Annotated in this window: 45 protein-coding genes and 3 pseudogenes; 18 read left to right on the top strand and 30 right to left on the bottom strand. The window is 64.6% G+C overall.

Annotated elements, in window-relative coordinates:
• The 3 genes from H8A92_RS17395 to radC all read right to left on the bottom strand — a co-directional run.
• On the bottom strand, positions 1-883 hold an 883-nt coding region (locus H8A92_RS17395; protein ID WP_229196912.1), incomplete at its 3' end, for a GAF domain-containing protein.
• Positions 884-1101: 218 nt separating this feature from the next.
• Positions 1102-2463, bottom strand: coding sequence for a prenyltransferase (locus tag H8A92_RS17400; RefSeq protein ID WP_229196913.1), 1362 nt, complete (start codon positions 2461-2463; stop codon positions 1102-1104).
• Between the two features lie 70 nt (positions 2464-2533).
• Positions 2534-3247, bottom strand: coding sequence for a RadC family protein (gene radC, locus H8A92_RS17405; RefSeq protein WP_229196914.1), 714 nt, complete (start codon positions 3245-3247; stop codon positions 2534-2536).
• 124 nt (positions 3248-3371) lie between these two features.
• On the opposite strand from radC, the gene H8A92_RS17410 reads away from it, so the two are divergent.
• Positions 3372-4091, top strand: coding sequence for a DNA-3-methyladenine glycosylase I (locus tag H8A92_RS17410; RefSeq protein ID WP_229196915.1), 720 nt, complete (start codon positions 3372-3374; stop codon positions 4089-4091).
• A 236-nt stretch (positions 4092-4327) separates the two neighbouring features.
• Here H8A92_RS17410 and map read toward each other — a convergent pair whose 3' ends face one another.
• A complete protein-coding gene (gene map / locus H8A92_RS17415) occupies positions 4328-5152 on the bottom strand; it encodes a type I methionyl aminopeptidase (protein ID WP_163154591.1) in 825 nt (274 codons plus the stop codon).
• A gap of 168 nt (positions 5153-5320) precedes the next feature.
• Complete coding sequence (locus H8A92_RS17420; protein ID WP_229196916.1) at positions 5321-6637, bottom strand: mechanosensitive ion channel family protein; 1317 nt, start codon at positions 6635-6637, stop codon at positions 5321-5323.
• 429 nt (positions 6638-7066) lie between these two features.
• On the opposite strand from H8A92_RS17420, the gene H8A92_RS17425 reads away from it, so the two are divergent.
• Positions 7067-8860 carry a potassium/proton antiporter gene (locus H8A92_RS17425; RefSeq protein ID WP_229196917.1) on the top strand — a complete coding sequence of 598 codons (1794 nt, stop codon included), beginning with the start codon at positions 7067-7069 and terminating at the stop codon, positions 8858-8860.
• Positions 8861-8869: 9 nt separating this feature from the next.
• Here H8A92_RS17425 and H8A92_RS17430 read toward each other — a convergent pair whose 3' ends face one another.
• From H8A92_RS17430 to mepA, 6 genes are all read right to left on the bottom strand, one after another.
• Positions 8870-10114: a hypothetical protein gene (locus H8A92_RS17430; protein WP_229196918.1), complete on the bottom strand. Its 1245-nt coding sequence runs from the start codon at positions 10112-10114 to the stop codon at positions 8870-8872.
• 93 nt (positions 10115-10207) lie between these two features.
• Complete coding sequence (modC, locus tag H8A92_RS17435) at positions 10208-10879, bottom strand: molybdenum ABC transporter ATP-binding protein (RefSeq protein WP_229196919.1); 672 nt, start codon at positions 10877-10879, stop codon at positions 10208-10210.
• Positions 10880-10881: 2 nt separating this feature from the next.
• Positions 10882-11577: a molybdate ABC transporter permease subunit gene (modB, locus tag H8A92_RS17440; RefSeq protein WP_229196920.1), complete on the bottom strand. Its 696-nt coding sequence runs from the start codon at positions 11575-11577 to the stop codon at positions 10882-10884.
• The gene (modA, locus tag H8A92_RS17445; RefSeq protein WP_233285498.1) at positions 11577-12377 is read right to left on the bottom strand and encodes a molybdate ABC transporter substrate-binding protein; all 801 of its coding nucleotides are present in this window, start codon (positions 12375-12377) and stop codon (positions 11577-11579) included. Before modA ends, modB begins: the two co-directional genes overlap by 1 nt.
• 173 nt (positions 12378-12550) lie before the next feature.
• A complete protein-coding gene (locus H8A92_RS17450; protein WP_229196921.1) occupies positions 12551-13060 on the bottom strand; it encodes a hypothetical protein in 510 nt (169 codons plus the stop codon).
• A 147-nt stretch (positions 13061-13207) separates the two neighbouring features.
• Positions 13208-14158 (bottom strand): penicillin-insensitive murein endopeptidase, encoded by a 951-nt coding sequence (gene mepA / locus H8A92_RS17455; RefSeq protein ID WP_229196922.1) that lies wholly within the window; start codon positions 14156-14158, stop codon positions 13208-13210.
• A gap of 195 nt (positions 14159-14353) precedes the next feature.
• On the opposite strand from mepA, the gene H8A92_RS17460 reads away from it, so the two are divergent.
• Positions 14354-14791: a L,D-transpeptidase gene (locus H8A92_RS17460; protein WP_229196923.1), complete on the top strand. Its 438-nt coding sequence runs from the start codon at positions 14354-14356 to the stop codon at positions 14789-14791.
• Between the two features lie 342 nt (positions 14792-15133).
• Positions 15134-17329, top strand: a complete 2196-nt coding sequence (locus H8A92_RS17465) for a putative bifunctional diguanylate cyclase/phosphodiesterase (RefSeq protein WP_420831333.1) — start codon at positions 15134-15136, stop codon at positions 17327-17329.
• Between the two features lie 111 nt (positions 17330-17440).
• Here H8A92_RS17465 and H8A92_RS17470 read toward each other — a convergent pair whose 3' ends face one another.
• The 3 genes from H8A92_RS17470 to H8A92_RS17480 are packed head-to-tail and all read right to left on the bottom strand — an operon-like array spanning position 17441 to position 19332.
• Positions 17441-17899, bottom strand: coding sequence for a DUF1801 domain-containing protein (locus tag H8A92_RS17470; RefSeq protein ID WP_229196925.1), 459 nt, complete (start codon positions 17897-17899; stop codon positions 17441-17443).
• A gap of 33 nt (positions 17900-17932) precedes the next feature.
• Positions 17933-18715, bottom strand: a complete 783-nt coding sequence (locus H8A92_RS17475; protein WP_229196926.1) for a sulfite exporter TauE/SafE family protein — start codon at positions 18713-18715, stop codon at positions 17933-17935.
• Between the two features lie 11 nt (positions 18716-18726).
• The gene (locus H8A92_RS17480; protein WP_229196927.1) at positions 18727-19332 is read right to left on the bottom strand and encodes a TetR/AcrR family transcriptional regulator; all 606 of its coding nucleotides are present in this window, start codon (positions 19330-19332) and stop codon (positions 18727-18729) included.
• 115 nt (positions 19333-19447) lie between these two features.
• Between H8A92_RS17480 and H8A92_RS17485 the strand changes: the two genes are divergently transcribed.
• Positions 19448-20359, top strand: coding sequence for a sterol desaturase family protein (locus tag H8A92_RS17485; RefSeq protein ID WP_229196928.1), 912 nt, complete (start codon positions 19448-19450; stop codon positions 20357-20359).
• A 21-nt stretch (positions 20360-20380) separates the two neighbouring features.
• Here H8A92_RS17485 and H8A92_RS17490 read toward each other — a convergent pair.
• Positions 20381-22347 (bottom strand): annotated as a pseudogene (locus H8A92_RS17490) (methyl-accepting chemotaxis protein).
• Between the two features lie 290 nt (positions 22348-22637).
• Between H8A92_RS17490 and H8A92_RS17495 the strand changes: the two are divergent.
• The gene (locus H8A92_RS17495) at positions 22638-25097 is read left to right on the top strand and encodes a hypothetical protein (protein WP_229196929.1); all 2460 of its coding nucleotides are present in this window, start codon (positions 22638-22640) and stop codon (positions 25095-25097) included.
• Between the two features lie 223 nt (positions 25098-25320).
• Here H8A92_RS17495 and H8A92_RS17500 read toward each other — a convergent pair whose 3' ends face one another.
• The 4 genes from H8A92_RS17500 to H8A92_RS17515 form a co-directional block, all read right to left on the bottom strand.
• A complete protein-coding gene (locus H8A92_RS17500; RefSeq protein WP_229196930.1) occupies positions 25321-26466 on the bottom strand; it encodes an acyltransferase family protein in 1146 nt (381 codons plus the stop codon).
• Between the two features lie 34 nt (positions 26467-26500).
• Entirely contained in the window at positions 26501-27466 is a 966-nt protein-coding gene (locus H8A92_RS17505; protein WP_229196931.1) for an AraC family transcriptional regulator, read from the bottom strand.
• 273 nt (positions 27467-27739) lie between these two features.
• Positions 27740-29116, bottom strand: a complete 1377-nt coding sequence (locus H8A92_RS17510) for a SagB/ThcOx family dehydrogenase (RefSeq protein WP_229196951.1) — start codon at positions 29114-29116, stop codon at positions 27740-27742.
• A gap of 93 nt (positions 29117-29209) precedes the next feature.
• A complete protein-coding gene (locus H8A92_RS17515) occupies positions 29210-31456 on the bottom strand; it encodes a TOMM precursor leader peptide-binding protein (protein ID WP_229196932.1) in 2247 nt (748 codons plus the stop codon).
• A gap of 507 nt (positions 31457-31963) precedes the next feature.
• Here H8A92_RS17515 and H8A92_RS17520 point away from each other — a divergent pair.
• Both H8A92_RS17520 and H8A92_RS17525 read left to right on the top strand, forming a co-directional pair.
• Positions 31964-32242: a hypothetical protein gene (locus H8A92_RS17520; RefSeq protein WP_229196933.1), complete on the top strand. Its 279-nt coding sequence runs from the start codon at positions 31964-31966 to the stop codon at positions 32240-32242.
• A gap of 195 nt (positions 32243-32437) precedes the next feature.
• Complete coding sequence (locus H8A92_RS17525) at positions 32438-33307, top strand: VOC family protein (protein WP_338026548.1); 870 nt, start codon at positions 32438-32440, stop codon at positions 33305-33307.
• 13 nt (positions 33308-33320) lie between these two features.
• Here H8A92_RS17525 and H8A92_RS17530 read toward each other — a convergent pair.
• Both H8A92_RS17530 and H8A92_RS17540 read right to left on the bottom strand, forming a co-directional pair.
• Positions 33321-33690, bottom strand: a pseudogene (locus H8A92_RS17530) (hypothetical protein).
• 113 nt (positions 33691-33803) lie between these two features.
• Positions 33804-34115 carry a c-type cytochrome gene (locus tag H8A92_RS17540; protein WP_229196953.1) on the bottom strand — a complete coding sequence of 104 codons (312 nt, stop codon included), beginning with the start codon at positions 34113-34115 and terminating at the stop codon, positions 33804-33806.
• A 161-nt stretch (positions 34116-34276) separates the two neighbouring features.
• On the opposite strand from H8A92_RS17540, the gene H8A92_RS17545 reads away from it, so the two are divergent.
• From H8A92_RS17545 to H8A92_RS17560, 4 genes are all read left to right on the top strand, one after another.
• Positions 34277-34441: a hypothetical protein gene (locus H8A92_RS17545; protein WP_229196935.1), complete on the top strand. Its 165-nt coding sequence runs from the start codon at positions 34277-34279 to the stop codon at positions 34439-34441.
• Between the two features lie 945 nt (positions 34442-35386).
• Positions 35387-35551, top strand: a complete 165-nt coding sequence (locus H8A92_RS17550) for a hypothetical protein (RefSeq protein ID WP_229196936.1) — start codon at positions 35387-35389, stop codon at positions 35549-35551.
• Between the two features lie 89 nt (positions 35552-35640).
• On the top strand, positions 35641-35817 hold the full coding sequence (locus H8A92_RS17555; protein ID WP_338026550.1) for a hypothetical protein: 177 nt from the start codon (positions 35641-35643) through the stop codon (positions 35815-35817).
• 16 nt (positions 35818-35833) lie between these two features.
• Positions 35834-36196: a c-type cytochrome gene (locus tag H8A92_RS17560; protein WP_016843298.1), complete on the top strand. Its 363-nt coding sequence runs from the start codon at positions 35834-35836 to the stop codon at positions 36194-36196.
• A 61-nt stretch (positions 36197-36257) separates the two neighbouring features.
• Here the strand turns inward: H8A92_RS17560 and H8A92_RS17565 are convergent, their stop codons facing one another.
• The 4 genes from H8A92_RS17565 to lepA all read right to left on the bottom strand — a co-directional run bounded on the left by H8A92_RS17565 (position 36258) and on the right by lepA (position 41305).
• Positions 36258-37430: an acyl-CoA dehydrogenase family protein gene (locus tag H8A92_RS17565; protein ID WP_229196938.1), complete on the bottom strand. Its 1173-nt coding sequence runs from the start codon at positions 37428-37430 to the stop codon at positions 36258-36260.
• Between the two features lie 143 nt (positions 37431-37573).
• Positions 37574-38800 (bottom strand): MFS transporter, encoded by a 1227-nt coding sequence (locus H8A92_RS17570; RefSeq protein WP_229196939.1) that lies wholly within the window; start codon positions 38798-38800, stop codon positions 37574-37576.
• 183 nt (positions 38801-38983) lie between these two features.
• Positions 38984-39316 (bottom strand): hypothetical protein, encoded by a 333-nt coding sequence (locus H8A92_RS17575; protein WP_229196940.1) that lies wholly within the window; start codon positions 39314-39316, stop codon positions 38984-38986.
• 177 nt (positions 39317-39493) lie between these two features.
• Positions 39494-41305, bottom strand: a complete 1812-nt coding sequence (gene lepA, locus H8A92_RS17580) for a translation elongation factor 4 (protein WP_229196941.1) — start codon at positions 41303-41305, stop codon at positions 39494-39496.
• A gap of 160 nt (positions 41306-41465) precedes the next feature.
• Between lepA and H8A92_RS41195 the strand changes: the two are divergent.
• The 3 genes and pseudogenes from H8A92_RS41195 (at position 41466) to H8A92_RS17595 (ending at position 45412) form a co-directional block, all read left to right on the top strand.
• Positions 41466-42834, top strand: a pseudogene (locus tag H8A92_RS41195) (YARHG domain-containing protein).
• The gene (locus tag H8A92_RS17590) at positions 42835-43626 is read left to right on the top strand and encodes a M15 family metallopeptidase (RefSeq protein ID WP_229196942.1); all 792 of its coding nucleotides are present in this window, start codon (positions 42835-42837) and stop codon (positions 43624-43626) included.
• 172 nt (positions 43627-43798) lie between these two features.
• Positions 43799-45412 (top strand): glycosyltransferase family 39 protein, encoded by a 1614-nt coding sequence (locus H8A92_RS17595; RefSeq protein ID WP_229196943.1) that lies wholly within the window; start codon positions 43799-43801, stop codon positions 45410-45412.
• A gap of 250 nt (positions 45413-45662) precedes the next feature.
• On the opposite strand, the gene H8A92_RS17600 is transcribed toward H8A92_RS17595, so the two are convergent.
• From H8A92_RS17600 to H8A92_RS17620, 5 genes are all read right to left on the bottom strand, one after another.
• Entirely contained in the window at positions 45663-45989 is a 327-nt protein-coding gene (locus tag H8A92_RS17600; RefSeq protein ID WP_229196944.1) for an HPr family phosphocarrier protein, read from the bottom strand.
• Positions 45986-46387, bottom strand: a complete 402-nt coding sequence (locus tag H8A92_RS17605; RefSeq protein WP_021076632.1) for a PTS sugar transporter subunit IIA — start codon at positions 46385-46387, stop codon at positions 45986-45988. Before H8A92_RS17605 ends, H8A92_RS17600 begins: the two co-directional genes overlap by 4 nt.
• 214 nt (positions 46388-46601) lie before the next feature.
• Positions 46602-47042 carry an HPr kinase/phosphorylase gene (locus H8A92_RS17610; protein WP_229196945.1) on the bottom strand — a complete coding sequence of 147 codons (441 nt, stop codon included), beginning with the start codon at positions 47040-47042 and terminating at the stop codon, positions 46602-46604.
• On the bottom strand, positions 47039-48775 hold the full coding sequence (locus tag H8A92_RS17615; protein ID WP_420831334.1) for a stimulus-sensing domain-containing protein: 1737 nt from the start codon (positions 48773-48775) through the stop codon (positions 47039-47041). Before H8A92_RS17615 ends, H8A92_RS17610 begins: the two co-directional genes overlap by 4 nt.
• Before the next feature lie 182 nt (positions 48776-48957).
• On the bottom strand, positions 48958-49659 hold the full coding sequence (locus tag H8A92_RS17620) for a response regulator transcription factor (RefSeq protein ID WP_024578921.1): 702 nt from the start codon (positions 49657-49659) through the stop codon (positions 48958-48960).
• Between the two features lie 239 nt (positions 49660-49898).
• On the opposite strand from H8A92_RS17620, the gene H8A92_RS17625 reads away from it, so the two are divergent.
• From H8A92_RS17625 to H8A92_RS17635, 3 genes are all read left to right on the top strand, one after another.
• Positions 49899-50633, top strand: coding sequence for a HugZ family pyridoxamine 5'-phosphate oxidase (locus tag H8A92_RS17625; protein ID WP_229196947.1), 735 nt, complete (start codon positions 49899-49901; stop codon positions 50631-50633).
• 130 nt (positions 50634-50763) lie between these two features.
• Positions 50764-51561 (top strand): hypothetical protein, encoded by a 798-nt coding sequence (locus H8A92_RS17630; protein ID WP_229196948.1) that lies wholly within the window; start codon positions 50764-50766, stop codon positions 51559-51561.
• The gene (locus H8A92_RS17635) at positions 51539-53155 is read left to right on the top strand and encodes a phosphoenolpyruvate carboxykinase (RefSeq protein ID WP_229196949.1); all 1617 of its coding nucleotides are present in this window, start codon (positions 51539-51541) and stop codon (positions 53153-53155) included. Before H8A92_RS17630 ends, H8A92_RS17635 begins: the two co-directional genes overlap by 23 nt.
• Positions 53156-53304 lie beyond the last annotated feature (149 nt).

The raw sequence follows: 53304 nt of genomic DNA on the forward strand, positions 1-53304 counted from the left end.
GGTGGCCGCGGCCCCATGGCGTGCCGTCGGCCCGGCGCAGCGTGACCGGCTCGTCCGACATGCGCGTGGCGCGATCGTCGAGCTGAATCAGATGCGAAAGGTCGATGCCGTCGTCGATCATCGCATCCGTCAAGCCGAACGCGGCGCGCGCGCTGCGGCAGGCGCCGACCACGCGGCGGTCGTTGTCGTAGGCGAGCATGCCGTGCCCGTCGCCGGGCAGTGTTGCGATCCAGGAAGCACGATAGCGGCGGCGGAAGAACGAATGCTCGATCCGCCGCGTCGCCTCCGTGGTGACGGCCAGCGCCAGTTCATGCGCGCTGCGGCCGAGATCGCTGCGGCAGGAGGAGATGTTGACGGCACCGGCGAGCCGGCCGGCATGGTCGAACAGCGGCGAGACCGCGCAGGTGAACATGTGCCACTGCTCGCGGAAATGCTCGTCGCCATGCACGATGATCGGCCGCTGCTCGGCGAGCGCGGTGCCGAGCCCGTTGGTGCCCTCAAAGGTCTCGGCGAAGTTCGAGCCGGTGTAAATCTTCCACTCCAGGAACATCCGCGCGTAGTCGCCCCCGGGCAGCCGGCTCACCAGCATGGTGGCGTTGGGATCGGCGAGGTTGACGCAATAACCGCTGTCGTGGAGCACGCGGGCAAGATCTTCGATCTCCGGGATCGCGACCTGGATCAGATCCTCCATCGGCTCGGCGATGTGCCGGACCTCGGCTTCGGTCAGGGTCTGCGGCGGCCCGCGCCGGGCCGGATCGAGGTTGTGATTGACCACGCAGCGCCGCCACGACGCGGCAATCCGCGCCTCGGTGTCGACGCCGGCCATTTGATGGGCCGCCGATAAGACACGGGCGACGTGATTTGAGGCCGAAAGATTGGCCATCCAGAGGTCTCCACCCCTAATTTTCCGCGAAGTCTGGCAGGGCGACGGCGAATGTCAATTGGCCGACGCGGTCGCGGGGGGAGGGGGCCTTGGGAGGGATCGAGTGGTCGGCGGCCGTGGTTTCGCCGTCGTTCCCCGACGCGCAATTGCGCATCGGGGAATAACGAGGAGAGAATTTGGCACGGTCAGCAACCATCCTCGGCTGAGCAGGAGTGTCCCTAGTTGTTCGTCAGGAGAGCGAACCGGCGTCTATCGATCTGCTCGCGCGCCGGCTGTCCCGCGGCTAGGCAAAGATCGGGTGCATAGAGCTGGCAGGCTCCCCGCCTCTCAACGGCCTTGTCGATCAGATCCAGAAGCCGCGCAGGCGCGAGGTCGGGTGGCGCGGCAATGCGGCCGGTGACGACGTGCTTCTCCATCGTCTCGTGGTCGGCGTGATCGATATCGGGGTTGCGCCAGCAATTGGCGCACATGATCTTGAAGCTCTCCGAGTGCGAATAGATGACGGCATCCCCGTCCAGCTCCTCGCTCAGGTCGGCCAGTTGCCGTGCCGTCTCCTGCGTGCCCGCGAAATCGAAGAACTGGTAGTTCCGACGCAGCAGCGTCGCCAGATGAGGGAAGACCGGGATCTGCTCGTCACCGTAGGTGTGATGCGTGATCGGGGCGCCGTCCATGAGGATGACATCGCCATAGTCGACGCCGAGATCGCCGTATAGCACGCTACGGACAATGCCGTGGCATGGAGACAACCGTTCGATCCACACCGTCTCCTCCTCGCCCGGGTCGTCACGGTCTGCCGTCCGCTCAGCGAGCGGCCGTGCGGCAAGCCTCACCTTGCAGGCGGGATATCCACCCTCCGGCAACCCAAAGCGTCCAGGCTCGATCTTCTGCGCCATGCGCTTCCACACGCCCAAGGCGGTCTCTGCATCCAGAGCGCCCGTGGCGCAGATGCCGAGGTTCCATTCGGTGCTGTCGGCAACCTCCTGCGACAGGTTTGCGGCGGCCCGGTTTGCCGCAACGCCTTCTGCGAATCTGCCGCGCGTCTTGTAGAAGAGCCCCAGATTGTAATGATGTGCGCTCTTTTGCGGATCGATTTCGATCAGCCTCCGAAGACTGTCCTCGGCGATCGCATCGCTCTGGCGCGCCATCATTCGCGCCGCCGTGGCGAGCCCGCGCAGGATCTGCTCCTGTTCGGGCCGCCCCTCGCAGCGCCTGGCCAGGCGGTCCAGCCTTGCGACCGTGGTCTGAAATACCGGATGTTCCGGCGGCGGCGCATTCAGATCGTCGATGTCGCGGACGGCTTCGAGGCACAGGCCGAGCCTCGAGAGGATAGCTATGTCATGGTCGTGGGCGTCGGCTATCTCTGCAAGGAGGTCGGCAGCCTCTTCCCTCGCAACGCTTCGCCGGTCGACGATCCACAGCAGTGCCATCGCCGCTTCGGCCTGATGGCGCTGGGCCATCCGCAACGGTTGGATCTTTTGCGATGCCGCCTCGGTGTGGCCCGCCTGTCCCTCTGCAACGGCGTCACGTGCGATCGCACCGATCTCGTCGGAAGAGAGAACCGCGCTCGGGCCGTTCGACATCATCGTCTCCGTGGAGGCGCTTCGGAGTGGGAGGGAATCGGCAGTGGTGGACGAGTCTCAACGCACGAGACTATATCAGCCGCATCCCCTTGAAGCTGGTGTGCCCGTTCTTGCCGACGATGATGTGATCATGCACCGCAATCCCTAGCGGCTTTGCGATGTCGACGATCGCCTTCGTCATCTGGATGTCGGCCTGCGACGGCGTCGGGTCGCCGGAGGGGTGGTTGTGCACCAGGATCAGCGCCGTGGCGGACAATTCCAGCGCGCGCTTGATCACCTCGCGGGGGTAGACCGGGGTGTGATCGACGGTGCCGGTTTGCTGCACCTCGTCGGCGATCAGCTGGTTGCGCTTGTCGAGGAACAGCAGTCGGAACTGTTCCTTGTCGGCGAACGCCATGCCGGTTCGGCAATAGTCGATGACGTCGTTCCAGGACGACAGCGCGATGTTGCGCTTGATCTCGCCTTTGGCGATCCGCCCCGCGGCCGCGGCGAGCAGCTTGATCTGGTTGATCGAGGCATCCTTGACGCCGTCGACCTCGCGCAGTCGCGCCACCGGCGCGTGCACGACCTCGGCGAAGGAGCCGAACTTCTTCAAGAGAGCCTTGGCCAAGGGCTTGGTGTCGCGGCGCGGGATGGCGGCAAACAACGCCATCTCCAGGAGCTCATAGTCGGTCAGCGCGTCCGGCCCCGCAGTGTAGAAGCGCTCGCGCAGCCGTTCGCGATGGCCGTGATAATGCGGCGTCTCGTCGGCATCGTCGCTGTGGGCATCGGGTTTGGCGGGCATCGGCCACAACCATGCCGTGCCTGCCGGGTTTTGCAAGAGGCGACGCAACTTCCCCGTTTGCCACGATGGGACGGGCGAATTACCGTTGGTCGCAACAGTTCGGGAAGAGGAAGGGGAGGGCGGCGTGACATCGTTCAAGGTGATCCGCGCCCGTGCCGAGAAGCGCAAGGGCGGGCCGAAGGCGCTGGAGAAACCGCTGCGGCCCCCGGCGGGGGCAAAGGCGCTGGCAAAGCTCGGCGACGACCGCGTGCTGGCCGAGATGACCAGACGCGTGTTTTGCGCGGGCTTTGCCTGGAGCGTGATCGACGCCAAATGGCCGGGCTTCGAGGACGCCTTCCTCGGCTTTGCGCCCGCGAAGCTCGCCTTCAAGCCCGATGAGTTCTGGGAGAAGCTCACGAGCGACGCCAGGATCGTGCGCAACGGCGCCAAGATCATGTCGGTGCGCGACAATGGCCGCTTCGTGCAGGAGATCGCGCGCGAGCACGGTAGTTTCGGCAAGTTTCTCGCGGCATGGCCGTCGTCGGATGAGGTCGGATTGCTGGAGCTATTGGCGAAACGCGGCAGCCGGCTCGGCGGCAACACCGGGCAGATGCTGCTGCGCTTCCTCGGCTGGGACGGTTTCGTCACCTCGCGCGACGTGGTCGCCTGCCTGCGCGATGCCGGCCTCGATATCGCCGAGGAGGTCAAGTCGAAGCGCGATCTCGCCAAGGTCCAGGCGCAGTTCAACGCCTGGGCGGAGGAGACCGGGCTGTCCTATCTGCATCTGTCGCGGATCTGCGCGATGTCGATCGGCGAGAACCACACGCCCGAGGAGATCATCGAGCGCACGCGGAGTGATTATTGAACGTGCCAAAGCTCGATAAGGTTGGATTGAGTAACGTCCGCGTCGGGACTGCGATCCCTTCCCCGCAAGCGCGAGAGGTGCAGCGAGCCGCTGCTGAGAAGAGTCGATCCGGCGATACCTAAAGCGCGATGCGATCAGGTTGAATCATCATCGCGCTTTAGCTCCTTGTTTGAGCATGATCTTTTCGGAAAACCGCTTCGCACTTTTCCGGATCATGCTCCAGCGCTGAGGCCCGCTTACACCTGCACCCACGGCTTTTCGCCATGGCGCTCCGACAGCGTGAAGATCTCGACGCCGTCGGCGGTGACGCCGACCGAGTGCTCGAACTGCGCCGACAGCGAACGGTCGCGGGTCACCGCGGTCCAGCCGTCGGACAGGATCTTCACATGCGGCTTGCCGAGGTTGATCATCGGCTCGATGGTGAAGAACATGCCGGGCTTCAGCGGCGCGCCTTCGCCGGGGCGGCCGATATGGATGATGTTCGGCTCGTCGTGGAACAGGCGGCCGAGGCCGTGGCCGCAGAAGTCGCGCACCACGCTCAGGCCCTGCGGCTCGACGAAGCTCTGGATGGCGTGGCCGATATCGCCCGTCGTGGCGCCGGGCTTGACCGCCGCAATGCCGCGCATCATCGCCTCATAGGTCACTTCGATCAGCCGCTCGGCCTTTCGCGCGATGGCGCCGATCGCATACATGCGGCTGGAGTCGCCGTACCAGCCGTCGACGATGAAGGTGACGTCGACATTGACGATGTCGCCTTCCTTCAGCGGACGGTCGCCCGGCATGCCGTGGCAGACCACGTGATTGATCGAGGTGCAGGTCGAGTAGCGATAGCCGCGATACATCAGCGTCGCCGGATAGGCGCCGTGGTCGAAGGCGAACTTGCGGACGAACTCGTCGATGACGGAGGTCGGGACGCCCGGCTTGACGATGTCGGTGAGCGCGTCGAGGCATTTCGACACCAGGGCGCCTGCCTTGCGCATGCCGGCAAAGCCGCTCGGACCGTGCAGCTTGATCTGGCCGGTCTTGCGAAGCGAGGTGTCGGTGGCGTCGATATAGCTCATGGGCGGGATGTTTCTGCGGGCAAAGGGCTGATTTCAGGCCCTAATTTAATGATTGGCGCGCTTGGTGCAAGCCAAGCTTGGGCATGGGGACAATGTCCAAACGGTCTGATTTCCGGCCAAAACCGGAACTGCGGCGGCCGCCGGTCCGAAAAAGCTGTGTCGAAAGCGCTAGCTGGAGACCTCGACCACGCTCTCGACCGGCAGCGCGCCGCCGCGGATTCGGAGTTCCCGCACCGGATAGGGCACCTTGATGCCCTGGTGCTTGAAGGCATCCCACAGCGACAGCATGACGTCGCTCTTCACACCGTCCATGCCGTCAGGATCGGCGATCCAGAAGGTCAGCGAGAACTTCATGCCGAGCTCGGCGAATTCGGTCAGGATGCAGTTCGGCGGCTTGCCCTTGAGCGCGCGGGCGTGGGCCGTAGCGGTATCGATCGCGAGCTTGCAGACCAGCCTCGGATCGGCGTCGTAATTGGCGGCGAAAGCGATCTTCACCAGCGTATTCTTGTCGGTGTAGGTCCAGTTGGTGACCTTCTGCGTCACCAGATCCTCGTTCGGGATCAGGAACTCGCGGCCGTCGCCGGCGGCGACCGAGATGTAGCGGGTCTTCATCGCGCTGATGCGGCCCTGGCTGTCGCCGATGGTGACGAGGTCGCCCGGCTTCACCGATTTGTCGACCAGCAGAATGATGCCCGAGATGAAGTTGGCGACGATCTTCTGCAGGCCGAAACCGATGCCGACGCCGACGGCGCCGGACAGCACCGCCAGCGCCGAGAGGTTGATCCCGACCGCGCTCAAGGCAATGGCGACCGCGACCACCATCAGGCCGATGCGGATGATCTTGACCAGCAGCACCTGGATCGACGGTGTCAGGTCGGTCGAGCGGGTGATCTGGCCGTCGATGAAATTGCTGGCGATATTGCTCAGCCACAGCGCCAGGATCAGCACCGCGCCGGCCTTGATCAGCAGCAGCGGCGTCAGCCGCAGACCGCCCATGACGACGGCGAACGAATCCAGCGTGTCGGCGGCCCAGTCGAGCTGGCCGATGATGCTGAGGGCGGCGACCACCCAGGCCGCGATCGAGACCAGCTTGACGATGAAGGCGTTGTCGATCACCGAGGTTACGAGCCGGATCACCAGCCAGGCCAGCGCCAGCTTGGCCGAGACCGCGATCAGATAGCTGCGGCTCGGCCAGGTCGCGTGCCACATCACGATGCGCGAGATCACCATCAGCACCGCGAACACCGCGGTGGAGGCGCTCGTCACCATCACGCGGGCAAAGTGCCGGAGCGGCAGCGGCCAGCGGCTCGCCAGCGTCGACATGTTGACCCGCGCATGAATGGCGGTATCGGCGGCGTAGGCGAGGCCCGCGGCGGCGAGGATGATGCCGAACTGCAGATAGAACCAGGGCGACGCGACCTCGGCCCCGACCGAGCGCGCTGCCAACTGGATCGATTCCAGGACGTCCTTCCAGCTCATGTCCATCGGCAAAATCTCAACTTGAAGCGCGGGTCAGGCAAATGTGATTCGAAGATGCGCGGAGAATCCCACATTGGCGCGCTCGCGACCATCGATACACCACAGTGTCGAGGCCACCTAGTGTTGTGTCCCTGACAGCCCATTCCGTCATTCCGGGGCGCGACGAAGTCGCGAACCTCAGATGCGCAATCGCGCATCGGGGAATCCAGAAGTTGTGGATCGAGATTCCCCGGTGCGCAATTGCGCACCCGAGGTTCTCGCTTCGCGAGCCCCGGAATGACGCTGAGTGGATCACGCGTCAGAGACATTGTGGCTCACGGGACCGGGCACATTGCCGCTCATCTCAGAAATTGGTTGGCGTCCCAGTGTGGCGACGATAAGGATGCAATTGCAAGTATTTGAGACCTCCCAAGTCCTTGAGACCTCCAAAGGCGCATGGCATCCCTCGACTCCGTCAGTATAGCGATCCTGCTCGGTGCGGTGCTGGTGATGGCCGGCATCCTGTCCAGCCTGCTGGCGTTGCGGTTCGGCGCCCCCTTGCTGCTGGTGTTCTTGCTGGTCGGCATGCTGGCGGGCGACGCCGGGCCAGGCCATCTTCAGTTCGACGATGTCCGCACCACCTATCTGGTCGGCTCGGTGGCGCTGGCGCTGATCCTGTTCGACGGCGGATTGAAGACGCGGTTTGCCAGCATCCGCACCGTGCTGGCGCCCTCGATGATGCTGGCGACCGCCGGCGTGCTGTTGACCGCGCTGATCACGGCGCCGGTCGCCCGCTATGTGCTCGATCTCAACTGGACCGAATCGCTGCTGGTCGGCGCCGTCGTGGCCTCGACCGACGCCGCGGCGGTGTTCCTGCTGGTGCATACCCAGGGCCTGCGCCTGCGCCCGCGCGTCGGCGCCACGCTGGAGGCGGAATCCGGCACCAACGATCCGTTCGCGATCTTCCTCACCTTGATGCTGGTCGAGTTCATCTCGATCGGCCAGAGCTCGGCCTCGCACATCGCGCTGGAGTTCATCCAGGAGGCGGTGCTCGGCGGCATCATCGGGGTGATCGGCGGCCGGCTGGTGGTGATCGCGCTGAACTACGTGGCGCTGCCGCAAGGCCTGCACGCGCCGTTCGTCACCACGGCGGCGCTGGTGATCTTCGGCGGCTCGCAGATGGTGCACGCCTCGGGATTCCTCGCGGTCTATCTCGCCGGTATCATCATCGGCAACCGGCCGACCCGCGCGCATAATTCGGTGGTGACGTTCCTCGACGCCGCGACCTGGCTGGCGCAGATCGTGATGTTCGTGCTGCTCGGCCTCCTGGTGTCGCCGCATCGGCTGCTCTCCAGCGCCGGCGGCGCGGTGCTGGTGGCGTTCGCGCTGATGCTGGTGGCGCGGCCGCTGGCGGTGCTGATCTGCCTCGCGCCGTTCAAGTTCAACTGGCGGGAGAAGGTATTCATCGCCTGGACCGGCCTGCGCGGCGCGGTCGCGATCTTCCTCGCCTCGATCCCGATGCTGGTCGGCCTGTCGAAGGCCTATCTCTATTTCGACGTCGCCTTCGTGGTCGTCATCATCTCGCTGCTGTTGCAGGGCTGGACGTTGGCGCCGGCGGCGCGGAAGCTGCATGTCGCGCTGCCGCGCGCCGAACGCGGCCCGCGCCGCGTCGAGCTGGACCTGCCCGGCCAGCTCGAGCAGCAGTTGGTCGGCTACCCGGTGCGGCCGAAGAGCCTGTATTTCCGCCGCGGGCTGATCCCGTCCTGGTCGAAGCCGACGCTGGTGATCCGCGACGAGCGGATCCTGACGCCGGTCGAGGCCGATCCGGTCGCGCCCGGCGACTACATCTATCTGTTGGCGCCGCCCGAGCGCGCCGAGGCACTCGATCGCTTCTTCGTCGACATGGCGCCGTCGAGCGCGCCCGACCCGCATCTGCTCGGCGACTTCATGGTCTCGGCCGAGCATACGCTGGGCGAGCTCGCCGAGATCTACGGCGTCAAGGTCGATGAGCATCAGGCAAAGCTGACGCTCGCGGACTATTTCGACATCAATCTCGACCGTGCGCCGAAGGAAGGCGCTGAGCTCGCGCTCGACGAAATCGTGCTGGTCGCGCGCAGCATCAGCGGCGGCCGCGTCAATGTCGTCGGCCTGCGCCTGCCGGAGGAAGAGGATAAGGTCGTGCCGCAGACGCGGATGCAGGCCGTCCGGCGCAAGCTCTCCGATATCTGGGCGTCGGTCGCCGGCGTCTGAGCCGCGGCTTCACTGCTTGCGCAGGAAGGTCGAATCCGGGGCGAACTTCTTGATCATGTCGGACAGGCCGTCGTCGGCGGGCGGGCCCTTGGACGCAGCGTCGGGCTTCGGCTCGTCCTTGATCTTCTGGCCGGAAATCTCGGCCAGCGCCGCGAGCAGCGTCTCATCAAGATTATCGGCCGCTGTCTTCGCAGGCGGCGTCTTCGCAAGGGGCGCTGTGGCAGGCGGCGTCGGTGGCGGCGAAACGGGCTCCGGCAGGATGGGTGCGACGGTGCGGATCTCGGGCTCGGGCTTCGCCGGCGGCGGCGTCGGCTCCGGCATCTGCGGAGGCTTGGCTAAGTCCGCCCGTCTGGCGGAGGCCTCGCTGACGGCGGCGATCAGCGATGCTTCGAGGTCAGCGGGAGTTTCAGGCGGCATTGGCGGCGGTGCAGCCGGCATCGGCGGTGGAACGGCCGACACCGCTGGCGGTGGCCCGTCCGGCTTCGCGTTCCGGGGTGCGCGACCGAACAGCGGTTCGCGCTGGCTCGCCGGCGACGGCCGGCCATCGGTTGCCTTGCCAGGCTCCTTGTTAGGCTCCCTGGCAGGCTTGAAGAGACCCGCGCGTTCGGCGGCGATCCTGGCGGACGCCTCCTCGACCGTGGCGAGCAGGGACGCTTCCAGTGCATCGGCGGGATTGCTCGGCGGAGTTGCCGGCTTGGCTGGAGGGGCGGCCACCTGCTTTGGCTCCGGCCGGGGCGGCGGTGGCCGCGATCCTTCCGGCGGAGCAGGCGGCGAGACGGGCTGACCGTCCCGGGCACGGGCGATGATGCCCTCGACGATCGCGCCAAGGCGGCTCTTGTCGGGAGCGGCGAGGTAGCTCGCCGCCAGCTCGTCGACATATTGCGGGCCGTAATCGGCCAGCACGCTGGCGAGCCGGGCGAGATCGGGGTCGCTTTCGACCAGCCGGCGCCAAATCTCCCGGTCGTAGGGCTCCCGGTCGTAGGGCGCGTCCGTTTTCTTGTCGGGCCAGGCCACCCGGCGAGGCTGACGCTGGGGCCCTGTATCCTGGCCCGGGTCGAGGGTCGGCGGCTGCAGCCCGGCGCTGAGGCGCGGAGGGGTAAATCCGGAGGTGCCATCCGTCTGGCGGCGCCGTCGCTCGGCGACCTGGAGCGAGATCAGGCCGATGCCCATCAGCAGGAAGCCGAGTGCCGCCCACGAAATCGTGGCGCACAGCAGTCCGCCGATCAGCAGCAATACCCAGCCAGTCAGTCGCACGATCCACCTTTCCTCACGCCCGATCGGTCGTCCCGACGCAGGCCTAGCAGGTAAGATGGGCTATCTTATGCCGACTTTCGGAAAAGCAGCCAGCTATGTGCCTCCCGTCAACACCTTAACACCGCCGAACGCGGTGACCTGGCCGCTGCGCAGCATCACGATCTGGGTGGCGAGCTGGCGCAGCTCGGCCGCGTCGTGGCTGACATAGACCATGGGGACGCCGGCCTCGTCGCGCAGCCGGACCAGATAAGGCAGGATCTCGAGCTTGCGGCTTTCGTCGAGTGCACCGAGCGGCTCGTCCAACAGCAACAGCCGAGGCTTGGACAGCAACGCCCGGCCGAGCGCGACGCGCTGGCGCTCGCCCCCGGAGAGCTTTCCCGGGCGGCGGTCGAGCAGGGCGCCGATGTCGAGCAGGTCGACGACGCGCTTGTGCTGCGCGGGATCCTGAGCGAGGCCGTTCATGCGGCGGCCGTAATCGAGGTTCTGCCTGATATCGAGATGCGGAAACAGCCGCGCGTCCTGGAAGACGTAGCCGATGCGGCGGCGCCAGGTCGGGACGTGGATGCCGGCCGCGGTATCATCCACCGTCTCGCCGTCGATCACGATGGTCCCGCGATCCGGACGCACCAGTCCCGCGATGGTGTTGATCAGCGACGTCTTGCCCGAGCCGGACGCACCGAACAGGCCGGTGACGCGGCCCTCGCTGGTGAACGACGCCGCGAGCGCGAACTCTCCGAGCTGCTTTTGGATGTCGACGCGCAGCATCGTTATTGCCCGTGCAGGCGCGCGGTGGCGCGGCGCGCGAACACCTCGGCCGCGATCAGCGCGCCGACCGCCAGCACGACCGAGATGATCACGAGCCGCGCCGCGGCGATATCGCCGTCGGGTGTCTGGATCAGCGAATAGATCGCCGACGAAATCGTCTGGGTCTCGCCGGGAATGTTGGAGACGAAGGTGATGGTCGCGCCGAATTCGCCGATCGCCTTGGCGAAGCCGAGCACCATGCCGGCCAGCACGCCGGGCAGCGCCAGCGGCAGCGTCACCGTTGCGAATACCCGCCAGGGCGCGGCGCCGAGCGTCTCGGCCGCCTGTTCGAGGCGGCGGTCGACGGCCTCGATCGAGAGCCGGATCGGGCGCACCAGCAGCGGAAACGACATCACGCCGCAAGCGAGTGCGGCGCCGGTCCAGCGGAATGCGAACACGATGCCGAGATGGTCGGCCAGCCAGCCGCCGACCAAGCCGCGCTTGCCGAAGGTCAGCAGCAGCAGATAGCCGGTGACGACAGGCGGCAGCACCAGCGGCAGATGCACGGCGGCATCCAGCAGCGACTTGCCCCAGAAGTCGCGCCGCGCCAGCAGCCAGGCGAGCGCGATCCCGAACGGGGTCGCCACCAGCGTTGCGATGACGGCGACCCGCAGCGACAGCAGGATCGCCGTCCATTCGGTCGGCGAGATCTCGAACATCAGGTCGTCGGGCTGATCAGGAACTTGAAGCCGTACTTCTCGAGGATCGTCTTCGCAGCGGACGAGCGCAGGAAGGCGAGGTAGTCGGTGGTCTCGGGCTTCGCGGTCGTCGTCGCCGCAACCGGATAGATGATCGCCGGATGGGTGTCGGCAGGGAAGGTGCCGACGATCTTGACGCCCGGCTCGACCTTGGCGTCGGTCGAATAGACGATGCCGAGCACGGCTTCGCCGCGTGCCACCAGTGTCAGCGCCGCGCGCACGCTCTCGGCCATCGCGAATTTCGGCTCCGCCGCCTGCCAGGCACCGAGCTTCTCGAGCGCGGCCTTGGCGTATTTGCCGACCGGCACCGCCTTGACGTCGCCGGTTGCGATCTTGCCGTCACCGGTGAGCTTGGCGAGATCGAAGCCCGGTTCGATGTTGACGTTGTCGATCCTGGAATCCTTCGGCGCGATCAGCACGATCGAGTTGCCGAGCAGGTTCACCCGCGTCGGCTCATTGATGTTCTTCTGCTTGATCGCATAGTCCATCCAGTCGGTGTCGGCGGAGACGAACACGTCGGCCGGCGCGCCCTGCTCGATCTGCCTTGCCAATGCCGAGCTCGCGGCATAGCTGGCGCTGATCTTGATGCCGGTCTTGGCGGTATAGGCCGCGTCGATCTCGTCGAGCGCGTTCTTCATCGAGGCCGCGGCGAACACGGTGAGCGCCTTGTCCTCGGCTCGCGCCGGCGAATGAATCGCGCCGAGCAGGATGACGAGGGCGGTGAAAAGTCCGGTAAGCCTTGAAATCGAAAGTCGTGACATGGAAAGCGCTCCGTACGCGTTCGCGCGCGAACGGCACGCGCAAATCAGGCGTTGGTGGGGTCTGGGTGCGACGGACGGAAGCGCTGCTCCGCGGGTCCCCGAAGGACTTACGGTCCTCAGGGATATCGCACTGCAAACATAGCAGGCTGGGACTTACTTGTCTAAAGGCCGTCCTATTGATCGGACGGCTGGATCGCGATCGACAGCGAATTTTCCCTGGCGCCGGTCACCTGCAGCACGAACGGGCTGGCGGCGAGGTCAAATTTCATGGTCTTGCGGATGCCGTCGCAATCGGTCGCGCCGCTGAACGCCTTCGGCTTCAGGAAATGCCCGTCCTGCACCAGGTCGACCCAGGCGCCGGCCGAGAGGCTGACAGTATAGAGGCCGGCCTTCGGTGCGGCCTTGAAGCTGGCGAAGCCGGCGAAGGAGCCGTCCTTCGGCGCGCGCTCCGGCGGCGAGGGCAATTTGGCATCGGCGGGGGCCACCAGCGCCAGCGTGATGGCGGTCGACGGCAATGCGGTCTGCTCGCTGCCCGAGGCGAGCTTGGCGAGATCGGGCGCAGTGAGTGCGGCGCGTGCGCGGTCGATCGACCATTTGAACTTGTCGCAGCCGCTCGGTTCTTCCGCCGCGAATGCGGGAACTGCGACGAGCAGGAGCGATGCGGCGAGGAGCGATTTGCGCATGACTGATCCAATGCAATTGTGACGGATGAAATAGATCAGAGGCCCCGATCCATCGCTCGAACGCGCTTACGGCGCGACGACGCGCGATCATAACGCAGTTCAAGCCGGCCGGCATAGCCGCCTGACAAAGATGTTATTGCATGGATGCTATTGCTTGGCGTCGGGTGCGTTGAGCACCGTCCTGCAGGGGGCCGGCATCTGCGCCAGCGTCATCGGCGGCCGCGGCTTCGGCGGCTTCGCCGGAGGCTTCGGATGCAGCACCGAATCCTTGAACCAGAACGCGAGATCGGACGGCTTGCAGCCTTCGCCCTCCGCTTGCTGCTTCTGTCCCTCGCATGCCGGGCTGCCGGACGGACAACGCATCCGGATGTGGAAGTGATAGTCGTGGCCCCACCACGGCCGGATCTTCGACAACCAGCCGCGGTCGCCCTTGGCCTCGCGGCACAGCGCCTTCTTGATCGCCGGATTGACGAAGATGCGCTGCACCGCCGGCTCCCGCGCCGCGTCGCGGATCACCAGCACATGGCTGGGCGTGAAGACGCGCGGATCGACATCGAGCCGGTCGTCGCGCACCATCATCACCGCCGACATCTCCTCGCGATCCTCATGCGACAATTTGCGATCGGGCATCGGCGTCAGCCAGATGTCGGCGTCGAGCCCGATCTGGTGGCTGGCATGACCTGACAGCGCGGGGCCGCCGCGCGGCTGGCCGATATCGCCGACCAGGATGCCGGGCCAGCCGGCGTCCTTGTGCGCGTTCGCGGCAAGCCGCTTCAACAGCGCGATCATGGCGGGGTGACCCCAGTAGCGGTTGCGCGACAGGCGCATCACCTGCCAGGTGGCGCCGTCGAACGGCATCTGCGCGGCGCCGGCGAGACAGCCCTTGGTGTAGCCGCCGATCGATTGCGTCGGCATCGCCGCCGGCAACACCTTGCGCGCGAACAGTTGCTTCGCCCCGATTGTTGGATCGTTAGGGTTGGCGAGCGGCGGCAATGGTTGCGGATTGAGCGAGCCCTTGTCCTGCGCCCGCGCGGAGATGGTGCAGGCGGCGAGGACGGAGATCATCAGGAGCGGGATCAGACGCAGGCGGGATGTCATTCGGATCACTCTGTCTGCGCAAGGCTAGCATGGATTCGGAGCGGGCGGACCGCGGCTTCATCCCATTCGCTTGATCGCCCACAGGGCGGATCGAGATGACCCGCGGTTTCCGGGCTGCCATGTGATCCACGCCACTTTACAGGCGCGCGTTGCAGGCGACATCATGCGCGCAATAATTTCAGGGTAGGCATTATTATGACGAGCGTATGTTGCGTACGGTTGGCGTTTGCCGCCGCGATCGCGGCGTCGACATTGGCGCTGTCTCCGGCGCGAGCCGACATCGTGGTTCACATCGATAAATCATCCCAGCGCATGGCGGTCAGCGTCGACGGCGCGAGACGCTACAATTGGCCGGTGTCGACCGGCCGGCGCGGCTATGGCACGCCGAGTGGAGTGTTCCGCCCGCAGATGCTGGCGCGCCGCTGGTATTCGAAGAAGTACTACAACTCGCCGATGCCCTACGCGATCTTCTTCCATGGCGGCTTTGCCATCCATGGCACCTATGAACTCACCCGTCTTGGCGGCCCGGCCTCGCATGGTTGCGTGCGGCTCAATCCCTCGCACGCAGCACAGCTCTATGGGCTGGTCGAGCGCAATGGCCGCGGCGGCACGCGGATCGAGATCACCAATTAGCTGCAAGACGAGGCGAGCCGGTCGCGCCTTAACCCCGCGATAACCCTGTCACACGCTGGCCAACATTGATGCGCTGGAAGTGCTTTCGGCGCGTCCAATGTGCAGTCGCGCGCCGATTTACCCTTCCTTCACCACGCTCCGGCGCTCCCATGCTGCAAATCTGCGCTGTGGGGCCGCCTGCGGATGGCAGGCCACCGGTGTTCGGCGTGGACGCGCCTGCAAAGCAGGCATGCCGGGATGTCTCAAACAGCGCAGCTATTCGCCAAGAGATACCAATTTTTCAGACACTTATCGCAGATATATCGCCGAACTGGAATGCGCGTGGGGCGTGCGATACCGATGATGCGGCCAAAGAAGATCAAGAAACCGAAGCAGGCCAAACTGTCCCATCCTCGGGGCCGGCGGCCCAAGCCGATGCCGAAAGTATCCAGCCGGTCGCGCCGCCCCGGCGTCGAGATCGGCGAACTGGTGCGCCAGCGCGCGCAGGCCGAGGCCGCGATCGCCGAGGCCCGCAAGTCGAATGCGCGGCTGCGTGAGGCGATCGACATTCTCCCGCAAGGCATCGTGTTCCTGGATCCCGAGGGCCGTTACACCCTCTGGAACAGGAAATACTCGGAAATCTACAAGCGCAGCTCCGATCTGTTCGAGCACGGTGCGCGCCTGGAAGACACCATCCGCATCGGCGTCGCGCGCGGCGATTATCCCGAGGCCGCCGGGCGCGAGGAGCAATGGATCGCCGAGCGGCTCCAGAAGATGTACCAGCCGGGCGAGCGGCACGAGCAGGTGCTGGCCGACGGCCGCGTGGTGCTGATCGAGGAGCGGCTGACCTCGGATGGCGGCATCGTCGGCCTGCGCGTCGACATCACCGAGCTGAAGCAGCGCGAGGCGTCGTTCCGTTTGCTGTTCGACGGCAATCCGGTGCCGATGATCCTGTGCGCGCTCGACGGCGAGCGCATCCTCGCGGTCAACGACGCCGCGATCGCGCATTATGGCTACGTCCGTGCCGAATTCGAGCGGATGACGATCAGGAGCCTGCAGGCGTTCGATGCCGAGCTGCCGTGGGCGGCCGGCCGCACCAGCGACGAGCAGGCGGCGCGGACCTGGAAGCATGTGCGCGCGGACGGCACGCTGATCGACCTTGCGATCTATTCGCGCCAGTTGATGCATGGCGACCAGCCGGCGATGCTGCTCGCGCTGATGGACATCACCGAGCGCAAGCGCGCCGAGGCGCGGCTCGCCTTCATGGCCCAGCACGACAGCCTGACCGGGCTGCCGAACCGCAACCTGCTGCGCCAGCAGATGGACGAGATGCTGCAGCACACCCGCCGCTCGACCGACAAGGTCGCGGTGCTGATGCTCGGGCTCGATAATTTCAAGGCGGTCAACGACACGCTCGGTCACGGCATCGGCGACAAATTGCTGCGCGCCGTCGCCAAGCGCCTGCGCTCGACGCTGCGCGATGACGACGCGCTGGCCCGCCTCAACTCCGATGAATTCACCATCGTGCAGGGCGGCGTGATGCGGCCCGAGGACGCCGTGCTGCTGGCGCGGCGGATCCTGGATGCGATCGGTGAGCCCTATCTGCTCGAGGGACATTCGGTGGTGATCGGCGCCAGCATCGGGATCGCGATGTCGCCCGGCGACGGCGAGGATTCGGAAAAGCTCTTGAAGAGCGCCGACATGGCGTTGTCGCGCGCCAAGAGCGAGTTCCGCGGCACCTTCTCCTTCTTCGAGGCGGAGATGGACGCGCGCGCGCAGAGCCGCCGCAAGATCGAGATCGATCTGCGCGATGCGATCCAGAACGAAGGCCTGCGGCCCTATTACCAGCCGCTGGTCGATCTTGCGACCGGCCGCATCACCGGCCTCGAGGCGCTGGTGCGCTGGCCGCATCCGGAGCGCGGCATGATCTCGCCGGGCGAGTTCATTCCGGTTGCCGAGGAGACCGGCCTGATCAATCCGCTGGGCAGCTTGATGCTGCGCCGTGCCTGCATGGACGCGGCGCAATGGCCTGACGACGTGCGCGTCGCGGTCAATCTGTCGCCGCTGCAGTTCCGCACCGGCAATCTGCTGGCGCTGGTCACCGACGCGCTGCGGCAATCCGGCCTGCCGGCGCGGCGGCTCGAGCTCGAAATCACCGAGACGCTGCTGCTCGAGAAGAGCAGCCAGGTGCTGGCGACGCTGCATGCGCTGCGCGCGCTCGGGGTGCGGATGTCGATGGACGATTTCGGCACCGGCTATTCGAGCCTCAGTTACCTGCGCAGCTTCCCGTTCGACAAGATCAAGATAGACCAGTCCTTCGTGCGCGACCTCGATGCGAACCCGGACGCGCAGGCGATCGTGCGTTCGATCGTCAGCCTCGGCATGGGGCTTGGCGTCACCATCACCGCCGAGGGCGTCGAGACTGAAGCCGAGCTGAGCTGCCTGCGCGCCGAAGGCTGCCACGAGGGCCAGGGTTTCCTGTTCAGCCGCGCCCGCCCGAACGCCGAGGTCATCAGCCTGCTGAAGGCACAGCGCGTCGCGACGGCGCTGGTGGCGTAGCGGAACTGCTTCTCACTCCCGTCATTGGGAGCGCAGCGAAGCAATCCATCTGTCCTCATAGGCGGCGAGATGGATTGCTTCGTCGCTTCGCTCCTCGCAATGACGGTGGGGTTACGCGCTGCTGCTCGTCGTCCGCTTGTTCAGGTGATAGGTCAGCGCCAGCCCAATGCAATGGCGCAACGCGGGCTCCGGCAGCTTGCCGGCGACATCGAGCAGGATCGCGCGATTGCCGCTGTAGCTGAGCTCGGGATAGAGCTCGCGAAAGGTCTCGACCAGATTGGTCTGGCAATGGAAGTAGACCGCGACCTGATCGGTGGCCGGCTTCACCTGGTCGATCCGGACCGTGCTGCCGCTCCCGGTCTCCGGTGTGAGGTAGCTCGGCTGGCTCCATTTCAGCGTCTCCTCCAGCCCGCCGACGCCCTTCGTCGTCTTCGCGGTCTCGAAGATCAAACGCCGCAGCGCCAGCAGCTTCGCCTTGACGGGGGCAGGGTACGCATCGAACAGCGCTTCCGCCGATTTTGCCGACGGTCGTCGTGTCGCCTTGCTGGTCGATGTTGTCGGCTTGCGCATGGCGGGCTCCGCGAGGAGGACTGTCGCGCCTGTCTACCACACTGCCTTGAAGGTCATATAGACCGCCATCAGCGACACGAAGAAGATCATCGCGCCGCGCAGCCGCGCGCGGTCGATGCAGTTGGCGGCGCGGGCGCCGAGGTCGGTGCCGGCGAGCAGGCCGGCGATCACGCCAGCCAGCACCGGCCAGGATGCGAGCGAACCCTCGCTCCAATAGATCCAGGCCGATGGGATCGTGGTCGGGATCAACGACATCACGAGGCTCGCCATCTGCGCCTGGTGCTGCGGTACCCCGAGCACGGCGCTTAATCCCACCACTGTTGCCAGCCCGCCGCCGATGCCGAGAAAGCCTGACGACAGGCCTGCCAGCAGCCCGACAATGAGCAGCGCCGGCCAGGATATGTCGCGCACGGCGCCGTCAGTCTCATGCACTTTCTTGTCGTGTCCGCCGCGCAGGATCAGCATCGCGTCGAGCGCGACGAGATAGGCCACATAGGTCCAGCGCAGTGTTGGCTCGGTGACATGATTGGCGGCGAGCGCGCCCGCCGCGCCGCCGGCGACGAAGCCAATCGTGAGCAGAACGATCCAGCGCAGCGGCGTGCGGTTGCCGCTCTGCCAATAGCGCCGGATTCCGGTGAGGCTGGTCGGCGGCACCTGCGCGACCAGCGAGATGCCCTGCGCGACGTGCTGGCCGGCGGGGAGCAGCAGCACCGAGAACACGACCAGTCCGCCGCCGGGGCTGACGCCGAGCAGTCCCGCGGTCAGGCCGCCGGCGAGACCGGTGACGATGCCAAGCAAGAGGTCGTGGATGATCATCGCGTCCCCCCTCAGCGCTTGGCGGCAAGGCCGGCGAGGAAGATATCGAAGGCCTGCATGGCCTCCGCCGTCGAGACCGTCTCGCCCCACAGCCGTTGCAGCACGATGCCCTGGAACATCGCGACCATCGCCCGCGCTGCGCCCCGCGGCTGCACGCTGCGATCGATCGCGCCGCTCTTCTGGCCGCGCCGCAGCAGGTCCACGATCAGGGCGATCGGCTGGCGGATGCCGCTCGTCACCTGGTCGCGGACCACGTCGTCGCGCAGCGCTTCCGCCCAGAGCTGCAACGCGACGCGGCGGGCGCGCAGGCCCTCTTCCTTCTGCAGGTCGCCGAGAAAGGCGCGGGCGATCGACCGCAGGTTCTGCACGACGTCATCCGACGGGCCCTTGACCGCAAGCAGCGCGCTGTCGCGGCCGTGGCGGCTTTCTCCCATCGCCTGGATCAGGTCCTCCTTGTTCTTGAAATGCCCGTAGATGCAGCCGGCGCTGAGCCCGGACTGCTTGATCACGTCCTGGATCGTAGTCTGGTGAAACCCCTGGCGCGCAAAGCAGATCTCCGCGGCCTGCAGGATCTCGTCGCGGCGGATCGCCAGGGTTTCGGGCTTCACCTTCGGCATTGTCGGTCCTTGTTGGTCGTCGGGCGGAAATCCGGCGATGGGAGCCGTCTTGACGATCGTCTGTCGTCAGTATAAAGAACGAATATTCGTTTTGTAAAGCGAGGGGAGCATCGGCATGATCGGTTTTGCGAAGCTTTTGTGGCACCCGGGGGCAGGCGAGATCGTCAATGTCGAGCTGCCGTCGATCGGTGCGCGCATCGCGTTCCTGCTGGCATCTTTCGCGATCGTGCTGCTGTTCGAGGCTGCGTTTCCGCTGTTCGGCTACGCGCGCGCTGAGCGGATGCGCAATATCGGCCGCAACGCCGCCATCACCGTGATCTTCCTCGGCGTGAACCTGCTGCTCAGTCCGCTGTCGCCGTTGGCCGTGCAATGGACGCTCGACGCGAAATTCGGCCTGTCGCATTGGCTCGGCCTGTCACCCTTGAGCCAGCTGCTGCTCGGCATCATCGGGCTCGACCTGTTCACCTATTTCGCCCACGTCTCGATGCACAAACTCGGCTGGATGTGGCGCTTCCACCGCATGCATCATGCCGACCGCTTCGTCGACGTCACCACCGCCTTCCGCGAGCACCCCGGGGAGACGCTGTGGCGGATCGGCTGGCATATCGCCGCTGTGCTGGTGTTCGGAACGCCGGCCTGGGTGCTTGTGACTTACCTGACATTGTCGGCGCTGAATGCGCAATTCGAGCACGCCAACATCCGCCTGCCGGAACGGCTCGACCGCTGGCTGCGGCTCCTCTCCGTGACGCCGAACATGCACAAGATGCATCACTCCCGTCACCAGCCGGAGACCGACAGCAACTACTCCAACCTGCTCTCGATCTGGGACCGGCTCGGCGGCACCTATAATCACGGTCCGCGCTTCGCGGAGCTGCGCTATGGCCTCGACGGTTTTGATGACGCCGAGAAGCAGTCGCTGTCAGGGTTGCTCAGAATGCCGTTCATGGCGAGTTGGGGGCGATCCGGGGCAGGGCCGGACGACAAGGCCGATCGCTCGGCGCCGCCGCCCGTGCTGCCCTGGCCGTGACTTGAGCCCGAGCGCCGCCGCTTAGGCCGCGTTGCGCAGTCCCGCAAGGAACGTGTCCACGCTGTGCGACAATGCGGAGGCGTGATCGCCGAGCTGGCCGGAGGTATCCAGCACATTGCCGGTGAGGGCGCGGGACTGGCCGGCGGCCTCGCTCGCGCCGGCGATATTGGCGGAGACTTCGCCGGTCCCGGAGGACGCCTGCTGCACGCTGCGGGCAATCTCCCGCGTCGCCGAATCCTGCTGCTCGACGGCGGCCGCGATTGCGGTGGCGATCGCCGAGATCTCGCGGATGGTGCCGCTGATGTCGCCGATGGCGCTGACGCAATTGCCGGTGGCGGACTGGATCGCGCCGACCTGGCCGGCGATCTCCTCGGTCGCCTTCGCGGTCTGGCTCGCCAGGTCCTTCACCTCGGCGGCGACCACGGCAAAGCCGCGGCCGGCATCGCCGGCGCGCGCCGCTTCGATAGTGGCGTTGAGCGCCAGCAGGTTGGTCTGGCTGGCGATTGCGCTGATCAGGCGCAGCACGTCGCCGATCTTCTCGGCTGACGCGGCAAGGCTCGTCACCATCTCGGTGGTTTCCATCGCCTTGGCCACGGCGCCGTCGGCGACGCGGCTGGAATGGGTGACCTGGCGGCCGATCTCGGTGATCGAGGACGCCAGCTCTTCGGTTGCGGCGGCGACTGCGTTGACGCTGGCCGACGCTTCCTCCGACGCGGCGGCGCGGCCGAGGTCCGTTCCGAGGTGCCGTTGACGCTGGTCGCGATCTCGTTGGCGACGCGCTGCATCGCGCCCGACGACTGCGCGACGGCGGCGACCATGCCCTTGACGTCGGCTTCGAAACGGTCGGCCATCTGCCGCTGCAGCGCCTGCTTGTCGGCCGCCGCCTTCACCTTGTCGGCCTCCTGCGCGTCGCGCAGCGAGGCGGCTTCGATCATGCCGCGGCGGAACACGTCGACCGCCTTCGCCATGGTGCCGAGTTCGTCGCGGCGCTTGCTGCCGGGAATTGTGACGCTGGTGTCGCCGCTGGACAGGCGGTTCATCACGGCGGTGATCGCGGTGAGCGGCCGCGACAGGCCGCGGCCGAGCAGGAACGCGAGCAGCACGGCTGCGGCCAGGATCGCGACCACGCCGAGGATCAGATTGCGCTGCGCACTCGCGGCAGCGGCCGCATAATCGCTGGTGTCCTTGATGATCTCGAGCACGGCGACCGGCTCGCCGGCATAGTTCTTGATCTGGCCGAGATAGAGTTCGACCGCATGGCCGTCGAGCGTCGCGTCCCGCAATACCGCTGTCCCGTTCATCACGCTCTTGAGCTCGTCGGGGGTCGCGACGGCGGTGTCGCCGAAGGTGGACGACAGCCGCTTGAAGCTCTGGCCGTCGAAGGAATGCACGGCAAGATCGATGCCGAAGCGCTTCTTGGCGCGATCGACGAATTCCTTGCCGAAGGCGACGCCGATGTCGACATTGGCCAGCGTCTTGCCGTCGTGCATCACCGGGGTCATGCCGAAGATCGAAAGCGCTTCGCGGCCGGGCTCGACGCCGACGATCGGCTTGCCGGCCTTGATCGACTCCACCACCGTCGTGCGCCGCGTGGAAGCGTCGTCGCCGAAGGTTTTCGGCGCGTGGACCCGGTAGAAGCTCGTCGCCGGGGCCTGCCAGAACGAGATCAGCGGGATGCCCTGCGCCTTGATCGACGCCCAGGGGGCGGCGAGCAGCTTCCCGAGGCCGTCGCGGTCACCCTTGGCGATCGCGTCCTCGACCGGCGGCAGGGCGGCGATGACGGCCGAGACCGCAAGCGCGGTGCGGCCCTCGTAGTCGATCGCTGCAATCACGCTGTCATATTGCAGCTTGAGCTGCTGATCGAGCGCGAGCCGGGTCAGCGCACGTTGCTGGCTGATCGAGAAGCCGCCGAGGATGGCGCAGGCGACTGCAACGGTCAGTGAAATCGCCAGAATCAGGCGAGCGGCAATCGATCGAAGCGTGAACATGGGACCGTCGGAACTCCAGGCATTAGCGCCAGCCGCAAAGTCTCAGAAAAAGCTTAACAACCGGATGTTGCGCCGCAGGAATTCGTGCCGTGACCAGAGTCGCGGGTGCCTACTTTCGTACCATGCAGCCAGCGCTTCGGAGGCGCAGGCCCGAGCGAGCAGCTGTGCAAGGGCCTAGATGATCAACGAAATCTCGCACTAACGTCACATTCACCTAATGGATCGCGTTTTCACAAACGTAATTATTCTGGACCAACCTTCGACGCGATCATTTGCGCGGAAAGCAATTTATGAATGTGTTCGTCGTTCGCCCAATCAACGGAACGCTTGGAAGCGCGATCGCCATTTCCGACGGCTTCGCGGAAGAACAGAAACTCGCCATATTCGCCGACGCCAGGATTCAGGATTGCACGCGCGTCGGCGACGACCGCTGCCTTCTCCTCTCGAATAAAATGGGCATTGCGCTTGTCGACCTCAGCTCTCGTCAGGTGATCAAGCGCGGCCGGCTGAAGCAAGCGGCGGACCGCATCGCAGTTTCCCGTGACGGAAGGCGGGCGGTCGCCTATCACTGCAATCCCGGCCTGATCGCGGTCCTCGAGATACCGACACTTCAGGAATCCGCCAGATACAACCTGATCCAGACGCAGCAGGATGGCGCTTTCCAGCTCCTCCACCGCGATCACGATGTCCTGAATAAAAGCGGAGCTCCCTGGGATTCGATCCCCTTTTCCGACGGTCCTCTTCGTGGGGAAGCCGGGGCCGATCAGTTCTGGCTGACATATGCGCCGGTTGAACCCAACGGCCTGCGACGCATACGGTTCGACCGCGGCGCGCGCGCAACTTTCCGGGCCGACGGCCAACTCGTGGCGCCATTCGAATTCAGCGTCAACGGACCGGAATGGGTATGGAGCAGGCAACACAACAAGGCGATCACGACCATGGCGCGGGACACAACCGTCGGCGTCGCCGTGATCGACCTGGACACCGCGCGGCTCGAGATGCAGGTGATCCAACGGCAAATCGAGCCGTCGGTCTATACGACCTTTCCGGTCCAGTCGATCAGCCCGGACGGAACGCACGCGATTGTTCGCACCTTCGATCCCGTCGCCGTCGATTCCGATGCGCGCGAGCATGGGCTTGGCGGCCGGCTGCGCCAATTGTTCGGGCGTGAGCCGGACGCCGCCCTCGCGTTCGGTCTCGGGGTTTGGGACGTAACGGATAAGCCCCGTCTCACGCGTTCCATTGGGTTCAAGCCCTTGAACGCCGAGACATTGCGCAGGATCAATACGCTACGTTTCAATGACGCCGAACTGGCCGAGGCGCGCAAGGAGATCGGACTGGTTTTTCCCGGCGTCGAGGCTGGCTTTGCGAGCCGCGAGGGGGAATGGCGCGCAAGCCGCGAAAAGCAACTGGAAGACACCTATTTCGACCCGCTTGAAACGCGAGAGGCGCCCGCTTTCAATCCTGCTTTCGGCCGCGTGCATTTTCCGATTCTGTTCGCTGAGACGACGCAATTGTTCTGGAAATTGCGGCCAAGACCTTTTTCAACGCTTCCCTGGGATCATTTCGACGACAGACAGCGCTGCTTCGTCGCCAGCGTCTTGAACGGTTGGTCCGCGCATTCCGCCGGTTCAGCGGATTCGATAGCCTGGATCGTGCATGACCGATTTGTCGTCCTGTCGCGCGACGGAACCATCCGCGAACTCTCCATTGCCGGTGACGTGGGCCAAACCTATCAACTGGTCGATCCCAAGACCGGCACATGGTCCTTTCCTGAGCCGAGTCTGTTTCCGCATGAGCTGGTCCACCTTCACGACCGCGCCTTCGCGATCACTCCGTTCAACCATCGGCTGGAATTCGACCTGCCGCCCATGACGGCATCCAGCGTCGGCGGTCTCGGTGCGCCGATTCCCTTGGCTTACCGTGTCGTGGCGGACGTCGCAGCCCAGAATGCGGAAGTGAAGAGAATCGACAGCCTCGCCGAAGCGATCAGGCGCGGCTATGTCAAGATCGGGTCGAAAGAGCCAGCCCGCATTATCGCGGGCTTGCACGAATTGGCGCGCGAGGCGCGCGAACATCTCGATGAAATCGTCGTTGACGACCGCTGGCTTCCGACCCTCCATTATCGCGGCAAAGCCGTTGGCGAGACGGAATTTTGCGACATTCTGGCCGCTGACGGCTCCGACGCCGCCGCGCGCGCGCTCGACGAACTGCTGACCGCCTTCCTCGATGCGACGGCAGTCCGGCGCCAGAACGTCTGGCATCCGGATGACGTGACGCCGACGATGGGGCCGGTAACCTTCGCGCTCATCAGGCTTTGTGACCCGCTGCCGCCTTCGGTCGCGCGCTTCTATGACCGGCGCGACATGAGCCACGACACCTGGACCCCTGAAGAATTCGAGCGCCTTGATGTTCCGAAAGACCGATTCCTGTCACCGGACCTGTTGACCTTGCAAATCCGCCTCGCGATCCAGGACATTTGCACGGGCAACGTCAAAGCCGATATTTTCGCGCTCTATCGCCTGCCGCTCGTGCGCGAGGCGCTTCACGTCGATCCGTCTCGATCGGCTAATCTGGCCCAAGCAATCATCGATCAGCTCTCGGGACAAGCATCCGATCTTGGCTGGGCAACCAGTGCCGGGGTGGCCGGGGTGCTGGAGGCGATCGTGGAAGGACTTGACGCCGGCATTCCGGCAGAGGCGGCTCTTGCAGATGAACTTCGCCGCCGCAGCAAGGTCGCCAACTCCTGAGGTCCTGACCAAATCGATCGATCAAATCATGGGAATCGCCCGAGCCGGCTAACGAGTCATTTTCTTCTTTCAAAATTGGAGTTCAGTCTGACTTCATCGCGCGTTGGCGTCTTGTTTTAAGCATGATCTCCGCGCAAACGCGTTCCGCGTTTGTCGCGAGGAAAAACCGCTTCGCATGTTTCCGGATCATACCCCAGCCCTTCCTGGAACCTGCCGTCGTCGCTCAAAGAACCGCGCGCAAGCCGGGTGTTCGCTGAGCGACGAGACCGACGAGGAGAAAGCTGAACACCACCCCGCCTATGCCGGCCACCGCGAATTTGATGCCGACGGAAGCGGGCCAGTCATGCAGGAAACGCGTCACCGCGATCAAGATCGGAGCGTGCAGGACATAAACGCCAAACGCATTGCGCGTCAGGAAGGACGCCAAGGCACCTTGGCTGTTGAAGCATTCCCGGTAGAGGGTGATCGCCCCAAGCGTCAACGCAAGACAGGTGAATGATCGCCAGGCGTCCATGCCGGCGGCCTGCCAGTGCCAACCGCCCTGATAGGCGGACACGTCTCCGCTCATGGCGCCGCCCGTGGCGAGCAGGACGATCCACAGCGCACCGCCGGCTACGAAGCCTGCCCACAGCCAACGCCTTCCGACGCGCCACGGAATCTGGCGCAACCAATCAGCTCTCCACGCCGCTATACCGGCAACATACATGAACGGGTATTGCGGAAAGTCGTGCACATCGATGTTGAGAACGGTCGTGGCGTCCGGAAAGGCAGCGCCCACCGCAAAGGTCACGATGACGATCAGGATCGCGTAGCCCAACACGACCCCGGTGGACGGGGGCTGCCGCGGGACGAGCCGGACCGGGCGCACCTGGCACAGCGCGGCGTAGATGGCCGAGAACAGGAGAAGCACAAGGCAGAACCAGAGCGGACCCGACTCGTCGAGAAGCTCCCCCGAGCGGAGGTGCAACCACCAATCCTGCATGAATGTGCGCCGCGGGTTCGACTGCCACGACCCCGCGACGAAATACTCGGTCAGCGGGCCGATCACCGTCATATAGAGCAGCAGCGGCAGGCCGAGCCGCCACAGGCGCTCGCGCATGAAAGCGCCGGCGCCCTTGCGTGCGATGGCGCCGGCCGCAAAGAAGCCGGCGATGCCGAACAGCAATCCCATCGCAACCGCGTGCTGAAAGGATTGATAGGCGGCGAATCCGAACTTCGCTCCGAGGCCCAGTTCGGGATGCTCACGGTAGTACCAGCTGCCGAAGGGCGAGTAGGTCACGGCCGCGTGCATGATGACGACCAGGCTGATCGCCGACCAGCGCAGGTTGTCGATATAGAAAAGGCGATAGCCTGGCTTCGCGATGGGCATGATGCCGTCCTCCTGGTCGTGCCAGGATCAGGCCTCATGTCGATGTGGCGGTCTTGTCGAAAGTCGCGTCCGCCCTGGCCGAATCCGGCAAGGGATGGCCGATTGCGAAATCGGCCAGTGCCCGACGGCGGAACTCAGTCGGCGTTTCGCCGGCCTGAGCCTTGAAGGCGCGGTTGAACGGACCGATCGATCCCCAACCGGCGTCAAGGGCGATGGTCAGCACCGGGACACGCGCTTGCGCAGGGTCGGACAACGCCGCCCGCGCCTCTTTCATCCTGTATTGGTTGACGAATTCGGTGAAGTTCCGGTGGCCGAGCCGCTGGTTGATCAGCCGCCGGAGGCGGTAGGCGGGCGCGCCCAACTGCTCGGCCAGTCGATCCACCGAAAGGTCCATGTCGCGGTAGGCGCGCTCGTGCTCCATCGCCTGCCGCAGCCGCTCTGCCAATTGGCGCTCCTCCGGGCCCATCTCCGCTGTCACGGGCATCGCCAGCGTGGTCGGCGCGGAGGGTGCCGGCTGGAGTGCCGGCTCAGGCACAAGCGTGCGCAGGCGGATCAGAACCGCGACCACGGACAGGCCGAGCACGGCAGAGAGTTCGGGCAGCCAGCGGACGCCGGCAGCGTCCAGCACCGTCGTGCCAAGGATGACGAGACCAATGCCGCAGGCGAACACGATCCTTACGCGCCGCCGCCCCTCGACCAGGTCTGCCTTGCGCCCGGCAAGCACCCGAGCGGTCTCGAAGATCACCAGGATCAGCGTCGCGGCATGCGTCGCGTTCCAGGCCACGGCCGAGCCGGACAAGGTGGCCACGGCTGCGAGCGGCAGCATGGCAACGAAGCCGGCCCACCGCCAGCGCGTCGGCGGGTTGCTGTCGGCAAAGGCTGTCTCGGCCCAGGCGACAAACACGCCTGCGATCGAATTGCTGAGGATCCGCAGCGGAACGATCCACCAGGCGAGCATTTCGTGGATTTCGGGCGCCGTTTCGATCAGGAACGCGATCACACAGAGATCGAAGAGCAGTGTGACGCGACCGATCGGCGATCGGAGCGTGCCGGGAAATCCGATGATCGCAAGCATGCCGAGGAGCGCCAATGCGCCACCGCGAAGCCCGGTTTCAAGCAGCATGGTGAACCTCCCGGCCATGTCCTGACTCGAACGATGGGCGCTTGCAAGCCAAGAAGCGCTCTTCGGCGGCAGGGTCTGGCCCGAATGGACGCAAGACACGCCACGATCGGCGGGCTCAAACGTGTCCGCCTGAAACGCCGAGCTGGCTCTCTAGCTTGCAGCCAGCGGTTTCTTGCCGCGTCCGAGTGCAAATTGACCGACCGGGCTCTCGACATGAAATTCGAGCTCGGTGATTTTCGCAAACAGATCGATGTTGGTCGTGCCGATGGCGCAGCCGCCAAGGCCCATATCAGTCGCCGCCAGATAGAACGTCTGGATCATGGTGCCGACATCCTTCAGGATCAGCGAATATGCGATTGAGCTGTATTTCCAGGACACCCGCCCGAAACGCGCGGCGATCGTGATCAGGACCTGCGGCGGGCCGGGCGCGTCCATGGCAAACGCGGCCGCCGTCGAGAGCGCCTGGAGCTGGTGGGCGGAAGCGCCGATCGCCACCAATGCGTGACCGCCTGCATCGTAATGGTAAAATCCGCGCGCAAGCCCCTCGCAGTTCGAGACCGCCAGGTACAATTCCAGTTCGTAAGCGCTGCCCGCCGATGGATAGGGCCTCGCGCTGTAGGTGACTTCAGGGCCGTCGTCAAAACTCGCTCCGCTCTTCCATTCCGATAGCACGCGGGCGGTGGTGTCGAGAAACTGTGCGAGTTCGGCGAGCGTGACCGGGTGCTGGTCGTCGAAGTCTCGTATTGAATGGCGTTCACGCAACAGCTTCGCGAAGGGCGAGACCGGCTCCCGCGTGGAGAATTTGTCGAGGGCGATCTTCTCGCCTGGCCAACGCGGACGTATCGCAGGCAGCGGTGGAACGACGCCCGCATAGGTGAACGCACCGCCGACCGGATCGGCATGCCGGCCCTCCGTGCTCCGCGTGTGAAACACGAGATCGTGGAAATCCCAGAGAACGAGGTTGCCGTCGCCTTCGTTCTCCCGGAGGCCGTCGCCGCCTTTCGCATTGAGCTTGATCAGCATCTGGCTGTCGAGCAGCAATCCGAGCAGATCGAGATTCAGGAAGGTTGCGTGGCGACGAAGCTTGCTGACCTGCTGGGGCTGCGACAGGGCCGCGAGGGTGGCCGCGATGGCGGGATCGCAAATCCGAAACAGCGCCCCGGCGCGCGGCGATTCCAGCACCATCTCGTTGCCGCGCCGGCGCAGATAGGCGAAGCGCGACAACACGATGGTATCACCGTTCCCCAGCTTTGCGCGCTGCGGCCAGTATTCGGCGAGCTGCGGCTCGATGATCACGAGGTCCTGCTCCTCGCGCGGAGAGGATAGGCGGTATTCGATAAGCCCGTGCCGCGCCAGTCGCTGCACCAGGGCATGAACCTGCCTCGCGAGGGCACTTCTGCCGGCAAAGGAGGCGAGCGGCAGGCCGGAGGCGAGGTGTCCCGCACGGTCGATCGCAGCCGCGCTGAATTGTCCCAGATTGACCGTATAGCCGCCGAGGGCAGCGGCGATGCTTCCGTCGGCCTGCATATGCAGGGAAAAACGACCGTTCAATCGGGCGACGATGACTGGTGCGATCTTCTTGGCCGGCTTTTTCCGGAGAACGCGCACGGAAGCCGACCTTCAGGTGTGTGGAAGAAACGGAGTGAGTTCGCTTTCCAGTCGCGAGCGTTCCAATAATCCCAGCTTCACCGGAACATCGTAAATCCGGCCGGGCGCGAAGCGGCGATAGAAATGCCGCAAGCCCGGAACGAGCACTCTGACGACGGGGACTTCGACGTCGGGCCGCGTCTGGTCGAGCACGAGGAAATCATGTCCCGCGCCGGTCGCAATCTCGATGCAGGCATTGACCTGGTCGCTCGTATTATCGTGAACCTTGAGGCTTGGTGCCGGCGGGACGATCGGATTGTCGCTGGGGATCAGGAAGGGATAGTCGTCGAGCCGCAGCGGCGTAACACCGTCAAGCGTCGGCTTCTCGCCGCTTCCGCCGCCCATCATGCCGATCGACATGAACTGGGTCAGCTCCGTGAGGGAACGCAGCAGCGCTATGCGGCGATCGAAATGCGAGCCGGAGCCGAACTCGATATTTTCGTGTCCGTTCTGCATCCAGTGCGTGATCGCCACGTAAGAGGGAATGCCGAGATCGCTGGTAATGTCGAGCACCCAAAGCCTGCGCCCCACATCGGCAAACTGGGTTTGCAGATCCCGCACATAGGAATCGTCGAATTGCGTGAGGTCGACTTCGGCGCGCTGCAGCCGATTGTACCACCAGATGGCGTAGGCATCGCGTTCGACCAGTTCGAGGAAGCCTTGAACGATGGCTTCCTCACGGGTGTTGCCGGCCGCACATCCGTTGGAATCCGTGTGGAAGCCGCCATAGAAAAAGTACAGCAGGCCGGTCGGAAGATATTTGAAACGCTTGTCGCGTAACGACCAGACCGGCGACCACTCGGTTCTTGTCGAGGGATCGAACGGCTCGGGAACCGGGTGTGAATCGTCCGGCTGCGGGGCATGCCTGTTCTGAAATTGCGTCTCGCTGAAAAGCTGGACGTCGTTGGGAAGAAGAGCGTCACCGGGAGCGAAATCGGTAAAGCGGCGCTTCGCCCTGATCTCGTCGCCCTGGAAAATGCCCGAATAGCGCTCGATCGCCTCCATCAGCGCGCTGGCCTCGCCCTGTTCGGCTGTGGAACCCTTGCCGAAGCTGCCGCCGCTCAGTCCGGATCTGAGCTGGTCAACGTTCCAGGCCGGCGCGGAGAAGTTGTGGTAGGCGAAGAAATTCGTATTCATCGGCAGATCGGCCTCGATCCGCTCGAGCCGCGAAACGACGCCGGTCAGCGGACTTACGTGTTTGCGGAACCGCGCGACGGTGGTTCGCGATGTCACGGTGCGGTATCCGCCGCTGGTGACGATGAGCTTTCTGCCCTCGGCAATCTCAATCGGGGTCGCCGCCCGGCGCGGGCTCTGTAGCTTCTTGCTGCCGCACGTGGGACATTGCGGGCGTTTCGCGACGTAGTGCTTGGCGATGACGGCACCAGTCAGGTCGAAGCTTGCGATGTGGTCGCGCAGGTCGGTGCGAAAACCCGAGGCAATCGCCTTCGTGATCTCCACGGCAGCGAAGTGAACCGCGGTCTGCCCAACGGTGTCGTGGACCAGGGGCGATACGGCGACGGTTTGCGCCGGTCCGCGGTCGAGAAATCCCTTGATCTCCCGATTGCGTATCATGCGATCGAACAGGCAGGTCCAGCAGGCGCTCTCGCCCGGCTTGAACACAGGTCCCACCAACGGAATCACGCCGGACGGCTGCACCAGGAGCCACGGCGTCCCATCGGCGACGCGCTCCGCGTTCAGCTCGGCGAGCCGTCGATCAAGATAGTCGTTCACCAGCGTGATGATGAGCCTGGGCGACCGCTTGGTGATCTGAACGCCAAGCTTGCTCAAGGCCGTGCTCAGTTCCCTGCCGCCTTTGACATCGATCGATTCCACCCGCACAGGGCAATTGCGGAGATTCTGCTCCGCGACCTCCGGAGGCAGGCCGAGGCTCGCCCAATATCCATCGACGGCGCCCGCGAATGCGTGCGGTGCTCCGCTAACGACGTAACGGCGCTCCAACAGCCGCTTGATCGCTTCCTCGATCTTGTCGGCGGGAAAACTCCTTGAAAGCTGGCGAACGATCTCTGGCGCAGCCCTTCCGTTTTTTCCGATCGCCGTGGCTACGGCACAATACAGATCGCCGTGCAGGAAGAACTTGCGATTCTCGGAATAAAGACAGACCACATTGGGAGGAATGACATAGGCGGTGAAGTTCGGCGCGAAGCGCAAAACGCCCTTGCGGGTCTGCCTCGCAGCGCGGCTCTTGCGATTGACTGTCATCGGGTCAGCACGCTGATCCTGTTACCGTCACTGCCGGTTGCCGGCGCACGGCAAACCACTGCTCCGCCCAACTTGTGCGTCGAGCTCCACTGGCATTCTTCGAACAAGTTGGATCACACTCGTCCGCCATCGGCAAGCTGACCGGCCGGGCGCGGCGAACGTTGTAAAGAAAGAAAAAAATCGGCCGGGTCGCTCGCGGGCCCGGCCAATGAAATCGCGACGTGTCGATGCATAGTCAGGGGGCGCTGCGTCAGGGCGCGCTGCGTCCTAGCACCAGCGGCAGCGGCCCCACGATGCACAGCACCCTGCGCATGTCACCCACGGCACGCCTATTCCGATCCAACCAACGCCGCAGCCGCCACATCCACCGCAACCGACGCCGCAGCGGCAACCTCTGCACGCCCTGCATCCGCCGCAGCCTCTGCAGCCTCCGCAACCTCTGGCACCGCCGCAGCCATGACAACCGCCGCATCCCCGCGCGAGCAGCACACCGCTCGCGACGCTTCCATGGTCGAGAAGATTGAGATGGAAGGTAGCGAGGCTGACGTCGGCGAGTTCTTCCTCGCTGAGTGCGGTCACCTGGCCGGGCGCGAAGTTCGGCCTGTGTTGAATGTCGCCGGTTGGCACGACCGAAGCCGATGCACCTCCCGCCAGCGAAAAAGTCAGACCGGCTACTCCCAGCGCCGGCACCGCGGCTTTGGTCATTCGCTTCTTTTTCGAAGCTTGCTTCGCCCGCTGCATGGCCGCATCCTCCAAGGTTGGAAGAACGAACTCCGTAGGCCGTGATCCTACGTCGAGCGAACAAGGCAGGCAAGATTCACCGCGTCACGAAATGTAATGAGGCTGGATTGCATTCATCTTCATGAACAATGTCACCGCAGTTTAATCGATGGCACCGAATATCTGCGCCCGTGAGCAGATCGCGACGGGTGCGGTTTGATGCAGTGCGGCAATTGCCGGCGCTTGAACAGGGAAATCAGCTTGGTCGATCAGCCCGGACGCTTCGCCTGGTATGAACTCCTGACGACGGACATGCGGGCAGCAGGTGCCTTTTATGGCAAGGTCGTTGGCTGGGCGACGAAAGATGCGTCGACGCCGGAGCAGGCCTATACGGTGCTTACTGCAGCCGACACTCCGGTGGTCGGGCTCATGGAGCTCCCCGAAGAGGGGCTGCGATTGGGCGCAACGCCGAGATGGGTCGGCTACGTCGCCGTCGATGACGCGGATGCGAAGGCCGCGCAGATCCGCCGTCTTGGCGGCGCCATCCTGGTATCGCCGACCGACAGCAATATCGGCCGAATTTCAGTGGTCGCCGATCCGCAGGGAGCGACGTTTGCGCTGGTCACCGGACTGAAATATGGCCAACGGCAACCCGGCGGGTTGGACGAGCCCGGACGCGTGGGCTGGCACGAGTTGCTGGCCGAAGACCGGAACAAGATCTTTGCGTTTTACGGCAAGCTTCTTGGCTGGCAGAAGGCCCATGCTGAAGCCGATCCGGCAGACGTGTATGAATTGTTTTCGGCGGCCGGGCAGACGATCGGCGGCATGCTCACCAAGCTTCCGAGCGTATCGCAGCCCAACTGGCTCTATTACTTCAACGTCGACGACATCGGCGTGGCCGCCGGGCGCGTTGATGCTGGCGGAGGCCGGGTCCTCCAGGGGCCGATCGAGTTACCCGATGGTTGCTGGATCGTTCGATGTGTCGATCCGCAAGGCGCCCTCTTTGCGTTGCAGGGGGCTTGGGATCAGACGCGCCCCGAACGCCCCTCCACCTCGGAAGTCGGTTGGTCTGCCAGGTGGGGTGGCATTGCTTCAAAGGGCAGGGTGGTGCTTCACAAGACGAAGCGATGAGCACCGCCCTGGTTCAACCTGCCTTCATCGCGCCCCAGCGCGTCGTCGGCGGCGCCGCCAGATTGCCCGACAGGATCGCCTTGCCGGCGTCCTCATACTGGGTGTCGCGGGCCTGGATCTGCTGGGCGATCGCATGCATGTCGCGAAACCGTCGCTCGAACGGATTCTTGGCGAACACCGCCGTCGCGTCCGACATGTGATAGGCGATGTCGACCACGGCGGCCAACTGGTGGATGGTCCAGGTCGAGGCGATGCGGATCGCGATGCGCCTTGCTGATTGCTTCACCGCGGGCGAGGTCGCTCCAGACGTCGTGGGCGGTCGCGTACAGATAGGCGCGCGCGGCGCGCAGGCTTGCCTCGGTGCGGCCGATCTGGCCCTGCACGGCGTTGTTGTCGCGTATCGTTCGGCTGAATGAAAGAAGCCGCCAACTGAGGTGGCCAGTACTTTGCCGCCGTAGGTCTTGAATTCTTGCTGCGCCACTCAGCCAGCTCCGCGCTATTTGCGCAGCGACGCGATGTAAGCGGCGATATCTGCTGCTTCGGCTCGGTTCAGCGGAAAATTTGGCATCTTGGGATGCGGGTTGAGCAGGAAAAACGCCAGCTTCTCGGGACTAAAATCTGGGTTACGCGCAACTGTAGCAAATGGCGGCACATCGGCGACTGCCTGCTTCTGATCGTCGCTCACCACGTGACAGGTAGCGCACCATCGTTTTGCCAGCTCCGCCCCGTGGTTTGCATCCGCAGCAATGGCCACCGATCCGGTCAGTTCAAACGCGACCGCAAGAATCGCTGCATGACAGATTTGCATTGAGCAAGATTCCAACTCGATGGATCGCTTGTACCGCTGATCGGCCACCTCTTGAAGGGGGCAGATGATTGCGATACTTTCGTGCCGCATTGCAGCACGGCCGTATCCCTTGTGGGATCGGGGTCGGATCGACTTGGTCGAGTGATAGGACGCCTGTCCTGATGCCTGAAGAGATCGCGAACGCCAACATTGCGTATTTCGAGATGCTCCTTGAGACCGAAACGGACGCGGAGAGGCGTGCCGCCATCGAACGTCTGCTGGCGGAGGAGAAACTAAAGGTCGCCGCCTTGCGCAATCCCCGGACCGAGGACAACAAAAAGCGCTGAGTTGGAGGCCTTCCATTCGCGCCAATGGGTTGGATGAATGGCCACGGGGGCGGCTGTCTCTGCGCTTACCCAACCTCGAAGCACACGGCGGCACGGAAAGACAACCGCGTGGGTTTCTCCAGCGTCGAGAACCGCGACTTCGAGATCACGGTCGAACGGTGCGCTCGCTATCGTCTGCCAGTCCATAGTAAAATGGTCTGGCAGTTCCTTGGCAGCGTCTTTGACCTTCATCAATTCAAGCTTGGTCATTGTTCGTCGGACATCGCTAATGGACACTCTCTGCTCATGTTGGCCCGAGCATCCTGGCCTCATCGAGTATCATCTAGCCCGAAGGAGCCGTATTTGAAATTCGGGTGGTGTCCGTAAGGGACTTCCCGGATCAGGAGAGGTAGGTTAGCTCACGGTAAGCCGGGGCGCCGCGCTCTTGCACGTTCCCGAGTCTGCCCCCGGCGGCGCAAACGTTCCACTACGTTCCTGAATTGGTATTCACAGGGCGGCGTAAGGCCGCCTCGGTTGGCGGCCGGGGCCGCTGGCGGCTTGTAGTCTTCTGGGAACGGAACGGAAGCAAGTAGTTGCTCTCTTTCATTTAGTTTCATTAGAGCGTGATGAGATTGGGTTGAGTTGGAGCGGCGTCGAAGGTTCACCTCTCCCCAACGGGAGAGGTGAAACGAGGACCGCACCCGGCCGATTCAACCAAAACCCATCCCGCTCTAGTAATGCGAAGCCATGTCGCTTCTTGGCCTTTTCGGAAGTGCCGGGCTGGCGATCGAAAGTCCGGTGTCGTGGTGAAGCGGACCTCACGGTTGCGCGTTCCGACTTCCGAGTTTGCCCCTCAACTGACCCTCCCGGCCCTCGACGCGAGTAGCTTCACCGCTGATTACTTATGTAAATCACCGGTAGGCTGTGGCACGATGGAACTCGGCAATCGGGCAACCGGCGGCAAGCATGGCTGACTTCGTCTTTCGAGCAAACATCGCTCATTACAAAGAGCTTTTGGAGACGGAAACCGACGCTCGGAAGATCGAGACGTTGCGCAAGCTGTTGGCCGAGGAAGAAGGCAAGCTGGCCCAATGGCTGGCCCAAAATCGAAAGCCGCCTGGCAAAGAATGAATAAGGGCTACCACCGGGGATCACTACTGGACTTTGATACCGATCAATAGCTGGTAGCGGGTTGCTCTCTAGCCTTCGTGATGCTGTGGATGACGATTGAACCCGCCCCGTTTGATCGGGACTTGGAATTGGCGGTCATGGGGGCTGACGTGGCCACGCATGCTCTCGTCTTCCCCTGCCGTCGCGCCCTCGAAGGCTGGATCAAGACATTAACGGGCCATCCCGTTCAGATTCATCTGACGCACTGGCGCAATTGGGACAAGTAGCAAGGAAGGTTGCGCCATGCGACAGAACAGCGGAACGACTGCGATGACGCGATCCTTGCTGGTACTGACCATATGTCTCTTTTCGAGCACCATGGCCCAGGCGCGGGCTGAGGAGCAGCGGCATGGCAAAGAGATGCTGCAAAAGCTATGCGCCGGATGTCACTCCATTGGCAGGACCGGGAACAGCCCGAACAGGCTGGCGCCGCCCTTTCGCACCTTCAGTGAAACCAAACTCTACGACAGCGACTTCTTGCAACGACTGCAGGACGGCTACAGCAGCATCCATCCCTCCATGCCGACCTTCCGCTTCAGCAGGGAGGATGCGGAGGAGGTCGTCAGCTATATGAAGTCAATTCAGGAACCTCCCAAGTCGAAATAACTGAGGGCGAAACCGACTTCCCGGTTTCAAGAGGGAGTACGAGCCCTCGTTCAATCTGACTTCAGCGCGCTGTCGGCGGCGCGGAGAGATTGCCCGCCAGGATCGCTTTGCCGGCGCCCTCATACTGGGTGTCGCGGGCCTGGATCTGCTGGGCGATCGCATGCATGTCACGAAACCGTCGCTCGAACGGATTCTTGGCGAACACCGCCGTTGCCCCCGACATGTGATAGGCGATGTCGACCACGGCGGCGGACTGGTGGATGGTCCAGGTCGAGGCGATGCGGATCGCGATGCGATGCGCCTCGCTGATCGCTTCACCGCGCGCGAGATCGCTCCAAACATCGTGGGCGGTCGCATACAGATAGGCGCGTGCGGCGCGCAGGCTCGCTTCGGTGCGGCCGATCTGGCCCTGCACCGCGTTGTTGTCACGCATCGCCTTGAGGCCTTGTGGGGTCTTGCCGCGCGCAAGCTCGGTCGCCGCATCCAGCGTGGCGCGGGCGACGCCGAGCGCGGTGGCGGCAAAGCCCATGCTGAACACCATGTTGGTGGAGAGCTTGTACAGCGGTCCTCCCTCGCGGCACGCGGCGGGATCGTCGCGCAGCGCGGCGAATTTGTCCGGGATGAAGAGATTGTCGACCGAATAGGAATCGGTGCCGGTGCCCTTCAGGCCGATCACGTCCCAGACGTCGTACATCGTCGCTTGCGACATCGGAAACAGGATGGTGCGGATCTCCGGCGCGCCGTCGGGCTTCCTGCGCGGCGTGCCGTCCGCTTCGACGACGCGGACATGGGCGCCGAGCCAGCTCGCCTGCCGCGAGCCCGAGGCGAAATCCCAGCGCGCACTGGCGCGGTAGCCGCCGGGCTCGGCGCGGACCTCATGGGCGATCGCGCCCCAGGCCAGGACGCCGGGCGCGGTGTTGAAGATCTCGTCGGCCGCGTCGGGGTCGAGATAGGCCGCGGTCATGGCGCAGACGCTGCACTGGCCGAGGCACCACGCGGTCGATGCGTCGGCCTTGGCGATCTCCTCCTGCATCTGCATGAACGATTCCAGCGTCGCCTCGGCGCCGCCGAAACGCTTCGGCAGCAGCGCACGATACAGCCCGTTCTCGACGAGGGCCGAGGTGACGGAAGGCGTCAGCCGCCGCGTCCGTTCGATCTCGTCGGCTTCAGCAATGATCAGCGGCGCCAGCGCGCGCGCCCGCTCGACAAGGTCTACTCCCTGCGGCTTGTTCATGCGTTTCCTCGGCCCCTTCTGGCATTCTTGTTGGGGCACGCGCGATGGTGACCCATCCGGCAGAAGAGGGCAAGGCGGGGCGGCGTCGACGCAGAGCAGCTATCCGTCATCGACGCGCGCGAGCGCGACGATTGCATCCCGGTTCAGGCGGTGGCGGGGCCGAGATCGAGCGAGGGCTGGCGCTTGGTCGAGAAGCTGAGCGCCACGGCGACCGCGGCAAGGCCGATCGCGAACGACCCGGCGTGCAGCCATGTATAGCCATGGAAGGTGTCGAACACATAGCCGCCGGCCCACGGCCCGAGCGCCATGCCGAGGCTCGCAAAGGCCGACACCGCGCCGAACACCGTGCCCATGATGCGCGCGCCGAAGAACTCGCGCACCAGCACGGCATAGAGCGGCATCACGCCGCCATAGGCGAGGCCGAACACGACCGACAGCGCGTAGAACTCGCCGAGCTGCGCCACCGCCAGATAAGTCGCGATCGACAGCGCCTGCACCAGCAGGCCGCCGACCAGCACCGGCTTGGCGCCGAGCCGGTCGGCGAGCACCCCGAGCAGCAGCCGACCACCGAGCCCGGAGAAGCCGGCGAGGCTGTAGACCGTGACTGCGGTGAGCGGCGCGATGCCGCAGACCATCGCATAGGACACCATGTGGAAGATCGGTCCCGAATGCGCGGCGCAGCAGGCGAAATGCGCCAGAGCGAGCGTGATGAATTGCGGCGTGCGCAGCGCCTGCGCCACGGTCCATTCCATTTGCGGCGCGCTCGCGGCGGTCGCATTCGCGATCTCGGTTCCCTTCGGCGCCGGGCGCACCAGGAACGATGCGGGGATCAGCAGCACCCACGCGGCGATGCCGATGACGAACATCGCGAAGCGCCAGTCATAGGCCGTGATCAACCAGCTTGCGGCTGGTGCGACCGTCAGCGGCGACACGCCCATGCCGGCCGACACCAGGGCGACGGCGAGGCTGCGATGCTTGTCGATCCAGGCGCTCGCGAGCGCCATCATCGGCGCATAGAAGCTGCCGGCGGCGATTCCGATCAGCACGCCGAAGCAGAGCTGGAATTGCCACAGGCTCTGCGCCTGGCTTGCCGTCACGAGGCCCAGCCCGAGCAGCACGCTGCCCGCCAGCACCACGATGCGGGTGCCGAAGCGGTCGGACAGCGCGCCCCAGGCGAACGCCGCAAAACCCATGCAGAGGAAATCCAGCGTCGCGGCGGCCGAGATGCCGGCGCGCGACCAGCCCATCGCATTCGAGATCGGTTGCAGGAACACCGCGAGCGACAGCATGGTGCCGAAGCCGACGCAGGTCATCAGCGCGCCCGCGCCGACGACGACCCAGCCATAGTCGAACCGAGCGGCCTTGCTCATGCGTTTCCCCGTCTGCGCGGCTTTGCTGTTGTTTGGTCCGCGGTTGGTGGGATGGTGGCGCATCCGTGCGCTGCGGGCAAGCTCACCGGGTCGCTGCAGGATTTCGTGCCGCGCATGGCGCGCGGCCTCGTCAACGCGCGTCAGGGAAGGAGCGAGCCGCGGCGACGGGGGCTTTTGGTCAGGCTAGCCGCACTGCCAGGCCCGCCCGATCGGCGTCCAGACCCAGCACGGACCGTAGCTGCCGCCATTGTAGCGCCCGCCGCCATGGAATCCGGGGCGGCCGAAATAGTGCCAATCGCCGCCATAGTAATATTCCGGCGAAAAGTCCGGGTAGCCGCGGGCGGCGCCGCGCGGACCGAGCACCGGAATGGTTTGGTTGGGCGGTTGCCGGTAGCCGGGCAGGAAGCCATAGCCATGCCAGCGGGCGACCTGCCGCTTCTTCGAGGAGGCGGCCGCGCTCAGGTCCGGCTGCAGCAGTGCGAGGATGACGATGAGGAGGGACAGAATGCGCAACATGGGCGGAGCTTAGTCGGGCCGCCCTGCGATGGCGATTCAAATCATGGTGCGTTTTGTTGCTGCGACAAGGATCGGCAACATGCGCGCCTGCGACAGCGTGTCAGCTATCCGGCTACTGTGCATGGGGTTGTTTTCGAGTTTTTCAATTGGGGCTGAACAGGCGCGACTGGCGTCGCCTCAGCTGTCCACCTTGAGCGCGGCGATGAAGGCTTCCTGCGGGATGTCGACCTTGCCGAACTGCCGCATCTTCTTCTTGCCTTCCTTCTGCTTCTCCAGAAGCTTGCGCTTGCGCGTGATGTCGCCGCCGTAGCACTTCGCGGTGACGTCCTTGCGCAGCGCGCGCACGGTCTCGCGCGCGATCACCTTGCCGCCGATCGCCGCCTGGATCGGGATCTGGAACATGTGCGGCGGGATCAGCTCCTTCATCTTCTCGACCATGGCGCGGCCGCGGCCTTCGGCGCGGGTCCGGTGCACCAGCATCGACAGCGCGTCGACCGGCTCGTTGTTGACCAGGATCTGCATTTTGACGAGATCGGCCACTTTGTAGTCGGTCAAATGATAGTCGAACGAGGCGTAGCCCTTGGAGACCGACTTCAGGCGATCGTAGAAGTCGAACACCACCTCGTTGAGCGGCAGGTCGTATTTCACCATCGCGCGGGAGCCGACATAAGTCAGCTCCTTCTGCGAACCGCGGCGGTCCTGGCACAGCTTCAGGACGCTGCCGAGATATTCGTCGGGCGTCAGGATCGTCGCCTCGATCCACGGCTCCTCGATCTCCGCGATCTTGACCACGTCGGGCATGTCGACCGGATTGTGGATCGAAATCTCCTGACCGTCGGTCAGATGCATCTTGTAGATCACGCTCGGCGCGGTCGCGATCAGGTTGAGGTCGAACTCGCGCGACAACCGCTCCTGGATGATCTCCAGATGCAGCAGCCCGAGGAAGCCGCAGCGGAAGCCGAAACCGAGCGCGGCCGAGGTCTCCATCTCGTAGGAGAAGCTGGCGTCGTTGAGGCGCAGCTTGCCCATCGCCCCGCGCAGCGTCTCGAAGTCGTTGGCGTCGGCTGGAAACAGGCCGCAGAACACCACCGGGATCGCCGGCTTGAAGCCCGGCAGCATCTCGCTGATCGGCTTGCGGTCGTCGGTGATGGTGTCGCCGACGCGGGTGTCGGCGACTTCCTTGATCGCCGCGGTGATGAAGCCGATCTCGCCGGGACCGAGCTCGTCGACCTGCTCCATCTTCGGCGTGAAGAAGCCGACGCGCTCGACGTCATAGGCCGCGCCCGTGCCCATCATGCGGATGCGCTGGTTCTTCTTCATGGTGCCGTCGACCACGCGGATCAGCACGACCACGCCGAGATAGACGTCGTACCAGCTGTCGACCAGCAACGCCTTCAAGGTCGCGTCGCGGTCGCCCTTCGGCGGCGGCAGGCGGGTCACGATGGCTTCCAGCACATCGGGGACGCCGATGCCGGTCTTGGCCGAGATCATCACGGCGTCGGAGGCGTCGATGCCGATCACATCCTCGATCTGCTGCTTGACCTTGTCGGGTTCCGCGGCGGGCAGGTCGACCTTATTCAGGACCGGCACGATCTCGAGATTGTTGTCGAGCGCCTGGTAGACATTGGCGAGCGTCTGCGCTTCGACGCCCTGGCTGGCGTCGACCACCAGCAGCGCACCCTCGCACGCCGCCAGCGACCGCGACACCTCGTAGGCGAAGTCGACGTGGCCGGGCGTGTCCATCAGGTTGAAGATGTAGTCCTTGCCGTCCTTGGCGCGGTAGTTCAGCCGGACGGTCTGCGCCTTGATGGTGATGCCGCGCTCGCGCTCGATATCCATCGAATCGAGCACCTGCTCCTTGCCCGCCATTTCGCGATCCGACAGGCCGCCCGTCATCTGGATCAGGCGGTCGGCAAGGGTCGATTTGCCATGGTCGATATGGGCGACGATGGAGAAGTTGCGGATGTTCGAAATCGGGGCAGTTGTCATGGGCGCGGGATAGCATCCGCACCCCCGCGCGGGCAACCATATTGCGGTATTTTGCAGGGGTGTGACGGCGAATCACGGGGGTGTTTCCCGCAGGGTTGCAATGATCGATTTTCGGGCACGTTTCTGCTAGGTCTGGCGGCCCAAAACCGTGGAATTGACGATGCGCTGGACCCTTCTCGCCGCCGGATTGCTGGCCATGTCGTTCGCGGCGCCCGCGCCGCCGACAAGCGCGTGGCGCTGGTCGTCGGCAATTCCACCTATCAGAACGTGTCGCGGCTACAGAACCCGAAGGACGATGCGCAGCTCGTGGCCGAGACGTTGCAGCGGCTCGGCTTTGCGCTGGTCGGCGGGCAGGCCCAGGTCGATCTGGATAAGGCCGGCTTCGATAGCGCGATCCAGCGCTTCGGGAGCCAGCTGATGGGCGCGGACGTTGCGCTGTTCTACTACGCCGGCCACGGCATCCAGGTGCGCGGAACGAATTATCTGGTGCCGGTGTCGGCCAATCCGACACGCGAGGCCGATGTCGATTTCCAGATGGTCGATGTCGGCCTGGTGCTGCGGCAGATGGAAGGCGCGGGCACGCGGCTCAACATCGTGATCCTGGATGCCTGCCGGAACAATCCGTTCGGCGGCCGCGGCCTGCGCGCCGCCGACGGTGGTCTCGCCCAGATCCGCGCGCCGGAGGGCACGCTATTGTCCTACGCGACCCAGCCGGGCAACGTCGCGCTCGATGGCGATGACGGCCACAGTCCCTATACGCGCGCGCTGGTCGACACCATGCAGAAGCCCGGGCTCGACGTGCTGCAGGCCTTCAATCAGGTCGGCCTCGTGGTCAAACGCGCCACCGGCAGCGCGCAGCAGCCCTGGGTCTCGACTCGCCGATCGACGGCTCGTTCTATTTCGCGGGCAACGCGCCGGCGCAAGTTGCAACCGCAGATCCGCCGGCAACGGTGATCCCGCCGCAGCAGAGCCTGCCGGCGCAAAACGTGCCACCAGCGGCACCGCCGCTGGTGCGCACGCAATCGGACTTCATCATCCCGGACTCCGACAGCCGCCTGCTGTCGGAGAGCGATCTCCGCGCGCTGAGCAAGGACGAACTGCGGATCGCCCGCAATGAAATCTTCGCGCGGCGCGGCCGCTACTTCAACGCGCCGGACCTGACCGCACGATTCAGCAGGTTTGCGTGGTATGTGCCCCGTTCGTGGGACCCGCCGCTCAATGCGATCGAGAGCGCGAATATCGCGCTGATCGATCGCTTCGAATCCGGCGGCACTGCGCCAGCCGGATTCATCTTCCCGGATTCCGACCGGCGCCTGCTGACACCGGCCGATCTGCGGCGGCTGTCGCGGGACGAGTTGCGGATCGCGCGCAACGAGATCTTTGCCCGCAGGGGGCGCTATTTCGATTCCGCCGATCTCAAGGCGTATTTTTCGCGCTTCCCCTGGTATGCGCCGAACAGCTGGAATCCGCGGCTGAACGCGATCGAAGAGGCCAATGTCGCGTTGATCGATCAGCTCGGAAAGCACTGAATGCGTGCGCGATGGACGGCCTGCCTTGCTGCCTTGCTGGCGCTGCTGCCACAGCTTGCGCGCGCTCAGAGCAAAAGCGAACTGCTCGACCGCCTGGTGCGCGCCTATCCCGATGCGCTGTCCGCCCACGACGACACCACGATCACCTGGCGCGACGGCACGGTGATGCCGGTCGATGACGGCGTCTCCGGCAAGTCGTTCGATCAGATGCTGCGCAACGCATCGATCCTCGATCAGATGCGGCAGCCCTATCCGTCCGGGCCGTCGGCGCCGCCGGCGCAGAACGTCGATCCCGGCCGCTTCCGCAACGAGGCCTTCTTCAAGAAAATGTACGGCGACTGCAATACGGCCGAGGTCAGGCGGAACCTGGTGACGATCACCTGGCTGCCGCGGTCCTGGGGCAAGCCGGTTCAGGTCACGCGGGTCAACGGCGTCGCCGAGCGGCTCAAGCAGGTCTCCGCCGAGATCGAGGCGCTCGATCCGGCGCTGCGCGCCGCCGCGTTTCCGATCGCGGGTGTGCTGTCTTGTCGCGCCGTCGCCGATACCGGGCGGATGAGCATGCACGGCTATGCTGCCGCGATCGACCTCAACCTGAAGGTTTCCGATTACTGGCTGTGGGTGGGCAAGGGGGAAGGCAAAGGAGCAGGCAAGGGTAAATCCATCCCCTACAAGAACCGGATGCCGCGGGAGATCGTCGACATCTTCGAGCGCCACGGATTCATCTGGGGCGGCAAGTGGTATCACTACGATACCATGCATTTCGAATACCGGCCCGAGCTTCTCCAACAGTGAAGCGGCCGGCTTGAGACATTCTCACGCCAAGCTGATTTCACTGGTCACAAAAACGCGCTAAAGCGCGGTGAAATGCTGGTGAGCACTTACTCATCGCACCTCCACTTCCATTCGGCGTGATCCCTTCGGAAAACGTTTTCCACTTTTCCGGGGCATGCCTCAGGCACAGGCCATGTCGACCGCGTCCACGCTCCCCGCCGCCCGGCGCACCGCCCGCAGACTGACGATCCGGCGGATCGCCGCCTGGATTGCCTCGCGCGCCACCGATCCCAAGACCGGGCTGTGGTTCGTGATCGGCTTCGCGCTGGTCCACGCGGTCTTGTGGACGATGATCCTGGTCAAGCTCAAGGCCGCGCAGGACGTCCATATGGATGTCGCGGAGGCCTATGCCTGGGGTCAGCGCTTCCTGCTCGGCTATGGCAAGCATCCGCCGTTGTCGGGCTGGATCGCCGGCGTCTGGTTCAGGATTTTCCCCGTCACCAACTGGTCGACCTATGCGCTCGCGATGGCGACCGTCAGCTTCGCGCTTGTCGTGTGCTGGCTGATCGCGCTGCGCGTCGTCGATCGCCGCCGCGCGTTCTTCATGGTGGTGATGCTCGCGCTCTACCCGATCTTCAATTTCAAAGGTTTCAAATACAACGCCGATCTCGCGCAGCTGGTGCCGCTGCCGCTGCTGGTGCTGGCCTATCTGAACGCGTTCGAGAAGCGCAGCGTCAAATCGGGCCTCTGGCTCGGCTTTGCCGGCATGCTGGCGCTGATGACCAAATATTGGGTGGTGACGATGATCGGCGCCATCGGGCTGGCCGCGCTGATCCATCCGCAGCGGACGCAATTCCTGCGCTCGCCGGCGCCATGGGTCGCGATCGGCACCATGATCGTGGCGATGATTCCGCATCTGGTCTGGCTGGAAGAGGTGAATTTCGTCCCGTTCACCTATGCCGGCGATGTCTACGCATTGTCGAGCCGCGCGCTCAACGTGCAGCTCGTCATCGGTTATATCGTGCACAATATTGGGCTGCTCGCGATTCCGACCGCGCTCGGCCTCGTGGCGCTGCTGCTGGGGTCGGTGCCATGGCGGCCGTCGGACGTGCTGGCGCGGATCTGGTCGCGCGGACCCAATCCCGGGGTCAAGCTTCCGCAGGCGCTCAACGTCTGGATCATCCAGTCGATCGTCGCGATCGGACCGCCGCTCGGGGCGCTGGCATTCACCGTCTATATCAAGACCGATTGGGGCATCCCGCTGTTCTTCCTGGTGCCGCTGGCGCTGGTTGCGATCCCCTCGCTTCGCTTCCCGCGCATGGCGCTGTTCTCGATCACGGCGGTCTGGTTCGTGGCCACGATGGTTACGCTGATTGCCGCGCCCTCGATTGCCACGCAGGAGATCGCGTCCAACCGTATCGGCGGCTCGACCTACGCCGCGCGCTCCGAGCTCGCGCGCGAGCTCACCGAGACCTGGCAGAACAAATTCCATTCGCGCTGGGCCGTGGTCGTCGCACGTTCCGACATCGGCGAGCCGATGACGTTCTACAGTCCGGATCATCCGGCCTCGCTGGTGCCGGGCGAAGCGTGGTCGTCGGGGCTGACGTCGCTCGATGAGGCCAGGCGCCTCGGCTTCATCGGCGTCTGCGACACCACCGATCCGGTGTTCCTGCAACCATGCGAGGCGTGGATGGCCGAGCATGCCAAGGATGCCGAGCCGCTGGTGATGAATACCACGCGCTTCTTCAACGGCCATCCCGGTCCGTCGACGGTGTGGAAGGTCTATCTGGTGCCGCCGGCGAAGTAGTTACTTCCGGGCATGAGTTCCGCGCTCCTCAGGATCACGGTCTGAGAAATTGTAGCGAGCGGTCTCCCCACGCCGTCGTCCTGGCGAAAGCCAGGACCCATAACCACCGAGTTCGATTGAGCATGCGATAGTGGCCCCAGCGTCGCATAACAGCAAGCGATTGGGGTAATGGGTCCTGGCTTTCGCCAGGACGACTACATTCAAACACTCGCAGGATGACGGGGAGAAGCTTTCGCTTGGCGAGCCGCCGCTACGTGCCTTCCTCGTTGAACTTGCTGGCGACGAGTTCGGCGATGGCGTCGAGCGCTTGCTCCGCTTCGACGCCCTTCGCGGAGACCACGACCGTGGTGCCGGGCCCTGCGGCGAGCATCATCAATCCCATGATCGAGGTGCCGCCGACGGTCTCACCGCCGCGCGTGACCCAGATCTCGGCGTTGAAGCGCTCGACCAGCTGGACGAATTTGGCCGATGCCCGCGCATGCAGGCCGCGCTTGTTGACGATCAGGAGTTCGCGCGAGATGGCGCCCGCTGGCACGCCCGGGCCGACATGGTTTTCGCCCGGGGCCTCGTCGCTCATTTGCCGGCGAGAACGCGGCTGGCGATGGTGACGTATTTGCGGCCGGCTTCCTGCGCCATCGCGATCGCGTCGGGCAGCGAACGCTCCTCGCGAACCTTGGCAAGCTTGACCAGCATGGGAAGATTGATGCCTGCGAGCACTTCCACCTTGGGACGGCTCATGCAGGAGATCGCAAGGTTGGACGGCGTGCCGCCGAACATGTCGGTGAGGATCGCAACGCCGTCGCCGCTATCGACGCGATTCACCGCTTCGATGATGTCGCTTCGACAGAGATCGGAATCATCCTCGGCCCCGATCGTAATCGCTTCAATTTGTTTCTGCGGACCCATGACGTGTTCGAGCGCAGCTCGGAACTCGTCGGCAAGGCGCCCATGGGTCACCAGCACTAGACCAATCATCGGAAACTCCTCGCGGGCGCCCTTTGGTGCACCGCACGAACGCGCCACTTTGACCATCCAGAGGCCCCGCGCAAGGGGGCATCTTGGCTAGTCTCCCGGTTCCTGGCGGTAGAGAGGGGAGGCTGCGCCGGCAAAATCCGGCGCGATAGTGGACGTGATATGGTTACCAATTCCCTTCCCACAATTGGCCGCAAGATTACGGGACCATGAACTTTCAGGTTGTCGTCAGCGCAGCGACAACCAGCGGCAGGGGTTCGAAGCCGACCGGCACGCCAATTCGCGGTAGTATAATGCCATTAAGGCGAGTCCTGAGCGCCTCGGGCGGCGGCAGCCGCTCGGCATCGTCGGCGGCGAGGTCGACGATCAGCCCGACCACGGCCTCGCTTGCGAACGGGCAATGGCGGATTCCGAGGGCGCGGATCTCGATCAAACCGGCCAATTGCGGTGCCGGGCGAACCCACAATTGTTCGCCGGCTGTGTCGAGATGGACACGGTCATCCCCCACCAAAACGGCCGGCGGGAGTGCTCCGGAGCGTCCGGCGAGAATCAGATCGAAGGCGAGGCGCGACTTGCCGGAGCCCGACGGGCCGCGGATCAGCACCGCACGCTCGCCGACCAGAACGGCGGATGCGTGCACGCTTGAATTGTCGCTCATAGTGTCGGCAGCCTGACCACGAAACGTGCGCCGGCCACGGTGGGGTTGCCGTCTTCGTCCGCAGGGCCTGGACGGTTCTCCGCCCAGATGCGCCCGCCATGCGCTTCGATGATCTGCTTGGAGATCGAAAGCCCAAGGCCGGAGTTCTGGCCGAAGCCCTGGTGCGGCCGGTCGGTGTAGAAGCGCTCGAAGATCCGCTCCAGCGCGTCCTCGCCGATGCCGGGCCCGTCGTCGTCGACCACGATCTCGACCTCGCCGCGGGTGCGGCGGCAGACGATGCGCACCTTGTCGCCCGGCTTGGAGAACGATTGCGCGTTCGAGAGCAGGTTCGAGATCACCTGGCCGAGCCGGGAATCATGGCCGGGCACCGAGAGCGTGTCGGTCGGCCCGCGGCCCTCGAAGCGGGCTTCGACGGTGACGTCGTGACCGAGCCTTGTCTCGTTGGCGACGCTGGTCAGCGTCGTCAGCAGCCGGCGCAGATCGACCGGCGCCATGTCCTGCCGCTGCAATTCGGCATCGAGCCGGCTCGCGTCTGATATGTCGGAGATCAGACGATCGAGCCGCCTGACGTCATGCTCGATCACGGCGAGCAGCCGCCCGCGGCTGTTCTCGTTGCGCGCCAATGGCAGTGTCTCGACTGCTGATCGTAGCGACGTCAGCGGGTTCTTCAGCTCATGGGCGACATCGGCGGCGAACATCTCGATCGCCTCGATGCGGCTGTAGAGCGCGTTGGTCATGTCGCGCAGCGCGCCGGAGAGATGGCCGATCTCGTCGCGGCGTCCGGTGAAATCGGGAATCTCGACACGGGTCTGGATGCGGTGCCGGACCCGCTCGGCGCTTTCCGCGAGCCGCCGCACGGGTCCTGCGATCGTGCTCGCCAAGAGCAGCGACAGCATGATCATGACGGCGGACGCGAGCCCGCCGATCTTGAGGATGGCGAGGCGCTCGGACATCACCAACTGGTCGATATCGTCGCCCTGGGTGGTCAGCATCAATGCGCCGCGCACGGCGCGGAAATGCTGCACGGGAACGGCAACCGACACGATGATCGCGCCGCGGTCGGTGACGCGCACCGCGCTGCCCTTCATGCCATCGAGCGATTGCGCGACTTCTGAATAGCCCCTGCCGCCTTCGGGGCCGAGCTCGCGGTAGATCGGCAGGTCGCCGCGGTTGAGCCAGGTCTTGATGGTGGCCTTGCTCTTCTCATATAGCGACGGCTTTTCCGACGGCGGCGGCAGCTCCATGCGCAGCACGTCGCCGCGCGCGAACAGATTGCGGCTGTCGAGGATCAGGCCGCCATCGCGGTCGAAGATGCGGGCCCGCGTCTTGGTCGGCGCGATCAGGCGGCGCAGGATCGGCGCGAGACGCTCGGGATTGATCGAGAAATCAGCCGATTCATCCGGCTGGCCAAAACTCTCGCCGGGCTTCAGGTCGAGCAGCCGGTCGGGATCGATGGTGACGGTGTTGCCTTCGACGGTCGCGGACGCCGCGATCGCCTCCGAGATGATCTCGGCATAGACCAGGAGGCTCTGCGTCCGCGCCTCGATCAGGCCGGCGCGGAACTGCGAGAGATAGAGGATGCTTGCGACCAGCGCGACGAGGCCGGCGAGATTGAGCGAGACGATGCGCCGCGTCAGGCTCGAGAACGACAGCGCGAAGAAGAACTGACCGGCACGGCGCAGCCAACCGAGTGGACGGCGCCAGCCCTTGTCCTGCGCCAGATCGTCGGCCACGGCCTCTTGATCGAGGAGCTGCGAGGCGTCCTCGGTGTTCTGGCCTTGCTCGAGCTGCGTTCGATCAAGCACTGGCAAAGCTGCCGGTTGGTATGGATGTCGTCCCGCGAAGCAGACAGTCGCCCGAGCTTACCCCAGCCGTGCGGAGCCTGTCAGTCAACAAGCCGCCCGGGAAGCGCAGATCAGGCTTCCTTGAAGCGATAGCCGACGCCGTACAGCGTCTCGATCATCTCGAAGTCGTCGTCGACCACCTTGAACTTCTTGCGCAGCCGCTTGATGTGGCTGTCGATGGTGCGGTCGTCGACATAGACCTGGTCGTCATAGGCTGCGTCCATCAGCGCGTTGCGGCTCTTCACGACGCCGGGGCGGGTGGCGAGCGCCTGCAGGATCAGGAATTCGGTCACGGTGAGCGTCACCGGCTCGTTCTTCCAGGTGCAGGTGTGGCGTTCCGGATCCATCCGCAGCAGGCCGCGGTCGAGCGCGCGGGCGTCCGGCTCCTTCGGTGCGGCGGCCGGGTCCTTCGGCTGACCGCGGCGGAGCACGGCCTTGACGCGTTCGACCAGCAGGCGCTGCGAGAACGGCTTGCGGATGAAATCGTCGGCGCCCATTTTCAGGCCGAACAATTCGTCGATCTCCTCATCCTTCGAGGTGAGGAAGATCACCGGCAGGTCGGACTTCTGGCGCAGCCGGCGCAGCGTCTCCATGCCGTCCATGCGCGGCATCTTGATATCGAGGATCGCAAGATCGGGCGGCGACGTGCGAAATCCATCCAGCGCCGACGCACCGTCCGTGTAGGTCATGATGCGATAGCCTTCGGCTTCGAGCGCGATCGAGACCGACGTGAGAATGTTGCGGTCGTCGTCGACCAAGGCGATTGTGGGCATGAGCTGCTTTCACAATGAGAGTGGCTTAAACGGCGGGCACTCAGGCGACTCGCCGTTAGAAATGGGCTTCGAGCGCGGTCAACGAGCAATGCAAGCTAGGCTGAAGTGTGACCGAGTTCCGCAAATAACGCTCTGCGACCCATGCGATGGACCCCCATATAGCACCCTGAGACCGTGAGAAAAGGCCCTTTTTCAAAGGGAACCGGCCCGATTGGCCCCAAAATGACCCCGATAGGCCCATGCAACCGACCGACGACTTCGACCCTTCCCGCCTTGCCCGCTCGCTGCTCCGCCGCAGCCGCCAGGGTGCGCTTGCAACCCTGATGGCCGGCACCGGCGATCCCTATTGCTCGCTGGTCAACCTGGCGAGCCATCCCGACGGCGCGCCGATCCTGCTGATTTCCCGGCTGGCGCTGCACACCAAGAACATCCTTGCCGACAACAGGGTGTCGCTGATGCTGGACGAGCGCGCCGAGGGCGATCCGCTGGAAGGCGCCCGGATCATGCTGGCAGGGAGGGCGGAGGAGGCCAAGGAGGCCCAGCTGGAGCTCGTCCGGCGGCGCTATCTCGGCGCCCATCCCTCTGCGGAAGCCTTTGTAGAATTTAATGATTTTTCGTTCTTCGTGATCCGGCCGAGCAGCGCGCATCTGGTCGCCGGGTTCGGCCGCATCGTCGACCTCAAGCCAGCGCAATTCCTGACCGATCTCGGCGGCGCCGACGTGCTGCTGGAGGCCGAGGCGGGCGCGGTGGCGCATATGAACGAGGATCACCGCGAGGCCATGAACCTCTACGCCACGCGGCTGCTCGGCGCGCAAGGTGCCGACTGGCTCTGCACCGGCTGCGACCCCGACGGCATGGACATGCAGGCCGGCCGCAACACGCTGCGGCTCGATTTCCCCGAACGGGTCACCAGCGGCACCGAGCTGCGCAAGATGCTGGTGCGGCTCGCCGGCGAGGCGCGCGCCAAGGGATAGCGGAGCGACCGGCTCGCTCCGAACGGCGATGCTGCGTCCGGCGAGGCATGGTGTCGCATGGCCGTGGCTGCCTGCGCGCTCGCCGAGGCGGAGCGAGTGTGCTTCCGTCCACCGTCGCGCGCTTTGCAGCGTGCGTGACAGCGCAACCATTTCGTGCGTGCACATCACGTCATCGCCGGTCGGCTTCATGCGCGCGCGAAGTTCTGGCGCTGCTGCACACGCTGACCGCGACGTGCCGGCCGCGTCGACGCGCACGAGCGACGCGGTGATTGCGTTACCATCGATCGTTGCGGTCAGCGATCTCATCGCCGCCGCACACAATGGCGTTGCGGAACATTCGCCGTTGCCAGGCATTGAGATGATCGAGCTTCGACGCTGGCGTGTCGAGCTTGATCGAGCCTGCTCGTCTGCTGCTCACTGCCGACCAACGGTGCTTGCCATGTGCAACGCGATCGTGGACGACGTGATCGGCACTGCAGCGCTGCGCCAACTCGTGGCAGCTTGTTTCGACGGCACATCCTCAGCGCGAAATGCATACCCGGCATTCTCGATGCCTTTTGGTTTGCATGGCGCGGGGCACATGCTGTTCGCTGGCACTCTTTGTGCATCGCAACGCCTTGTTCGCAGCAGGAAAGGCGACGAAACGTCGTCCGAGCGCGGCGAAAACAACGAGAAAACGAAAGCAAAGCGAAAGCGTTTCGCGCTGCGGTATTTGCGCCAGATGATGTGCCCGCCTTGGAATAAACCAAAAGCCGTTCGACCGGCTTGGCAAGCCCGGCGATCCCCACTATTAGGTCGCCGGACCGGGGCCGAGAGGCTATATTCTGATGACGGTCATCACCGCGACGGGGCGCGACTAGCGACATTCGCGCGAACAAGGATACGCGGGTTCGAGGAGGTTCTTCGTGCAAGAGACGGGCGTGCATAACGGTGCCTTTGGCGCCGACAAATTCGGCTTAAAAAATCTCAAGGGCGTACATTGGAACTACGGTGCGCCGCAGCTCTACGAGCACGCGTTGCGCAATGGCGAAGCAGTGCTCTCGGCCGATGGCGCGCTTTGCGCGGATACCGGTGAGTTCACCGGCCGCAGCCCGAAGGACAAGTTCACGGTCCGCGACGGGCTGACCGACAAGAGCATGTGGTGGGCCGGCAATCAGTCGATCACCTCGGAGCAGTTCGCGACGCTCCATGCCGACTTCCTCAAGCATGCCGAAGGCATGACGCTGTTCGCGCAGGATCTCTACGGCGGCGCCGATCCGAAGCATCGCATCAGGACGCGCGTCTTCACCGAGCTCGCCTGGCACTCGCTGTTCATCCGCACGCTGCTCATTCGCCCCGAGGCCTCGGAGCTCGCGGGCTTCGTGCCGGAGCTCACGATCATCGACCTGCCGAGCTTCCGTGCCGACCCGGCGCGTCACGGCGTGCGTTCGGAGAACGTCGTCGCGATCGATTTCGCCCGCAAGATCGTCCTGATCGGCGGCTCGCAATATGCCGGCGAGATGAAGAAGAGCGTGTTCACCACGCTGAACTATTACCTGCCCGAGAAGGGCGTGATGCCGATGCACTGCTCGGCCAATGTCGGGCCCGACGGCGACACCGCGATCTTCTTCGGCCTGTCCGGCACCGGCAAGACCACGCTCTCGGCCGATCCGAAGCGTACGCTGATCGGCGATGACGAGCATGGCTGGAGCGAGGCCGGCGTCTTCAATTTCGAAGGCGGCTGCTATGCCAAGTGCATCAAGCTGTCGGGTGAAGCCGAGCCGGAGATCTATGCCGCCAGCAAGCGCTTCGGCGCCGTGCTGGAAAATGTCGTGCTCGGTGAGCGCGACCGCGTGCCCGATTTCGACGACGGCTCCAAGACCGAGAACACCCGCTCGGCCTATCCGCTCGATTTCATCCCGAACGCTTCGCGCACCGGCTGCGCGCCGCATCCGAAGAACGTCGTGATGCTGGCGGCCGACGCCTTCGGCGTGATGCCGCCGATCGCCAAGCTGACGCCGGCGCAGGCGATGTATCACTTCCTGTCCGGCTACACCGCGAAGGTCGCCGGCACCGAACGTGGTCTCGGCAACGAGCCGCAGCCGGAATTCTCCACCTGCTTCGGTTCGCCGTTCCTGCCGCGCGATCCGTCGGTGTATGGCAACATGCTGCGCGAGCTGATCGCCAAGCACAATGTCGATTGCTGGCTGGTCAACACCGGCTGGACCGGCGGCAAGTACGGCACAGGCCGCCGCATGCCGATCAAGGTGACGCGCGCGCTGCTCACCGCGGCACTGAACGGCAGCTTGCGCAATGCCGACTTCCGCACCGACCGGTATTTCGGCTTCGCGGTGCCGACCTCGCTGCCGGGCGTCGAGCCGCACCTTCTCGATCCGATCAAGACCTGGGCCGACAAGGCCGAGTTCGACAAGACCGCGCGTGCGCTGGTCGGCATGTTCCAGAAGAACTTCGCCAAGTTCGAAGCGCAAGTCGACGCCGAAGTCCGCGCCGCCGCACCGGAAGTGAAGCTCGCGGCGGAGTAATACGGCGCGAGCGACATGCGATTTGAAAAGGCGGCCCGCGCGGCCGCCTTTTTGTTTTGTGTGGGTGCTCGATCGGACCCGTCACCTGAGAGAATGTGAATGTATCGCGGAGGAGCGGCACCAAACATTCAGTGTCGTCCCGGCGAAAG

This window comes from Bradyrhizobium acaciae (assembly GCF_020889785.1).
In the GTDB taxonomy this organism is placed as follows: domain Bacteria; phylum Pseudomonadota; class Alphaproteobacteria; order Rhizobiales; family Xanthobacteraceae; genus Bradyrhizobium; species Bradyrhizobium acaciae.

What these genes read in the sequence shown, in the direction of transcription:
- H8A92_RS17425 (WP_229196917.1), top strand. Translation starts at nt 7,067, where the DNA reads ATGGCATCCCTCGACTCCGTCAGTATAGCGATCCTGCTCGGTGCGGTG.
- H8A92_RS17595 (WP_229196943.1), top strand. Translation starts at nt 43,799, where the DNA reads ATGTCGACCGCGTCCACGCTCCCCGCCGCCCGGCGCACCGCCCGCAGA.
- modB (WP_229196920.1), bottom strand. Translation starts at nt 11,577, where the DNA reads ATGTTCGAGATCTCGCCGACCGAATGGACGGCGATCCTGCTGTCGCTG.
- modA (WP_233285498.1), bottom strand. Translation starts at nt 12,377, where the DNA reads ATGTCACGACTTTCGATTTCAAGGCTTACCGGACTTTTCACCGCCCTC.
- H8A92_RS17575 (WP_229196940.1), bottom strand. Translation starts at nt 39,316, where the DNA reads ATGTTGCGCATTCTGTCCCTCCTCATCGTCATCCTCGCACTGCTGCAG.
- H8A92_RS17485 (WP_229196928.1), top strand. Translation starts at nt 19,448, where the DNA reads ATGATCGGTTTTGCGAAGCTTTTGTGGCACCCGGGGGCAGGCGAGATC.
- H8A92_RS17470 (WP_229196925.1), bottom strand. Translation starts at nt 17,899, where the DNA reads ATGCGCAAGCCGACAACATCGACCAGCAAGGCGACACGACGACCGTCG.
- radC (WP_229196914.1), bottom strand. Translation starts at nt 3,247, where the DNA reads ATGCCCGCCAAACCCGATGCCCACAGCGACGATGCCGACGAGACGCCG.
- H8A92_RS17515 (WP_229196932.1), bottom strand. Translation starts at nt 31,456, where the DNA reads ATGACAGTCAATCGCAAGAGCCGCGCTGCGAGGCAGACCCGCAAGGGC.
- H8A92_RS17450 (WP_229196921.1), bottom strand. Translation starts at nt 13,060, where the DNA reads ATGCGCAAATCGCTCCTCGCCGCATCGCTCCTGCTCGTCGCAGTTCCC.
- H8A92_RS17560 (WP_016843298.1), top strand. Translation starts at nt 35,834, where the DNA reads ATGCGACAGAACAGCGGAACGACTGCGATGACGCGATCCTTGCTGGTA.
- H8A92_RS17605 (WP_021076632.1), bottom strand. Translation starts at nt 46,387, where the DNA reads ATGATTGGTCTAGTGCTGGTGACCCATGGGCGCCTTGCCGACGAGTTC.
- H8A92_RS17520 (WP_229196933.1), top strand. Translation starts at nt 31,964, where the DNA reads ATGGTCGAGAAGATTGAGATGGAAGGTAGCGAGGCTGACGTCGGCGAG.
- lepA (WP_229196941.1), bottom strand. Translation starts at nt 41,305, where the DNA reads ATGACAACTGCCCCGATTTCGAACATCCGCAACTTCTCCATCGTCGCC.
- H8A92_RS17510 (WP_229196951.1), bottom strand. Translation starts at nt 29,116, where the DNA reads ATGCAGGCCGACGGAAGCATCGCCGCTGCCCTCGGCGGCTATACGGTC.
- H8A92_RS17590 (WP_229196942.1), top strand. Translation starts at nt 42,835, where the DNA reads ATGCGTGCGCGATGGACGGCCTGCCTTGCTGCCTTGCTGGCGCTGCTG.
- H8A92_RS17550 (WP_229196936.1), top strand. Translation starts at nt 35,387, where the DNA reads ATGGCTGACTTCGTCTTTCGAGCAAACATCGCTCATTACAAAGAGCTT.
- H8A92_RS17610 (WP_229196945.1), bottom strand. Translation starts at nt 47,042, where the DNA reads ATGAGCGACAATTCAAGCGTGCACGCATCCGCCGTTCTGGTCGGCGAG.
- H8A92_RS17500 (WP_229196930.1), bottom strand. Translation starts at nt 26,466, where the DNA reads ATGCCCATCGCGAAGCCAGGCTATCGCCTTTTCTATATCGACAACCTG.
- H8A92_RS17545 (WP_229196935.1), top strand. Translation starts at nt 34,277, where the DNA reads ATGCCTGAAGAGATCGCGAACGCCAACATTGCGTATTTCGAGATGCTC.
- H8A92_RS17460 (WP_229196923.1), top strand. Translation starts at nt 14,354, where the DNA reads ATGACGAGCGTATGTTGCGTACGGTTGGCGTTTGCCGCCGCGATCGCG.
- H8A92_RS17555 (WP_338026550.1), top strand. Translation starts at nt 35,641, where the DNA reads ATGACGATTGAACCCGCCCCGTTTGATCGGGACTTGGAATTGGCGGTC.
- H8A92_RS17625 (WP_229196947.1), top strand. Translation starts at nt 49,899, where the DNA reads ATGCAACCGACCGACGACTTCGACCCTTCCCGCCTTGCCCGCTCGCTG.
- H8A92_RS17540 (WP_229196953.1), bottom strand. Translation starts at nt 34,115, where the DNA reads ATGCAAATCTGTCATGCAGCGATTCTTGCGGTCGCGTTTGAACTGACC.
- H8A92_RS17465 (WP_420831333.1), top strand. Translation starts at nt 15,134, where the DNA reads ATGCGGCCAAAGAAGATCAAGAAACCGAAGCAGGCCAAACTGTCCCAT.
- H8A92_RS17570 (WP_229196939.1), bottom strand. Translation starts at nt 38,800, where the DNA reads ATGAGCAAGGCCGCTCGGTTCGACTATGGCTGGGTCGTCGTCGGCGCG.
- mepA (WP_229196922.1), bottom strand. Translation starts at nt 14,158, where the DNA reads ATGACATCCCGCCTGCGTCTGATCCCGCTCCTGATGATCTCCGTCCTC.
- H8A92_RS17565 (WP_229196938.1), bottom strand. Translation starts at nt 37,430, where the DNA reads ATGAACAAGCCGCAGGGAGTAGACCTTGTCGAGCGGGCGCGCGCGCTG.
- H8A92_RS17495 (WP_229196929.1), top strand. Translation starts at nt 22,638, where the DNA reads ATGAATGTGTTCGTCGTTCGCCCAATCAACGGAACGCTTGGAAGCGCG.
- map (WP_163154591.1), bottom strand. Translation starts at nt 5,152, where the DNA reads ATGAGCTATATCGACGCCACCGACACCTCGCTTCGCAAGACCGGCCAG.
- H8A92_RS17620 (WP_024578921.1), bottom strand. Translation starts at nt 49,659, where the DNA reads ATGCCCACAATCGCCTTGGTCGACGACGACCGCAACATTCTCACGTCG.
- H8A92_RS17475 (WP_229196926.1), bottom strand. Translation starts at nt 18,715, where the DNA reads ATGATCATCCACGACCTCTTGCTTGGCATCGTCACCGGTCTCGCCGGC.
- H8A92_RS17600 (WP_229196944.1), bottom strand. Translation starts at nt 45,989, where the DNA reads ATGAGCGACGAGGCCCCGGGCGAAAACCATGTCGGCCCGGGCGTGCCA.
- H8A92_RS17400 (WP_229196913.1), bottom strand. Translation starts at nt 2,463, where the DNA reads ATGTCGAACGGCCCGAGCGCGGTTCTCTCTTCCGACGAGATCGGTGCG.
- modC (WP_229196919.1), bottom strand. Translation starts at nt 10,879, where the DNA reads ATGCTGCGCGTCGACATCCAAAAGCAGCTCGGAGAGTTCGCGCTCGCG.
- H8A92_RS17480 (WP_229196927.1), bottom strand. Translation starts at nt 19,332, where the DNA reads ATGCCGAAGGTGAAGCCCGAAACCCTGGCGATCCGCCGCGACGAGATC.
- H8A92_RS17420 (WP_229196916.1), bottom strand. Translation starts at nt 6,637, where the DNA reads ATGGACATGAGCTGGAAGGACGTCCTGGAATCGATCCAGTTGGCAGCG.